The following is a 43,863-nucleotide window of genomic DNA, read 5'->3' as shown; positions in this document are numbered from 1 at the left end:
GCGCCACTTCGACGCCGCCTCCGGTGCCATCCGCTGGGAGGCGCCGACCCCGCCGGGTACCCGCCAACTGCTGGTCCACGGACCGACCGCCTACACCGGTAGCGGCACCGGCGACATCCAGGCTGTCGACACCGCCACCGGCAAGGCACGCTGGAGCTGGGTCGGCCCGGCACCGTTCCCCAGCCTGGACCTGATGGTCGTGGCCGACCGCCTGGCCGTCGTCGCCGACGAGCGCGTCTACCCGCTGGACCTGCGCACCGGCGTCCAGACGGCGCCGGCGTGGAAGATTGACCGCGGCGCCGTCACCGACGGTTCCTGGATCTACGCCGCCACGGGAGGGTCGAGCGTCTGCGCCTACCCGTTGCCCTAGCGCCGTGGGTAGGCGCGGCCTCCCCACCGCCGCGCCGGACTCAGTAAGGCCTCGACCGAGCACCCATCGAGCGACTGTCCGCGTCCGTAGGGTCGGAGTCCGGGCCGCCATCATGCCCGGACCGTGGCGCGGATCCAGCGCCCCACCCGTGCGGCCGCCAGGGGCGGCGCACCAGCCAGACGCGCCGACCCACGCGGAGTACGGCGGCCCCGCCCGCCCGTACCCAACGGGTGAAACGCTGGACGTGGCCCGGCCTGCCGTGGCGGGCAGCGGCCACTGCCAGTTCGACCGCGGCGGAACGAGCGCGCCGGTCGCCAGCCACTGCCGGGCGAACCCCACCCGTCGGCGTATGCGCCGGCGGGGGCCGCCCTACGGCCCACTGTCCGAATAGGTCCCGCCACCGCGGGCCGCAGTCGCGGGCGACCTCCGGCCACCTGTCCGCGATGGCGTCGCCGCGCGTGCCCGCCAACGCCGCCCGCGCCGCGGCGAACCGCTCCGCGTCGAAGCCCGCCGGCCTGGCCCCGCGCCCGTCAGCGCGGCGACCAGGCGGCCTGCCGCGCCCCCAGGCCGTCGCTCACATGATCACCGGGTGGCCGCTGGCGGCGTCGATGGCATCCAGTTGCCGCGCAGTGCCGCCGCGGGCCGGTACCGCCCGTCGCGCCGCACCCAGCTTGGCGACCAGTCGATGCCGGTTCAACGCAGAAGGCGACATATCCTCGATGAGCAGCGCCGGGGACCGCTACGACTAGTGCATGGTCGAGTCGTCCTTCGGCACCATGCAGCCAACTATTCAACCGCCAGGCTTGGACCCTCGGGCAGTAGTTGGCAATGCAATCTCCGAGTGGATTAAGGCCTGGCGCAATACCCGCCGCCGGTGGCAACCTGCGCCCGATCGACTACGAACAACAGTTCCTCGCCCCGCGGCCGCGTGAAGACCCAACCCAACCCGAGTGGATCGAGGAACCGGGTCGAGCCCAGGCAGCTCCCTCAAGAGTGTCGGCCGCCTGGACCCTTGCCCATGCGTGGCTCTTCCGCTCGTGGTGCCGCCGAGTCAGCAGGGTACCGTGCGGGCACCTAGCCGGCTTTCGGTCCACCTCACGCCGCTGGGCTGGGTGGCGTCCTGAGTCTGGAAGACCATCTGCGAGGTGAGCTTCAGCGTGGCGCGGCCGCATGCCCCGGTCAGCGGCGCCGGGAACGACTGGGGCAGCACTACGTCGTCACTTACTGGCGTCGCAGCCGTCCTGACAGTCGTGTCGAACGGTGCTGTGCCGCCGCCGAACTCGACCGTCGCCGTGCTCCGCAACTCCGAGCGCGGCGAGATCTGCCGGGTTTGCGTGTGAGTGGCGTCGTCGAGGACGACTCGGCGCCCCGGGCCTGCGTCGAGCTGGATCGTGGCGGTGCAGGTGACATCGGCGCGCTTCCTCGGCGGGTCGAACATGGGCCCGAGTTCGGCGCGGAACCACTCGTGGTCGACGACCAGGCGGTCACCGACGATGAAGACCCGCAGGTCCGGGCCCGAGCACGACGGCCCGCGACCCGAGAATGGGCCAACCCGGATCGGATCGTCGACAACAGGCACGGCAACGGCAGGTACGCCGGCCAGAACCGCAGCAGCTGAGACGGCGAGGGCGGCGGATAACAGTCCGACATGGCGTATGGAACATCACCTTTCATGGGTGTGAACGGTGCGAGCTGGGCGTCAATCACAGGTGACCGGAGCCTAGGACGAGAGACACTCCGGTGACACCGAACTGTCGGATGCCAGACACCCGGCCAGCCCGTACAGCTCGGTCATCCGCCGACGGCTCCCTCACCATTACCGCCGGGCCGGCCACGAGTGCCGCGGGGCAACACCCCGATTCGGCTCGGGGGCAGACCATGGCCCACCGACGGCTGGCTCCATGGGATCGGCGAGCGGCAGCCTGACTGTGAGACTTCGAGATACCTCCGGGCGGCCTGACCCCTGCCTACGACTAACCCCGCGGTTGGGTGTCCTTGCTGTCGACCTGTCGTCTGCCTGGCTGGTGTACCACCGGTGGTGCGGCTGGTCCGGCAGTGACCTCATCAGAGCTTGATCGCAGCAGGTCCGTCACAGTCCCGTCCACCCGGCCGGCCAGCGTCACGAATCCCGTTCGCCCTGGTACATGCTGGAGTGGATCACAGTGTCAAGCATGAACCCCGACCCCAGCCGCGTCGAGTCGTCATCGGCGTTGACACCCACAAGCACGTCCACGTCGCTGTCACCCTGGACGACATCGGCGGTCGCCTCGACGTCGCTCGTTCCGGCCGCCCGAGGCGGCTACCAAAACTCCCGGACTGGGTTGCCGCCTTCGCCGCGAAAAATCTGATCTTCGCTGTCGAAGGCACCGGATCTTCTGGCGCCGGCCCCATATGCGCTGTCCGGCCTCGGCGTGATGGAAGGGTTGCGCGCCGACCGCCGCGACTGCAGACTGCCCGGCAAGAGCGACACCGGTGTGACGGCTGGGTCCCTGCCGGATCCACCCCGCCACACTCAGGTTCGCCGCCTAGTGCCCGCCCAGTTCCACCCCGACAGCGCCTCACCCGGACGCGCCGGACTGCCCGATCTTGTCGTTCATGCCTATTCCGCTCCGGCGAGGCTGTCCAGCCACCCTCATCCGGGGTGGCGGAGCACGAGGCGTGGCAACGCCCTGCGGTGCGATCGACCGGGACGACTCCACCGGATGGCCGATACGACGCGGCACTATGCACTGACAAAGTGGACCGTGGCGGGATCAACGGGGACGCTACAGATCCGGGTCGTGGACGCGTGTGTCTCCTTCCGGCCCATGGCCGTTCCTTCGATGCGGCCATGTCGACATAATTTCAAGGAGGCACCTATGAACTCGATCCGACTCACCGCGCTGGGCACCCTCGGCGCTGCCGCGGTCCTGACGCTCACGGGACAAGCGGTACCAGCCCAGGCCGCCACCGCAGGCAACCCGCCGGAAGTGAAGATCAGCGAGGTTGTCTCCACCGGAACAGGCTGTCAGAAGGGCAAGGAGCCGAGGGTGCAACTGGACAGCAACGGGCAGCGGCTCACCGTGGAATTCCCCGCTTTCGAAGCTGAGGCCGGGCAGGTCCCGAACGACGACGGATCTTTGGTTTGGGTCTCCAAGGCCAACAGAAGTTGTCAGACGAACATTCGGCTGACCTACTCCGAGGGCTGGAGCTTCGCGGTGACCGAGGCGGGAGGCAGCGGCTACGCCGACATCGCCCGAGACGCCAACGGCCGGCACATTGGCGCGTACCACTTCGCCGGCACCGCCGAGACCGGCGGGTTCTACAACGTGACAGGCGCAACGCGCCCAGGCACCTACAGCTACTTCGACAAGGTCGATACACCGAGCTGGTCCGAGTGCGGCAACACCCGGGCGCTGAACATCAACTCCAAACTTCAGGTCGACGCCAGCAAAGCCAACCGCGACTCCCTGAGCACAATGACCATCGGCTCGACGACCGCCAGCCTGGAATGGAAGCTCTGCTGAACCGCTCGGCCCGGCGTCCCCACGGGAACCGCCGGGCCGGTACTGGGTCATCGGTGTGGCGCCGTGATGTGGGCGGGTGCACCGCCTGAGGGCACCCGCTGAACACTCGGCGTCCGGCCCGATGTCACGGAGGCGCGAGGGACTCCTGAGCACGATCACGCGCGACCAGTCCGCGGGGATGAGGCGCCACACAATGTGGCCTGAAGCCGCCGCACAATGGCCGTACTACCGCCAACTCTAAATGGGGGACACCATGAAGCACGCCATCGTCGTCGCGGCGGCCACCGCCGCCGTCCTCGCCGGCACCGCCCTGCCGGCCACCGCCGTCCGCGTCACGCCGCGTGACCCTGATGTCAAGATCAGCAACGTTCGGCTCGACGGAACCGGCTGTTCCAAGAAGGAGACCAGCCTCATCCTGTCCAACGGCAACAAGGCCATGGACATCTTGTACGGGGGCTTCGTGGTCAAGTCCGGTGCCGTGCCAGCCGGTGACGGCACGACGACCTGGGTCCCGCAGGCGCGCAAGAGCTGCCACATCACCCTGACGATGAGCTACCGGTCCGGCTGGACCTTCGCACTCGAATCGGCCAACTCGCGGGGTCTCGCCACCCTCGCCGCCGGCACCACCGCGCGGCACACCAAGGTGCACACCGTCACCGGTGCCGCGGAACCGCTGGGGGGCACCCGCCATCTCGCCGGCCCGATGGACGGCATGTACGCGCACGAGCTGAAGGCCGACCCGCCGACCTTCGGTGAGTGCGGCAAGTCCCGGCGCTGGGACCTTGAGACCGTCATGTCGATCGACTCCGGCGACACTGTGCGACCTACCATGGACCAGATAGCGATGGCCTCCCCGCACGTCGACATCGGCGAGAAGTTCCACCTGACGTGGCGCGAGTGCTAACCGCCTGAGGCGTAGGGCACAACCGAACATCACGCAGGTAACACAGCGACACCTCACCAGCGTCGGCACGAGCCAGAAGCGCGACGTCACCGGTCGGGGCGGTGGAATCGTCAGCACATCTGGGATGGTCGCGGTCTACCACCGCGACCATCCCAGATTTGCCTTACTACAACTCGTCGGCGAAGTCGGCCATGACCATCACCCTCGCACCGAGGGCGAGCAGATCATCGCGGACCTCCCGGGCGGCGGTCACCATGTCGGCGTCGGGGACCTCGCCGGGCTCCCCCCGCCAGATCTCGACGCTGACCGGCCAGCCAAACCACTCACCATATTCGGCGAGCACGGCGGCCCGGTCGGGGCCGTCCGGCGTGCTCTTGTTCCGCCGGACGTCGACGAACGCCCCTCGGTGGACGAGCGACTGCCCGATAGCGGCGTACCGTCCAGTACGTACCAGTGCCTCCCGGACGTCCGAGATATCGCCGCACACGTCCACGAAGAGCCGACAGTCGTCGTACTCGTATCCCATGATCATCCTTAGACTGTGTGTCAGTTGGGTTTGGTGCTGCTCAACAGGTTCAGTTTGACCGCGCGGCGGTAGCAGATCACAGCACATGCCAGACGCAGGAATCCGAGGAAGTGGGAAGCCTTGCGTTCGTAGCGGCGGGCCAGGCGCCGGAACCGGCTGATCCATTCCAGGCTGCGCTCGATGACGTACCGGTGGCGACCGAGCCGGGTCGAGGATTCGATGCCCCGGCGGGCGATCCGGGCAGTGATGCCCCGCCGGGCCAGCAGTTGCCGGGCAGGACCGGTAGTCATAGGCCTTGTCAGCGTGCAGCTTGCCCGGCCGACGCCGCGGCCGCCCGACCGGTTGCCGCACCGGTGCCACCCCGTCGACCACGTCGGTGAGCAGCAGATGATCGTTAACATTGGCGGCGGACACCACCACGTGCAGCGGCAGGCCCTGCCGGTCACCCACCGCATGGATTTTGGAGCCGGGCTTGCCCCGGTCCACCGGGCTGGGCCCGATCAGGTCGCCCCTTTTACCGCCCGCACATGCATCGCATCCACCGACGCCCGCGTCCAGTCGATCGCGCCCGCGGCGCCGAGCACGTCCAGCACCGCCCGGTGCAACGCGGCCAGGACACCCTGCTGGCCCCACTCGGCGAACCGGCGATGCGCGGTACGCCAGTGCACCGGAAACGATCCCGGCAACTTACGCCACGCACACCCCGACTCCAACACGTACAAGATCGCCGCCAGCACCACCCGGTCGTCGGTACGGGCCCGCCCACCACACTGATGCCGTTTCGGATGCTCCGGCAACAACGGACCGGCCAACCGCCACAACGCATCCGGGCAGTACTTCTCCACGTCACTCACACCCACATCAACGAGCGACCAGACCAGCCAACACCCCCAAATGACACACGGTCTTAGTACCGATGTGTATCGATGATGCCGTTTAGCAGGGCGCGAGCTTGAGTCTAGCCTGGACGTTCGGCTGTCCGCCGCCATCGTTGGTGAAGTGGGTAGGCTTCTGTCCGGCTACGGTGACCAGGTACTGCGTATAGATGAGCAGCCGGAGGTCCTTGGTGGTATTGCAAGGCCGGGAGACCGCGCTTTGGTCACCGACCGGCTGGGTTACCCAGGGGCCTTCAGAGGGAGACGACTGATCGGTGAGGGAATAGGTGGCACGACTGCCGGGCTCGTACGGCCGCCAGTCCATTCCGTTGGAGGTGCTTTGCAGCATGCCGACGGTTGCCTGCACCTTAACCGATGCCTGTAGTCCCCCCTCAGACTTCTTCAGCGTGCCGCGAGCGACAGGTGCGTCGACCGCCCAGGTGTAGCCGGCGGGCGTGGTAACCGAGATCACCAGGAAGCAGCCGTGAATGTAGCGCGGGCCGTTGGCGTTGGGCACCTTCCAATCGGTCGGAGTCCAGTCCGCCGCCACCGTGCCATCAGACCGCAGGCTCACTTTACCGGGAGTCGTGTTGCACTCGGAGTCAAGTGTCTCGCCGCGCCAAAGAACCTCGCCGAAGGTCATTTCGCCTGCGCCCGGCCGAGCCGCTGCGGGTGCCGGTGCTACCGCCACCACTGCCGCAGCCACCGCCACGCCTCCGGCGACCGTCCGAAGTGCGCGGCGCAAACCGGTGATCTTGTGCGTTGTCGTGTCCATACCGGAACTTATACCGGCTCATCCAGGCGCATCCGCTGCATGTGTCGGCAATCCGACAAGTCCCTCGCGTGCCAGTTGACCACCTGCATCGTGCACACGGCGACCCTGGCGAAGGCGACGCCTGATCTGGACGGAGGACCTGGCATGACTGTGGGGGAGGCACCACAATGACGTCCACCGACCAGCAGATCGATCATCATCACGGTCTGTGAGATATCCGACACTGGTAGTGTCCGATGAAGACTCTGGCACACATCCGGTCCTCACGCAGCGTGGGGCTGCGTGAGGAGGATCCGCTGGCGGAGTAGTGCGAATCCGGTTCTGCCGTACATCTGCCGCTTCAGGAATTTGACCTTGGTGTTGGCGTCTTCGATCGGTCCGTTGCTGTAGGTCAGCATCAGGTCAGCCACGAGGGCGGGCAGGTCCCTTCGCGGGCCGTGGACGAATCTGTGCAGGGCTGGTAGGTCGTCGGCGTCGACGAGGCTTATCCAGGCGTCGAGGTCCTCGCCGCGTCGGCCGGTGAGTAGGTCGGCGAACTGCGTGACGCGCTCGGCGAGAACAGTCAGGTGCGCGCATGCTGTGAGGAGATCCTCCAGGTGCTCCCGGTGGCCGGCCGGCAGGTCAGCGGGGCTGGTCATTAGCCACGAGACCAGCCGGCGCGGCGAGGGTGGTTTGCGTGCCGTGTCCGCGCGCCCTGGTTGAGGTAGCGGACCAGTAGGTTAGCGCTGCTGGTATAGCCGAGTTCGCGGATCTCGGCCAGTAGTCGAGTGACCGCCACGGCGGGGTCTTCGGCGCGTCGGCGACGTAGGTGATCCCGGAACGGGTCGACCAGGGTGTGGCGGTAGCGCGGCGGGCGTTTCAGTTCCTCGGCCGATGCCGCGCGGGCGTAGCGCTTCACGGTGTTCAGGGCCCAGCCGAGGCGGCGGGCGCATTCCAGTAGGCCGTGGCCTTGACCGAGCAACGCGTGGACGGCCCGGTGACGGTCGCGGGTGTGGTCATCCAGTGGCTGGTCAGGTCGGATCAGGCCGTCGCGCCAGCAGCGGCTGTGGGCGATCAAGGTCTTCTCGACTGCTTGGCCAGGTGCGCCCACAGGTGCCAACGGTCGCTGACCTGGACTGCCCGGGGTGCTCCGGTGCGGATCGCCTCGGCGTACGCGGCGGATCCGTCCCGGCATACGACCTGCACTCCGGGATGCTCGCGCAGCCATGCGGCGAGGGTGTTCGCCTTGCGGTCGGGCAGCACCTCGACTCGGCGGTGGGTGACTGCGTCGATCAGCAACGTCGCATACCGGCGGCCACGACGCAGCGCGAAGTCATTAACGCTCAGCACCGCCGGGAACGGTTGTTCGGGCAGCGGCAGGCCCAGCAGCACGCGCAGCACAGTGCAGCGCGAAATTCGGACACCAAGACGTTGCAGCACCGCCGCACCAGCCCGACCTGCCATGATGACCGCAAGGTCACCGACCAGAGCGCTCAAGCCCCGGGTCCGTCGCGCCCACCGGCCCGCCAGCAGCGGCATCTGCTCCCGGAACGTTCGCCGCGGGCACTGCGTGGTCGAGCACTGCAGCCGCCGGACCTGCACGTCGACCACGACGCCGCGACCAGCTACCGGCAGGGCGGCGATCTGCCGACGGTGATAGGCGTGCACCCGCCTCGTTGGCTGGGCACACAGCGGGCACGCCACCGGCCGCACCTGCGTCCGCGCGAGCACCCTAACGACCCCGTCCTGGGCGATCACATCACGGATGACCAGCGACGACAGCTCCGGCAGCAGGGCGTTGATCAAGCCAAGATCGCACCGCCGTCAGCCTTCCGCATGACCCCCGCCACAAAGGACCAGGGTCACCACCGCGAGGCGTGCCGGGTTCACATGCGGTTCAGCTCACCGGTTGACGGTCTTGACGGACATCCGGATCTCGGCATGTTCGGACGTTCTACTGGCGCTCCGGCGGTCGTTGGTCGGCAGCGGTGCACCTGCTGCTGTGATCGACGTGTGATCGACGGTCCTGACACAGGGCGACACTGGATGGTAACCAAGGGCATGGTGGCGCTTAGTATTGCGATTTGAATGGCATCGGGCATCACTACGTGACATCAGCTAACGCCAATCTAGCATTCTCTTAATCCGCGGGTTCGGGGTTCGAGTCCCTGGCGGCGCACCAACGTAAACATGCCCTGAACTGGGAAAACTCTCGTGGTCAGGGCATGTTTTTTGTCGCATGTGGATCTTTGTGTGATCGACGTGTGATCGACGGTTCGGGACACCCCCTGGCAGGGGATCCGGGGCGCGGTTCGGGCCGGTTGTAGCGTTCGTTGCCCACCTACGACCCGTCGTGCGGTGGTGCTGGGTGCTGCCTACCCCTGTGAGGTGGGCGGGGTGTCAGCCGGCCGTGCGGTCCTCGGCCAGAGATGGGACTCGGCGGGGGATGATCGCGGCGGTTTTCTCTGCGGCGGCGGTGGCGATCTCAGGCAGGACGCTGGCGTAGGTGTCTGCGGTGACTTTGTAGGAGGAGTGAACCGTCCTGGATCGGCCGGGGGGTTGGTTTAGGCCGCGGCGGTGTGCTGGGTGGCCGGTTGGTGGGGATGGTGGTGGTGTTCGAACTCGATGGGTGGGGTGTAGCCGGTTGCTGAGTGCAGTCGGCTGGTGTTGTACCAGTGGACCCAGGCGGCGGTTTCGCGTTCGACTTCGGCCCGGCCGGTCCAGGTGCGGTGGTGGTTGTCGATCAGCTCGGTTTTGTACAGCCCGATCGTGGACTCCATCAGGGCGTTATCGAGGGCGTCGCCGACACTACCGATCGACCCGGCGATCCCCGCCTCGACCAGAGCTTCGGTGAAGGCCAACGAAACGTATTGGCTGCCTGCATCGGAGTGGTGGACCAGCCCCGTCGGGGTGAACTGCATGTTGTGGCGACGCCGGGTGAACACCGCTTGTTCCAGCACTGAGGTCACCAAGGGCGTGGCCTTCGACGTGGACACGCGCCAGCCGAGGATCCGGCGGGAGTACACGTCGGTGAGCAGGGCGACGTAGACGAACCCGGCCAGTGTCCACACGTAGGTGAAGTCGGCCACCCACAGCTGATCGGGTGCGCTGGGGCCGGCCCAGTTCCGGCCGACCAGGTCAGGATGCCGCGCCGCCGTGCGGTCGCTGTCGGTGGTGCGGATCCGGTGGCGTCCGCGGACCGCGCCGCGGATCCCGGCGATGCGCATCAACCTGGCGACCGCGTCACGGCCGATCTGGTGGCCGGCGCGGCGCATCGCATGCCACAACTTACGCACCCCATACACCCGCCGGTTGGCCACGAACAGGTCCACCAGCGTGTTCACCAGATACGCCTCGGCCAACACCGCCGGGCTCACCCGACACCCGCGGCGGGCGTAGTAGGTGGACGGCGCGATCGAGCAGCCATGCAAGGTGAGCACGGCGCAGATCGGCTCGACGCCGAACCGACGGCGGTACCGGTCGATGAACGACACGATCACTTGAGTCGGCGGTCGAGCTCCGCCTGGGCGAAAAACGCCGACGCCGTCTTCAAAATCTCGTTAGCCCGTTCCAACTCCACGACCCGCCGGCGTAGGGCCTTGACCTCGGCATCCACCTCGCTCGGGATCCCGGGTCGCATGCCGGTGTCTACCTCGTCACGCTCGATCCAGTTACGCAGCGTCGCCGGGTTGATTCCCAGCAGCGCGCCGACCTGACGGCGGGCCTCGACCTTCGAGTCCCCGTTCTCCCGAATCCGATCTTGATACAAGCGGACCGCACGAGCACGGGTCTCATCATCAAACTTCCGAGGGGCGGGCATGACAGCAGTCTCCTTGCTACATCACACCCTCCGAAAGACCCAGGGCGGTTCAATCGGGGCCGCGCTGCACCCCGCCGACGTGACCGACCACTTCCAACACCTGGGCCGACAGGCCGGCCTGCCGCCGATCGGGCTCCACGACCTGCGCCACGGCGCCGCGACGTTGGCGCTAGCCGCCGGGGTGGACATGAAGACCGTGCAAGAGATGCTGCGGCACTCCTCATACAAGGTCACCGCCGACACCTACGCCAGCGTCTTACCCGAAATCGCTACCGCCGCCGCGGAGAAGACCGCCGCGATCATCCCCCGCCGAGTCCTACCAGTGGCCGAGGGCCGCATAGCCGGCTGACGGGCACACACCCCCAACCCACAGCAGAACCCCAGGCCACGGCCCACAGGCCGCTGATGGGCAGATCACGCCGCCAGCCACCCGGCGACACCCCACATCCGGCCCGAACAGGGGTGTCCCCGACCGTCGATCACACGTCGATCACACAAAGATCCACATGCGACAAAAACAGGCCCTGACCACGGGAGTTTTCCCAGGTCAGGGCCTGTTTACGTCTGTGCGCCGCCAGGGACTCGAACCCCGAACCCGCGGATTAAGAGTCCGCTGCTCTGCCAGTTGAGCTAGCGGCGCTCGCTGACAACGGGGGAAACCCTAACATGCGCGCCGCGAGCCACCCCAGCCCGGCCCGCATCACTCTTGGGCATCTGCCGGGCGCGTCGCGCAGCCCGTAAAACCCCTCAAACCAGAAAATATGTTCGAATCAGGCGCTTCGGATCATTCAGGCCGAGCGAACCGTGGCGGCATCCCACCCGTGTGTAGTAGCGGAAGGGTTAAGACATGATCCACGTAAGCCGGAGCCACGCGGGTGTGGTCCTGCTGGCGGCCGTCGCGCCGCTGGCGCTGGCGGGCTGCGACAGCGTCGGCCGGTCCGCGGAGCTGGCCGCGTCGCCGAGCCCGTCGCTACCGCCGCTCACCGTCGCCGTCACCGCCCCGGTGGCGCGGGCCACCGGGGTTCCGGTCAGCGCGGAGATCGGCGCGAAGGTGGCCGGCGGTACCGTGCGCAGCGTCCGACTGGTGGACGACAAGGGCACGGTCGTTCCCGGGGCGCTGCGGCCCGAGGGGCCGACGTGGGTACCGGGCGCCCCGCTGGCCTACGGCCGGGAGTACACCGCCGTGGTCACCGCCGCTGCCGACGACGGGCGGACCGCCCAGGCCCGGACGACCTTCACCACAGCCGCACGCAGACCCGACGCGCCGGAGCAGGGCAGCGGCCTGTACCTGTTCAACGGCAACACCTACGGCGTGGCGATGCCCGTGGCGGTGGAGTTCATTCCCGGCGTGCCCCAGCGGGACCGGGCCGCCGTGCAGCGGCGGCTGTTCGTGACCAGCACGCCGGCGCAGCCCGGGGTCTGGCACTGGGTCGGCGACGGCTCCCAGGTCTTCTACCGGCCGCCGACCTACTGGCGGCCGGGTACGAAGCTCGCCGTCCGGCTGGGGCTGGCGGGTATGCGGCTGTCGAACGGGCGGTACGCGGCCGTGGACCGGCGGGCGACGGTCACGATCGGCCGGAAGCTGGAGATGGCGGTCGACAACCGGACCAAGCGGATGACCGTCCGCCGCGCCGGCAAGGTGGTGCGGACGATGCCGGTGAGCCTGGGCAAGAGCAGTACCCCGTCGTCGAGCGGGACGCTCGTGGTGATGGAGAAACTCGCGTCGACGATCTTCGACACGACCGACGAGCTGCCGCCGGGCGAGGCCTACCGGACGCGGATCGCCTTCGCCCAGCGCCTGACGTGGGGCGGGGAGTTCATCCACTCCGCGCCGTGGTCGGTGGGCGACCAGGGGTACCGCAACGTGTCACACGGATGCGTGAACGTCGGCCCCGACAACGCCTCCTGGCTGTTCGGGCAGACCCTCGTGGGCGATCCGGTCACCGTCCGGGGCACCGAGCGCCGCATCGGTCACGGCAACGGCTGGACCCCGTGGAACCTGACCTGGCGGGAGTACGTCAGAGCCAGCGCCCTCCCGGTGCCCGCGGCCCTGCGAAATGCTGACCGAAAGGTGGAGCCGCGGAACTCAGTTCACTCGGTTGACTCCCGAATGTGAGAGTGGAGCCCCGTCGGTTCGGCTGCACCTGGCGCCCTGTGGGCCGCCAGACCTGGCGGACGTGAGGCACCATTGTCGCCAGGGGTGCCCCCGCCCCAGGTAGGTCCCGCCCGTCACATGGGAACGGCCTGCCGCGGGTACGGGGACAGCCCACGCGGGAATCCGGCCGGGCAGCCCGGGTTGGTGCGACCGAGGGCAGGTGAGGAGCCGATGCGCAGCGACGAGATCAGCGTGCCGGGCGGACGAGGTCCGCAGCGGCCGGTCGTTCGCGGGATCGTCGCGGTGGCGCTCGCCGCCCTGCTGACCGCCCCCGCCGCCGGCTGCCGGGACGGCAAGAGCGGCGGTGCCGGGGCCGGCGCCCCCGCCGCCTCGCCCACCGGCCCCCACCTCGGTGCCGTCGTGACCGCGCCCGCCGCGGACGCCGTCAACGTGCCGCCGATGACGCCGGTCACCTTCACCACCGAACTGGCCGACAAGGCCGCCGTCACCGTGGCCGACGCCAAGGGCGCGGCGGTGGCCGGCAAGCTCTCGGGGGACGGCGGCCGCTGGGTGCCCGCGGGGCCGCTGCGCTGGGGCACGAAGTACACGGCCACCGTCACCGTGACCGGCGCGGACGGCCAGACCGCCACCGCCGGCTCGTCGTTCACTGTGATGAAGGAGCCCTCGACGCTGGTCAGCGCCACGAGCCACCTGGGCGACGGCGCCACGGTCGGCGTCGGGATGCCGCTGATGATCCGGTTCGGGCGGACGATCCCGCAGGAGAAGCGCGACGACGTACAGCGGCGGATGGCGGTGGCCTCGTCCCCGGTCCAGGCCGGCGCCTGGAGCTGGCAGGACGGCCAGACCGTGCACTACCGGCCCAAGGTCTTCTGGCAGGCCGGATCCAGGATCACGTACCGGGTGGCGCTGCGCGGCCTGCCGCTGGGCGGCGGCTGGTACGGGGCCAACGACCTCAAGGTGCACGTGAACATCGGCTCGGCCGTGGTCATGAACGTGGACAACAGGACGAAGACCATGACCGTGACCCAGGACGGGGCGGTGGTCCGCAAGATTCCGGTCAGCCTCGGCAAGCCCAAGAGCCCGTCGTCGTACGGCACGATGGTCGTGATGGAGAAGCTGGCGAAGACGGTCTTCGACACGTTCGAGGAGCTGGGCCCCAAGGAGGGGTATCGCACCAAGATCGATTATGCCCAGCGGCTGACCTGGGGCGGGGAGTTCATCCACTCGGCGCCGTGGTCGGTGAAGGACCAGGGCAAGCGCAACGTCTCGCACGGGTGCGTGAACATGTCCCCCGCCAACGCCAAGTGGCTGTTCGGTCTCACCAAGATCGGCGATCCGGTGACGGTCAAGGGCACCGAGGTGCCGCTGCGCTCCGGCAACGGGTGGACGCACTGGAACGTGAGCTGGTCGCAGTACGCCAACGGGAGCGCGCTGCCCGTCAAGGGCTGACCTGGCCGGCGCGGCCGCCCGCGGGCGCGCCGGTGGCCGTGGGCGACTTCGGAAGACGGCAGAACGGCCGACCCGCGGGGGTCGGCCGTTCTCGCATGGGGTGATCGACGGGACTTGAACCCGCGACCCCCGGGACCACAACCCGGTGCTCTACCAGCTGAGCTACGACCACCATGCGTCAGCGCCGGAGTGAACCTGCGACATGACCGCACGCCGCAGTACTACCGCCGCGGCGACGACCCATCATAACCGCCTCCGGGCACCGTCCGCGGCCGGGGACCCGGTCCGGGCAGGTCGACCGGCAGGGTCGGGCGGACCCGGGCTCGGGCGGGGCATGGACGGCGGCAGGTCCGCCCTTGAATCCGCACTGTCAGAGTTCGGCGGCGATCGCCTTGGCGGCGCTGACGTCCGGGCCCGGCAGCGGGACGAAGACCGTGCGCCGGTAGTACTCCAGCTCGCGGATGCTCTCCCGGATGTCGGCCAGCGCCCGGTGCGCCAGGCCCTTGGGCGGCTGCCCGAAGTAGACCCGCGGGTACCACCGCCGGCACAGCTCCTTGATCGACGAGACGTCGATCATGCGGTAGTGGAGGTGCGCGTCCAGGGTCGGCATGTCCCGGGCGATGAAGCCGCGGTCGGTGGCGATCGAGTTGCCGCACAGGGGGGCGGTCCGGGGGTCGGGGACGTGGGCGGTGATGTAGTCCAGCACCATCCGCTCGGCGTCGCGCAGGCTCACGGTGGACTCGCGGACCTCCTCGGTGAGCCCGGAGCGCGCGTGCATGTCCCGCACCACCTCGGGCATACCGGCGAGCTGCGCCTCGTCGGCGGAGATCACGACGTCGACGCCGTCGCCGAGGACGTTGAGGTCGGGGTCGGTCACCAGCGCCGCGACCTCGATGAGCGCGTCACCGCGCAGGTCGAGCCCGGTCATCTCACAGTCGATCCAGACAAGAAGATCAGCCACGGCGATCAGCCTACTCAGCCGACACCTCCCCCACGTACCGTTGCCGACCGTCCGCCGCCTTGGGATTCGCCGAGCAAACGCCCGCCGCCCACAGCGCACCCATCTCCGAACGTGGCCGCTATCACAGGTTGCCGAAAAATTACAGGACTGTTCGGCCGACACCTATTGGGCTATGGTTCCATCTAACCGGACTTTCCCGGACAGGTGCACCATCCGTAGCCCGACAGTCACCTGGCCGTACGTCCGTCGACAGCTTTCCGGCACACCGTTCCCCCGGTGAAGCGACCCCGCTACGGCAGACGCGTGGGTCGCACCGCCATCGGCCGCCACCCGGCACGCCGCGACGGCAGACGCGGCAGGGTGCTCCGGCCGAACGGCGCAGTGGCCCTCGCGATGGCAGACGCGGGGGCCACAGCCGTGTCCGGGGCACCGCAGCGCCGCCCGCCCGCCACTGCGGGCTACCCGCCCTCGCGCTACTGCCGTCCGCCCGTCGACATCGGCTCCGCCGCCCGTTGATTGCTGTTCTCCGCAGGGTGGACGCAGCAGAAGTCCACGGGCGACCGGAGTTCTGCCGCGTCCACCAGGCCGACGGATAGGCCGGAAGAGTTCATGGAGTGGTGTCGATGGCGGGTTGGGGGGACGCGCGCTTCCTGGGGGCACGCTTGGGTCGCGCGGTCGCCCGGCCCGGCCCCATCAGCTCGGCCACCGCCGCGAGCGCCGCGGCGGTGTCGGCCGGCATTCCGGGGACACGCCGCTTCGGGGCCGGTACGGCGGCGGGCGCCGGTGCGGGCGGCACGTCGTCGTGCTGCGGGGCCCGGGGCGCCGCGTCCTGCGAGGCGCGGGGCGCCGACGAGGGGGGCTCGGCGGTCACCAGCACCGCGCCGTCCGGCTCGGCCGGGCCCGGCCGGGGGCCGACGAGCCGCGGCGAAACCGCCGTCGGCGCGGCGGCCGTTGCCACCGCGGGGACGGCGCCGGGCAGCGCGGCGATGGCGGTCGACGGCGAAACCGTCGGGGCGGCGTCGCCCGCCGGATCGGTGGCCGGTGTCAGACGGAGCGGGTCGGTCGGGGAGTCCGGTTGGCCGCTGCCGGCCGGGGCGTCCTGGTCGGCGGCCGGCGGTACCGCACGGGCGGCGCGGGGCTGACGTGGAGCAGGGCGGGACACCTCGGCGGCGGGTTGAAGGGCGCCGACCTCGGACGGCGCCGGGTCGGCCGTGGCGGGGGACGACTCGGCCTTCACGACGGCCTCGCCGGCGCTGCCGGCGGCCACGGCATCTGCGGCCACGGGATCGACACAGGCAACCGCGGCGTCCGCAACCACGGGGTCCGCAACCACGGCGGCAACCACGGAATTCTCCGCGCCGGGTTCCTTCGCCTCGGCGGTCCCGGCGGTGTCGGGGTTCGCCGCACAGGCTGTCATCGCGTCAGGGGCCGCCTCCGTTATGGTGCCGGCGCGCGGGTGGCGGTGGGAGCCGATGGCGGTGAGGGCGGCCGTCGCCAGTGGCGGGTCATCCGAACCGGCCGCGACCGCGTACGCGCGCAGCGGGGCGGCCGGATCCAGGACGGCGGAGTCCGTCAGGAGGTCCACGGGATCGGCGAACTGCTCGGCGCCTGCGGCGGCGCCGTCCGCGGACGCGGTTGCGCGGGAGTACGGCGTGTCCTCGCTCTGGTCCGCGGACAGGTCGGCCGGGGTGGCCGACACCGCGGTTGCCGCTGAGGTACCGCCCGGGTCGGCGGCGACAGGTCCCTGATCGAGAACCGTTCCCGTCGGCGCGGCGCGGTCGTCCTCCAGGTCGGACAGTCCGGCGCAGCCCGCTCCGGAAAGGTGTGCGCCGGGCAGACCTGGAGCGGCGTCGACTGCCGGGGACAGGTGGGAAGGTCCCGCCGCCCCACCGACCGCCGCGTCGCAGCCCGGCTCGGCGCCGTCGGCGGCCGCCGTATCGCCGGAGGCGCCGACCGGCGTGACCAGGTCGACCGCGCGTGGCCCGGCGGCGGCGATCGCGCCCACAGCATCGGCCGTGCTCGCTTCAACGCACGCGGTCATTTCCTCATCGGCGGTTGTCTCGCCGCCCTCGGACGGACCGTTCACCGCGGTCGCGCCCGTCACCGCAGGGACGCGGTCCGCCGCGGCCGCGCCAGCGACACCGGTGACGCCGGCGTTGGTGATCGAGCTGTCGCCGGACACGTTGTCGGCGGCGTGAACAGCGGGAGGGGCGCTGCCGGGTGTCCTGCCGCCGGGTGCCGCAGCGTCGGCCGCGGCACCCGGGTCGACGGTGGCACCCGGGTCGGCCACCGTGAGGGATGCCATTGGGCGGTCCTCGCCGACGCCGCCGAAGTCACCCGGGGTTTGCGCACCGAGTGGCGCACCGAGCCCGTAGGCACCGTCGGGATCGCTCGGCCCGTCGACCTCGTCGACGAAGCCAAGGTCGCTCAGCGTTCCCAGATCGGTCAACGTGCCCCGACCGCTCAAGGCATCGAGATCACTCAACGTTCGGATGTCGCTCGACCTGCCAAGGTCGCTCGGCTTGCCAAGGTCGTCCGACATGTCAAGGTCGTCCGACATGTCAAGGTCGTTCGACATGTCAAGGTCGTTCGACATGTCGAGGTTGTTCGCCAAGCCGAGGCCGTTCGAGGCGTCGCGGTCGCCGGTGCGGTCGACCGATGCGCCGTCGGGCAGCTCCCCCTCGCGCGGTGCGGCGGATCCGGGTGCCACCACCGCCGCAGCGACGGCCGGCGACTCGTCGGCCGCCGGCTCCGCGGAACCGGCGGCGCGGAGGAGCCTCTCCGCGTCGGGCGGCGCGGTGGCCTCCTCTACGGGCGGCGCGAGCAGATCCGCGGTCGAGGCCGTCGGCGGCGTGATCGTCGCGGACGAGGGGACCCGCGGCGCGGCAGGCGCCACGCCGGAGAACGCCGGGCCGGAGAACGCCGAGCCACCGGAGCCGGTCGTGGCCTTAATCAACGGGGAGTAGGCGCCCGGCAAGATGGCGGGGACAGGTTGCGGAGGTACCGCCGCCACCCGCCCGCTCCCCGCGCCGCCGGTCGCCCCCGCCTCGGTGGACCCCGATCCCGAGGCCCCCGACCCCGAAACGCCCGACCCCGAAGCGCCCGCGTCCGCGCACAGCGCCGCGGACGACGCCTCCGCCGAGGACGCGCCCTCGGACGGTGCGGCGGTGACAGGCGCGACCGGCCCCGGCGCGGCCGGGTCCGGGACGGCCACCGCGTACCGGCCGGACAGCGACTCGGCCGGCGGCAGCGGAATGCCCAGGTGCGCCGCGACCTCCGCGACCTGCTGGGGGTCCACCACGTACACGACCTCGCGCGGCTTGGCCGGCCAGGCCAGCAGCAGGACGCCGAAGGCCAGCAGGGTCAGGCCGAGGACGGCCAGGCCCCACGCGGTGGAGTCGAGCCAGCCGGGCCGGAGTTCGGCGGTGAGCCAGATGTGGCGCGGGAGTCCGCCGTCGGGTGCCATCACCACCAGCGCCATCGCGGAACCGCGGTGCGCGGCGGGGGTGACGTCGATCGCGCCGGTGGCCGCGCGGGTCCAGAAGCCCTGCGCGCTGGGCGGCGCGACCGGGACCGCGGCGCCGCTGAGGTAGTTGACCCGGGTGGGCAGCTCGCCGCGGGTGAGCCGCACCTCGCTGAGCCGGGTGTGCCGGATCGGGCCGAGGTAGTCGGCGGCCTGGCGGTCGGTGGTGAGACCGACGAAGGCGGGACCGGCGGCGGTCCGCGCGACGATGCGCAGTCGGGTCTCGTCCACCCGGGCGAACGGCGCCTGCGCGCCGAGCAGGCCGTCCAGGTCGGGTACCAGCAGTGCGTACCCGGCCGTGTCGATCCGCTGGACCGGCGCGGTGAACGCACCCCCGGCCCCCCGGTGTCCGCCGATCATGACCAACGCGACGCCGCCCAGCACGATCGGCATCCCGACCACGAGCAGCAGTATTCCCGCGACCGTCCGCAGCACCCGCATAGTACTTCCCCCCTGTAGCAAGTACAGAGCGGAACATACAACCCACGAAAGTCCCAATCACCCCAAATAGCTCACAACCCTTCCCGCGTGCACGCGCGGACCCCGCCCCTCGACGGGTGCGGGGTCCGCGGCGGTCAGACGGTGGGCGTCAGGCGGCAGGCGTACTGCGCCGGGTGCGGGCCAGGGCGAGGCCGCCGAGCACCGCGCCGACGATGCCCAGGGCTAAGCCGGCGATCCCGAAGCCGAGCGCGGCGCCGCTGCCGGAGGACTTGTCGTGGTCGTCCTTCTTGGCGGCGCCGTCGCCGTGCTCGTCGCCCTCGGCGGCCGCGGCCAGCCGCAGCACCGGCGCCGGGTTCTCCGGCTCCTCCGCACCGGCCGCCGACTCCTGGATCCACCGGGCGACGGTGCCGTCGGAGTACGTCTGCACCGCCTTGAAGACGAGCTGGTCGGCGTGCGGCAGCGGCCCCATGGAGACCGGGAACTCCTGGAACTCGCCCGGCGCCACGCCGCCCGCCCCGACAGCCGTCCAGGTGATCTTGGTGACGACCTCCTTGATCTCGCGGCCGTGGGAGTTGACCGGCTTGGCCGGCGCACCCTTGACGGCCGCGGCGGTCCAGCCCGGCACCGGCTGGGTGGCGACCGAGGCGATCGGCTGGTCGGTCGGGAGCGTGACCTCCAGCTTGACCGTGCGGGCCGTGGCGCTCTCGTTCGGCACGCGGACGCCGACCCGGGCGAACCCGCCCTGGACGGGCTTGTCGGCGCTCACCGTCACGTGGGCGAGGGCCGGCCCGCCGGCGAGCAGCACGGCGCCGGCCGAGGCCGAGGCCGCGAGCAGCACCGCGGGGAGCGCGGAGCGGAGACGGAGCATGGACTTTCCCTTTCCTCGGTGTTACGAGACCTGTTACGAGACCGGCACCGTAACGGTCACGGTTGCCTCGTCGATGTCGGAGGTGCGCGCCGTGAACTTCATCCGCCACTGCCCGGCGGTCGGCGGCGAGAACTGCCCGCTCGCGTGGTTGTCGGTGAGCTTCACCATCGGGATCGCCACCTCCTCGACCCCCGCCGACGGGAGCGTGGCGGTCGCCTTCCACTCGATCACGTTCTTCGCCTGGCCGTCGGCGGTGTAGGCATAGAGATGCAGGTCGTTGGGGCCCGGGCGGGCGGGGCTCAACTCGACCTGGAGGGTGAACAGCGAGGTGACGGCCGTACCGCTGAACGGCAGGCCCGCGCCCAGCTCGCCCTCCGCGGTGGCGCTGCGGGCCGGGGCGGTCTGCACGAGCACGGAGCTGACCCCGAGCACCAGCACGGTGCCGACCACCTCGGCCAGGACGACCTGCCGCAGCCGGCGCGGCGCCGCCGCGGTCCCGGCCTCGTCGACCAGCCGCCGGGCGTAGGTGGCCGCGCCGACGACCAGCAGGAAGAGCACGATCTTGACGAGCAGGAGCTGGCCGTACGCCGTGCCGAACAGCCCGTCCAGGCTGCTGACCTCCAGCAGCCCCTGGACCGTCCCCGCCAGTACCACCGCGGCGACGGCGAGCATCGCCCAGCGCGACCAGATCGGCAGGATCGCGCCAAGCTCCACCTCGTTGGCCTGGCGCAGCAGGTACCCGAACAGCATCACCAGGCCGCCGATCCAGATGGCGGCGCCCGCGACGTGGAACGAGTCGGCGATCACCGAGACGTACGGCAGCACCGACGCGGCGGCGTGGCCCGAGATCGGCCAGGTGCCCATGCCGATGATCGCCAGGACGACGGCGGGGATCGCGTCGACCTTCGTCGCCCGGCCGCCCAGGATCGGCGGCAGCAGGAAGGCGACCGCGGCGATGACGCCGAGCCGGATCAGGTGCCCGGTGCCGAACTCGTTCGCCAGGACCTGTTGCAGGTCCGCCGCTGACACGCTGAACAGGCCCCGGCCGGACCGGTAGGGCGCCTGGACCACCAGCGCCAGCACGGTGGCGAAGGCGACCGTCCCGAGGCCCCACCAGGCGAGCCGGGTCGGACTCCGGCGGTCCAGGCGCTGCGGCCACAGCAGCCCCAGCACGAGGGTGGCGCCGACGACCAGGACCAGGCCGGCGTACCCGGCGAACTTGCTCAGCGACACCGCCCCGCGGACCCACGGGTCCACCTCGGCGGCGGCGTCCGTCAACTTCGGCGGGTTGGCCGAGGGGGCGCCGACGCTGTAGGTGAAGCCGCCCGGGACCGGGTGGCTGTCCGCCGAGATGATCCGGTACGAGACCAGGTAGGTGCCGTTGGGTGCGTCCGGGCGCATGGGGATGGTGACCCGGCTGCCCTCGGTCCGCGGGTCCTCGGCGTCGTGCCGCTTGCCGTCGGGGCCGATCACCCGGATCTTCTCCGACACCATGGAGACGGGCTCGCTGAACTCCACCGTCACCTGCGCCGGCGCCGTGGGGATCACCGAACCGGCCTTCGGGTTGGTCCCGACGACCGTCGCGTGGGCGCTGGCCGGCGTGGCGGGCAGCAGGGCGGCGACGGCGAGCGCCGCGGCCGCGCCGAGCAGGGCGAGGACGCGGCGGAGCCCGCGCCGCGGCCCGCGCGGCGCGGGACCGGGGCCGCGCGGGAGCGACCGGGTGGAATCTGTCATGCCGTCATGCTCTCTGATCGGGTGGCCGGCGCAAGTCGCGTCGGCTCAGACGGCCACCGGGCGCGTCGCGGCGGCGGGGGCGCGGTGACGCTCGGCGCGGCCCAGCGCCCACAGCAGGGCCGCCTGGACGACGGTCACCAGGTGGCCGACCTCCTGCCAGGGGGCCGCCTGGGCGCGGACCAGGTCGACCAGGCTCGTCCCGGCCAGCAGGGCGGCCAGCACCAGGGCCACGGGCAGGACCGCGCGGACCCGCTGCGGCCGCCACGCCGCCAGCGCGAACCCGACGGCGAGGGCCACGTCGAAGGACGCCATCTCCCGCCCGGTGTGCAGGTCGCCGGTCAGCCCGGCGCCGCCGAGCAGCAGCGCCGGCAGGGCGATCACAAGCTGGCCGAAGGCCGCGACGCCCACCGCCAGCCGCAGGATCTGCCGCCAGCCGGGCAGCGCCCCGGCCGGCCGGGGCGACCGGGCGTCGGCGGCGACCGCCGCGAGGACGGAGGCCGTGAGGTCGGGTACGGCGGCGGGTCGGATCCGCACCACGCGGGTCACCCGCTGGGCCCGCGTGAGCCAGGACGCGCAGGCCGGGCACCCGGCGAGGTGCGCGTCGACCACGCCGGCCGGGTACCCGTCGGACTCGCCGTCGAGGCGGGCCGACAGCCCTTCCCTGATCTGTGCACAGCTCATGGGTGGGTAGTCGCCGACCATCGTCGGAAAGTTCCCGGCGGTGTGGGTGGCGACGCCGCGGGGGCGGCCGCGTAGTCTCGACAGCCATGGTCGCCTGGCAGCTCCCCGCCGCGGACGTCCCCGCCCCGGGGCCGGCCGGCGTCCCCGCGCCGCCGCCCGGGCCGGCGGACCCGGCCACCGAGTGGGCGCTGGCCGCCCGCGACGGCGACCCGGTGGCGCAGGCCGCCTTCGTCCGGGCGACCCAGGCGGAGGTGTGGCGGTTCGTCGCCGCCCTGATCGACCCGGGCGCCGCCGACGACCTGACCCAGGAGACGTACCTGCGGGCGTTCCGGGCGCTACCGGACTTCGCGGGGCGTTCCACCGCGCGGACCTGGCTGCTGGGCATCGCGCGCCGGACCTGCGCCGACCACCTGCGCGCGCTGACCCGGCGCCGCCGGCTGTTCGACCGGCTGGTGGGCGCGGCCGCCACGAGCGCCCCGGCGCCCGACCCGGCGGGCGGGTACAGTTCGGCCGACCTGCTGCGCCGGCTGCCCGAGGACCGGCGCAGCGCGTTCACCCTCACCCAGGTGCTGGGGCTGTCGTACGCCGAGGCGGCCAGCGTGGAGGGTGTGCCGGTGGGTACGATCCGGTCTCGGGTGGCGCGGGCGCGCATCCACCTGGTGGCGGCGCACGCGGAGGCGATCGCCAGCTAACTCGACCTGGGGAACCGATGACCGACCACGAACGACCAACCAGTGTGACCGGTACCCCCGCCCCCGACCGCGCGTCCGCCGCCGGTCGCTGGAGGCTCGCGCAGCCCTGGCTCACCGTCCTCGTCCGGCTCGGGCTCACCGCGGTGTGGCTGGTGGCCGGCGGCGCGAAGGTCGGCGACCTGGACCACTCCGGGCGGGTGGTGCACGCCTACCAGCTCATGCCCTACGACGTCGCCATGGCCGTCGGGGCGGTCCTGCCGTTCGTGGAGCTGGGCGTCGGCCTGCTCCTGCTGGCCGGACTCGCCACGCGGCTGACGGCGGCGCTGTCCACCGCCATGCTGCTCGCGTTCGTCGGCGGCATCATCTGGGCCTGGAGCAAGGGCCTGACGATCGACTGCGGCTGCTTCGGCGGCGGCGGCGAGCTGGCGGCCGGCCAGTCCCCGTCCTACCTGGCGGACCTGCTGCGCGACGCCGGCTTCCTCGCCATGAGCGCCTTCCTCCTGCGCTGGCCGCGCGGGTGGCTGGCCGCGGACAACTGGCTGCGCGGCGACCCCCAGCTCCCGACCGGCGCCGCCGTGCCCCCGGCCGGGTGGGCGGACAGCGACGACGATCCACACCGCACATCCCGACAGGAGAACCGATGAGCAAGCGTTCCGCCGGCCAGGCCATGGCCGCCACCCTCGCCGCGGAGAAGCGCCGACAGCGCACGTTCTGGGCCTCACTCATCGCCGTCGCGGTGCTGCTGGTCGCCGGGATCGTCGGCTACGGCGTGTACGCCAGCAACAAGGTCGACGAGGTGAACGTGCCCAAGGGCACGGCGCAGGGCGACGACACCGGGATCCCGCGCGGCTCCGGCAAGGTGAAGGTGGACGTGTACGTCGACTTCATGTGCCCGGCGTGCAGGCAGTTCGAGGCCGAGGCCAAGGCGACCCTGAACAAGCTGGTCGACGAGAAGAAGATCACGCTCGTGACGCACCCCGTGGCGATCCTCGACCACGCCAGCAAGGGCACCGAGTACTCGACGCGCGCCTCGGCGGCCCTGGGCTGCGCGGCGGACGGCGGCAAGTTCGTCGAGTACACCGACGTCCTGTTCGCCCGGCAGCCGGAGGAGCTGACCCCGGGCCTGCCCAACGACACCCTCGCGGAGCTGGGCCGCGGCGTCGGCCTCGGCCCGGACTTCACCACCTGTATCGAGAGCAAGCGGTACCGCGGCTGGGCCCGGCACGTCACCGAGACCGCCTCCCGCCGCGGGTTGCAGAGCACCCCGCACGTGACCGTCAACGACAAGAAGGTGGAGTCGAACTCGGCGGCGATCACCGCCGCGGTGGCGGCCAGCCAGTGACCCCCCGGCCGCACGGCCGCACCCCGGGCCCGACCGGTGCCCGGCGCGGCCGTGCGGCCGACGCGTGCCGCCGCCTCGGCGCGGTGCTGGCCGCGGCCCTCGTCCTGGCCGGCGGCGCGGCCGGCCCGGCGGCGGCGCACTCGGACGAGGCGCCCGGCGGCTCCGACGTCCGCGTCGCCGTCCTCGCCGTCACCCCCGCGCTGCCGGGCGTCACCGTCACCGCGATCGAGGCCGGGGCGCGGCTGCAACTGACCAACCGCGGACCGGCCACGGTGGAGGTCCGCGGCGAGGCCGGCGAGCCGTACCTGCAGGTCCGGCCCGACGGCGCGTACGAGAACAGCCGCTCCCCCAGCACGTACCGGAACCGGACCCTCGCCGGGGCACCCGTGCCGGCCGAGGCCGACCCCGGCGCCGCGCCGCAGTGGCGGCGGGTCAGCCCGCGGCCGGTCGCCAGATGGCACGAACCCCGCGCCACCTGGCCCGCCGACCTCCCGCGCGCCGGGCCGGCGCGGGCCTGGTCGGTACCCGTCGCGGCCGTGGGCGGCACTGCCGCCGCGGGTACCGTCGCCAGCGTCACCGGCACCGTCACGCCGCAGGTGCCGCCGACCGCCCCGCTGTGGTGGCTGCTCACCCTCGTCGGGGTCGGCCTGGTGGCCCTGCTCGGACTGACCGGGGCGCCCGGCACGACCGGGGCGCGGCGCTGGTACGGACGGCTCGGCACCGTCACGCTGGCCGTCCTGTCGGCCGGCGCCGGGTGCGGCGCGCTGGCCTACGCCGTGGCCCGGGAGCGCGACGCCGGCGCCGCCACCGTGGGTGAGCTGGCCCTGGCCCTGGCGCAGGCGCAGGTGTGGCCGGTCCTGACCGCGCTCGGCGGGATCGCGGCGGGCGGGTACGCGCTGCTGCGGCGGCCCGCCGCCGACTTCGCGCTCGCGCTGGCCGGCGCCTGCGTCGGGCTGTTCCCCGGGATCGCCAACGCCGCCGTCTTCGCCCGCGCCGTGCCGCCGGCCACGTGGGGCGGGCCGGCCGCCCGCGTCGCCGTCGCCGCCGTCACCGCGGTCGGGCTGGGGCTCGCGCTGGCCGGCGCCCTGCGCCTGCGCACCGCCATCGCCGCGGCGCCGCCCCGCGCCGCTCAGAGCCGGAAGCCGTAGGGCAGCTCCAGCCGGTGGGCGGCCAGGCGGGCCGAATCGGCCAGCAGCGCGCCCGTCGGGGCGTCCGCGGCGATCCGCCCGCCGTCGAGGACGACGGCGCGGGGGCAGAGCTGGTGGGCGTACGGCAGGTCGTGGGTCACCAGCAGGATCGTCACCGGCAGGTCGGCGAGGATCGCGGCCAGTTCGCGGCGGGCCGCCGGGTCGAGGTTCGCCGACGGTTCGTCCAGGACCAGGACCTGCGGGCGCATCGCCAGGACGGTGGCCACCGCGACCCGGCGGCGCTCGCCGAGGGAGAGGTGGTGCGGCGGGCGGTCCCGGTGCCCGGACATGCCGACCGCGGCGAGCGCCTCGTCGACGCGCGCGTCGAGGTCCGCGCCGCTCAGGCCGAGGTTGGCCGGCCCGAAGCCCACGTCGTCGGCGACCGTCGGCATGAAGAGCTGGTCGTCGGGGTCCTGGAAGACGATCCCCACCCGGCGCCGGACCTCGCGCAGGACGGCCCGGTCGCCGCCGACCCGCAGGCCGCCGACGGCGACCTGCCCGGCGGAGGGGCGCAGGACGCCGTTGAGGTGCAGGACGAGGGTGGTCTTGCCGGCGCCGTTCGGGCCGAGCAGGGCGACCCGCTCCCCCGGCGCGACGGTGAGGTCGACGCCGCGCAGCACCTCCCGGCCGTCGGGGTAGGTGAAGGCGAGGTCGCGCACGGCCAGTGCCGGCGCGGCGTCGGCGGCCGGCGGGCCGGCAGGCCGCCCGCGTGCTGTCGCGCCGCCGGCCGGACGGCCCTCCGGCAGCGGCGCGTAGGCGCGCGACAGCATGGCGTGGTGCACCCGCTCCCCGCGGGCGTACGCGCGGACGAACAGCGCCCCCACGCCGACGGCGAAGCCGCGCGCCTGCCAGAGCAGCCGCGGGTCGTCGGCGCGGCTCAGCCGGGCCACCCGCATCCGGGCGGCCTCGCCGGCCAGTACCTCCAGGAAGCGCAGCATGGAGGCAGCGATCTGGGTGAGGACGGGCGGGCAGCGCAGCCGGCCGAGCCCGGCGACGAGGTCCCGGCCGGTGGTGGAGGCGGCCAGCAGCAGCGCGGCCCAGACGCCGAGCGTGCCCTTGGCGAGGATGCCCCACGCCGTGTAGAGACCGGCGACCGACAGCTCCAGCCCCGCCCAGGCCACCCGCGGCCCACCGCCGAGCCAGGGCAGCAGGACCGCGAACGCCACGAACGGCAGTTCGATCGCCGAGCGCCGCAGCAGCCACCCCACCGGCACGCGCGCGGCCGCGACGCCCGCGGCGACCGCGGCGGCGTAGAGGGGGTAGGGCCACAGCACCGTCCGGGGGGTCAGCACCACGAGCACCGTGAACGCGACGGCGGCGACGAGCTTGCGCTCCGGCGCGGCCCGGTGCAGGGGGCTGTCGCGGCGCAGGTACAGCGCCGCGCCGGTCATCCGGCCCGCCGCCGCCGGGCCAGCCGGAACAGGCCGGCGCCGCAGGCGAAGGTGAGCAGTACCCCGCCGACTCCCGCCAGCGCCGTCCCCCAGCCGGGGCCGAGCCCGGCGACGGCGTAGTCGGCGAACGGCCCGCCCCACTCGTGCGGGCGGGCCGCGGTCGCCGGGCAGGTGCCGGCGACGACCTCACCGGCGTCGTCGACGGTGCACCCGGCGCTCAGGGCCGCCTCCAGGCCGTCGGGCGCGCCGGAGGCCACGGCGCTGACCAGGCCGGCCAGCACCAGGGCGACCGCCAGCCCGCCCAGCAGCAGCCCCCGCCGCACCGGTCGGGGCGCGGGGTCGGCCGCGCCGGGCGCCGCGCCCCCGGGCCGGTCGGCGGCGCGGGCGGGTGCGGCGGGCCGGTCGGCCGCGCGGGCCGGTGCGGCGGGCCGGTCAGCGGCGCTCACGCGGGGCTCCCGACACTCGTGCGGACCGGCAGCGGCCGGCCGCGCAGCGCGTACACCAGGTCGGGGCGGCTGCGGGCCACGGCCGCGACCGTCACGGCCGTGATCAGGCCCTCGCCGACGCCGATGAGGGCGTGCAGGCCGCCCATGGTCGCCGCGAGCGCGCCGAGGCCGCCGCCGGGCAGCGGGGCGGCGCCGCCGAGCCAGTACTGGAGGACGAAGCCCTGCGAGGCCACCACCGTCGCCAGCCAGGCCGCGACGCCGGCCGCGGCGGCCACCGCGCCGGGGGTGCGGGGCAGCAGCCGGGCGGCCAGGACCAGGACGCCGTAGGCGACGGCGGTGTGCAGCAGCGCCATGTTGGTGACGTTGAGGCCGATGGCGGTCACCCCGCCGTCGGCGAAGACCAGCGCCTGCACGACGAGTACGACGCTCACGCACAGCGCGCCGATCCACGGCCCGACGAGGGCGGCGGCGAGCGCGCCGCCGAACAGGTGCCCGCTGACACCGGGCAGGACGGGGAAGTTGAGCATCTGCACGGCGAAGACGAACGCGGCGACGAGGCCGGCCAGCGGGACGAGGCGGTCGTCGAGGTCGCGCCGGGCGCGGTGGACGCACCAGGCCCCGGCGGCCAGCGCGAACAGCAGGAACGCCAGCGAGGTGGGGCCGTCCACGATGCCGTTGGAGATGTGCAGGGCCAGCGTCCGCATAAGCGCCTCCGGGTAGTCTGGGTCCTTACCGGTCACCCTAAGGGCGGGGCCCGTGCCCGCCAACCACCTCGCGGACCCTCCGTCGCCCCCATGGGGCCGGCCGGGCCGACGGGCGGCGGTAGGGTGCGGTCATGACCGACAACGTGCGCCTGCACCCCGGCGACCCCGCACCGGACTTCACGCTCACCACGGACACCGGGGACAAGCTGGCCCTGACCGACCTGCGCGGCCGCCGCGTCGTCCTGTACGCCTACCCGGCGGCGATGACCCCCGGCTGCACCACCCAGGCGTGCGACTTCCGCGACTCGCTGGCCTCGCTGAAGGCCGCCGGCTACGAGGTGGTCGGCATCTCCCCCGACGAGCCGGCCGCGCTGGCGAAGTTCCGCGACCGGGACGCGCTGACCTTCCCCCTGGTGTCGGACCCCGACCGCGCCGTGCTGACCGCCTACGGCGCGTACGGCGAGAAGAAGCTGTACGGCAAGACGGTCACGGGCGTGATCCGGTCGACGTTCGTCATCGACGCCGAGGGCCGGATCGTGCTGGCGCAGTACAACGTGAAGGCGACGGGCCACGTGGCCAAGCTGCGCCGCGACCTGGGCCTGGGCTGACGCCCCGTCGCCGTCGCCGGCTCCGCGCGGGTGCGGCGCCGGCCGCGCCGCCGGGGGACGTAGGGTGACCGGTGGCAGAGGGGCCGTAGCCCAACGGCAGAGGCACACGGTTTAGGTCCGTGCCAGTGCGGGTTCGACTCCCGCCGGCCCTACCACCGGCAGCACCGGCGCCGGCCGCGCTACCGCGGCCGGCGCTTTCGCTTTCCCGAACGCCGCCCGGAGCGGCGTGCGACCGAATTCGAAAACCATTTCCGACCCGCCGCCGAGTTGTTGATCTCCACGGCTTCGGGCACCCGCCCAATCGGCGACGATGTAGACACAGGTCAAATGCCATATAGCACCGATTGCGGGCGCCCAGCGAGCCGCGGCGCACCCTTTCGGGGGGGCAATCGTTACTGCGCGTCCGCATCGGGCGGCAATTCGGTGGACGCCGCGTAACGGCGGAGGCGACCCGCCGGTTACTACCGTGGGAGCGCGATCAGTATTCGTGCAGGTCAGACAATTTCTTTATTTAACGTGCAGTACACCAAACGGGTGAGATAGCCGCAGGTAGCTCAATAGGGCGTTGCGTCCCCAGAGCAGCCATCGTTTTCCTCCGCGAGCCCAGAACAATCCGGCCGAGTGGAGGAGGCGAGAGCGATATGGACGACCGGTACGAAGTGTTCTGCGTGGCGGACCGGCTGTTCTTCGACGCCCTCCAGGGCGGCGACACCAGCACCGGCGAGAACGCCGCCCGCGGCTTCGCCGCCGCCGACCGCCCCCTGCCCGAGGGCTGGCGCCGCGAGGTCAGGGCCGACTGGCTGGCGTTCGTCCCGCCGCGGCGGCGGGTGCCCGCGCAGGGCTGGAAGATCCACGCCTCCGCCACGCCGGACAACGCCGAGCGGGTCCTCGCCGCCGTCCTGGACCACTGCCTGCCCCGCGGCATCGAGTGCAAGGTGCTGCGCTCGCCGCGCGCCCACTTCCTGCGCAGCGCCAAGTACGCGCCCCGCGGCCACAGCGGCAAGCTCGTCACCGTCTACCCCGAGGACGAGGCGGAGTGCGCGGCGATCCTCGACGCGCTGGTGCCCGCCCTCGACGGCGAGCCGGGCCCGTACATCCTCAGCGACCTGCGCATCGGCGCCGGGCCGCTCTACGTGCGGTACGGCGGCTTCGCCGGGCGGTACTGCGTCACCGGCAACGGCGACGTCGTCGCGGCGATCGAGGACGACCGGGGCGTCCTAGTGCCGGACCCCCGCGACCCGGTCTTCCGGGTGCCGCCGTGGGTCGCCGTGCCCGACTTCCTCGCCCCGCACCTGGCCGCCCGCAACGCGGTGACCACGGCCGACACCCCGTACGCGATCGAGCAGGTGATCCACTTCTCGAACGGCGGGGGGCTGTACCGCGGCCGGGACACGCGCACCGGCGCCGCGGTCGTCCTGAAGGAGGGCCGCCCGTACGCCGGCCTGGACGCCGACGGCACCGACGCCGCGACCCGGGTGCGCATCGAGCACGCGTTCCTCACCCGGCTGGCCGGCGCGCCCGGCGTCCCCGAGGTGCGGGACCTGTTCACGATCGGCGAGCACCAGTTCCTGGCCATGGAGTTCCTCGACGGCGCGGCGCTCAACAAGGAGGTCGTCGCCCGGCACCCCATGGTGGCCGACGGCGGTCCCGCCGCCCGCGCCGCGTACACCCGCTGGGCGCTGTCGATCGTGGAGCAGGTCGACGCCGCGGTCGCCGCGATGCACGACCGGGGCGTGGTCCACGGGGACCTGCACCTGTTCAACATCTTCGTCCGGCCCGACGACAGCGTCCGGCTGCTCGACTTCGAGGTCGCCAGCCTCGCCGCCGACGACGCCCGGCCCGGCCTCGGCAACCAGGGGTTCGCCCCGCCGCCGGCCGTGCGCGGGCCCGACCTGGACCGGTACGCGCTGGCCTGCCTGCGGCTGGCGGTCTTCCTGCCGCTGACGCCGCTGCTGTGGCTGGCGCCGGGCAAGGCGGCGCACCTGGCCGAGATCGTCGCCGCGCAGTTCCCGGTACCGCCGGACTACCTCACCGACGCCCTGGCCACGATCGACCGGCTGGCCGGTCCGGCAGCGCCTCCGCAGACCCGCGCGGACGGGCCGACCCGCTGGCCCGCGGCCGGCGGGTGGGCGGCCACCGGCGGGGATCTGCGCCGGGCGATCACCGCCAGCGCCAGCCCGCGGCGCTCGGACCGGCTGTTCCCCGGTGACGTCCGGCAGTTCGAGGTGGGCGGGCTCGGCCTGGCCCACGGGGCGGCCGGGGTGCTGTACGCCCTCGACGTCACCGGCGGCGCGCGGTCCCCGGAGCACGAGCAGTGGCTGCTCACCGGCGCCCGGCAGGCGGGCAACGGCACCATGATCGGGATGTACGACGGCCTGCACGGGGTCGCGCACGTGCTCGACCACCTCGGGCACGAGCAGGCGGCGCGCGCGGTCCTCGACCGGTGCCTGGACGCCAACTGGCGCAGCCTGGGCAGCGACCTGTACGGCGGGCTGGCCGGCATCGGCCTCAACCTCGCCCACTTCGCCGACCGCACCGGCGACGCCGCCCTGCGCGCCGCCGCCCGCGACGCCGCCGACCTGGTCGCCGAACGGCTCGGGCCGGTCGAGGGGGTACCGCAGGTCAGCGGCGGCCGGCACCCGCACGCCGGGCTGCTGCGCGGCGGCGCCGGTGCGGCCCTGCTGCTGCTGCGCGCCTGCGACGACACCGGCGACCCGGCGTACCTCGACGCCGCCGCCACGGCGCTGCGCCAGGACCTGCGCCGCTGCCGGCGCGACGCGGGCGGCGACCTGGTGGTGGACGAGGGCTGGCGGACCATGCCGTACCTGGCCGCCGGCAGCGTCGGCATCGGCCTGGCGCTGGGCCGGTACCTCGACCGGCGCCCCGACGAGGAGTTCGCCGCGGCCGCCGCGCAGATCCACGGGGCGGCCCTGTCCCCCCTGTACGTCCAGTCCGGCCTGTTCGCCGGCCGCGCCGGCATCGTCTACTACCTGGCCGACCGCCGCCGCCAGCTCGACGGCGACGCCGCCCGGGAGGTCGACGACGCCGTGGCGGCGCAGTGCGCGGCGCTCGGCTGGCACGCGCTGCCCTACCGCGGCGGCACCGCCTTCCCCGGGGAGCAGCTCCTGCGGCTCTCCATGGACCTGGCCACCGGTACCGCCGGTGTCCTGCTCGCGATCGGCGCGGCGCAGCACGACCGCCCGGTCCACCTACCGCTGCTGGCGACCCCGGCGCGGTTCCTGAACGCCGTGCCATAAGGGCGCGGTCGGTACACCTTCGAAGGAGACGAAATGGCGCTTCTGGACCTCCAGGCGATGGACCTGTCGGGCTACGGCGACGGCGGGTACAACAGCCGGGCCAGCCTGCTGCTCTGCGGGGACAGCTCGCTCAGCCTGACCACCTGCAACTGACGTGGCGGGCGCGGTCCCGGTCGGCTTCCGCCGACCGGGACCGCGGTTCATCCACCCCCATGCCGCACCCCCGGCGTGCCCCCCGCGCCGCGCTGGCCTCCCTGGCCGGACTCACCGCGTGCGCCCTCGCGGAGGCCGCCGGCCGCCTCGCCCTGCCGACCGTCCTGGGCCGGACCGTCGACGCCGTCGTCGGCGGCGGTGACACCCGGCACTGGGTGCTCCTCACCGCCGCGCTCGTGGCCGGCCTCGTCGCCGTCGACGTCGTCGACACCCTGGTCGCCGGCCGGTACCTCGCCGGCCGCACCGCTGCCCTGCGCGGCCTGCTCGTCTCCCACCTGCTCGCCGTCGCGCCGCGCCGGGTCGCCGCGTTCGGCACCGGGGACCTCGTCAGCCGCGTCGCCGCCGGGGCCGCCGACGCCGCCCGCACCGGCCCCGCCGCCGTCGGGGTCCTCGTCGGCGTCCTGCCCCCGGTCGGCAGCCTCGTGCTGCTCGCGCTCGTCGACGGGTGGCTCGCGGTCTCCTTCGTCGGCGGGCTGGCGCTGGCGGCCGCCGTCCTCGTCGGGTTCACCCGGCGCAACGCCGAGATCCTCACCGACTACCAGCGGATCCAGGGCGGCCTCGCCGCCCGGCTCACCGAGGCGCTGGCCGGCGCCCGGACCATCGCCGCCGCCGGCACCGCCGCGCAGGAGCGGCGCCGGATCCTCGCGCTGCTCCCGCCGCTGCGCGGGCACGGGCGGATGACCTGGCGCGCGCTGGCCCGGGCCACCGGGCAGGCGGCCGTCGTCGGGCCGGTGATCGAGGTGAGCGTCCTGGCCACCGCCGGGTGGGCGCTGCTGGGCGGGCGGATCACGCCCGGCGAACTGTTCGCGGCGCAGCAGTACGCGGTCCTCGGGTCGGGGCTCGGCGGGATCACCGCCGCCCTCAACGGGCTGGCGCGGGCGCGCTCGGGCACCCGGCGCACGCGCGAGGTGCTGGCCGCGCCGGCGGTCCGCCACGGTACCGCCGGCCTGCCCCCGGCGCCGCGCCGGGAGGCGGCCGCGGGCGGGGTGCTGGAGTTCCGCGCGGCGGCGGTCGCCGAGGGCGGGCGGTACCTGCTGGAGCCGCTGGACCTGGTCCTGCCGGCGGGGTCCTGCCTCGCCGTAGTCGGCGCCTCCGGGGCCGGCAAGTCCCTGCTCGCGGCGCTCGCGGCGCGGCTGCGCGACCCCGACGAGGGGGCGGTCCTGCTCGACGGCGTACCGCTGGCCGCCCTGTCCGAGCGCGCGCTGCGCGACGCCGTCGCCGCCGGCTTCGCGCGCCCGGTCCTCGTCGGTCGGACCGTCGGCGAGGCCGTCGGGCTCGGCGCCGCGGCGGAGGCGGTGGCCGCCGCGGCGGCCCGCGCGCAGGTACACGACGTGGTCCTGCGCCTGCCGGCCGGCTACGCCACGCCGCTGGCGGACGCGCCGCTGTCCGGCGGCGAGGCGCAGCGGCTGGGCCTGGCCCGCACCCTGCTGGACGGCGGCCCCGGCCGGCGCCTGCTGGTCCTGGACGACGCCACGTCCAGCCTCGACCTGCTCACCGAGGCACGGGTCGCCGCGGCCGTGGCCGCCGCGGGCGGGACCCGCCTGCTGGTCACCCACCGCGCCGGCACCGCCGCGCGGGCCGACGCGGTCGCCTGGCTCGACGCGGGCCGGCTGCGCGCGCTCGCCCCGCACCGGACCCTGTGGCGGGACCCCGCCTACCGCGCGGTCTTCGCCGCCGACCCGCCGGACACCACCGACGGCGCCCACCCCCGCGACGGTGCGGGCGCTCGCGACGGTGCGGGCGCTCGCGGTCGTGCGGGCGCTCTCGGCGGGGTGGGTGGGCCGGCGTGAAGCGGGAGCTGCGGTTCGGTGTCGGCCGGCTCGACCGGCGGGCGCTGCGCGGCCTGGCCGGCTGGTCCCTGCCCGAGATGCTGCCCGCCGCCGTCTCCGGGGCGGCCGTGGCCCGGTCCCTGGACGACGGCTTCCTGCGCGGCCGGCCGCTGGTCGGGCTCACCTGGCTGGCCGTGCTGCTGCTGGCCGCGGCCGTCGGCGCCCGGGGCGCCCGCCAGGTGTACCACCGCCTCGGCGACCTCGTGGAGCCCTTCCGCGACGACCTGGTCGGCCGGGTCGTTGACGGCGCTCTGGCCCGCGCGGTGCGGGGCGACCGCGACGACGGCGCGGTCGCCCGCCTGACCCACCAGGTCGAGATCGCCCGCGACACCTACGGCGGACTGATCATGGTGGTCCGCGGGTTCGTCGTGAGCGTCGTCGGCGCGGCGGTCGGCCTGTTCGCCCTGTCCCCGGCCGCCGCGGCGCTGGTCCTGCCGCCGTTCCTGGTCGGACTCGCGCTGTTCGCCGGCACGCTGCCGATGGCCGCCGCGCGGCAGCGGGCGTACGTGGCGGCCGACGAGGCGCTCGCCGCCCGCGCGGGGGCGGTCCTGGACGGGGCGCGCGACGTCGCCGCGCACGGCGCCCGCCCGTTCGCCGCCGACCTGGTGGCCGAGCCGGCCGCGGCGCAGGCCGCCGCCGAGCGCGCCCTCGCCCGCGTCGCGGCGCTGCGGACCGGCTGCCAGGCCGTGGGCGGCTGGGGTCCGCTGGTGGCCCTGCTGGCCGCCAGCCCCCGCCTCGCCGCGGACGGGCTCAGCGCCGGAGCGCTGCTGGGCGGGCTCACCTACGTCGTCGCCGCACTGCAGCCGGCGCTGGCGCAGCTCGTCAGCGGCGTCGGCGGCGCCGGGCTGCGGTACGTCGTCACGGTCGGCCGGCTCCTCGACGCCGGTGCGCCCCCGCCCGGTGCGCCTCCGCCCGGTCCGCCCCGGCCCGGCTCGCCCCCGCCCGGTCTGCCCCCGCCCGGTGTGCCCAGCGTCCCGCGGCCGGCCGGCGGCGCCCGCGGGCGGGCCGCCGCCACGCGCGCGACCCGCCTGCCCCCGGCGGCCGACCCGAGCCACCTCACCGTGGACGGGCTCACCTTCGCCTACGGGCCGGGCGCGGCGCCGGTGCTGCGCGACCTGCACCTCACGGTCGCCCGGGGCGACCACCTCGTCGTCGTCGGCCCCAGCGGCATCGGCAAGTCCACCCTGGCCGGGCTCGTCTGCGGCCTGCTGCGCCCCGTCGTCGGCACCGTACGGCTGGGCGGCCTCCCGGTCGGCTCCCTGCACCCCGCCGACCTCGCCGCGCGGCGGGTGCTCATCCCGCAGGAGGCGTACGTCTTCGCCGGCTCGCTGGGCGCCAACCTCACCTACCTGCGCCCGGCCGCCACGGCGGACGAGGTGGCCGCGGCCGCGGCCGCTGTCGGCGCGCTGCCCCTGCTGGAGCGGCTCGGCGGACTGCGCGCCACCGTCACGCCGGCCGCGCTGTCCCTCGGCGAGCGGCAGCTCGTCGCGCTGACCCGGGCGTACCTGTCCCCCGCCGGCCTGGCCGTCCTCGACGAGGCGACCTCGCACCTGGACGCGGCGGCGGAGCGGCGGGCGGAGGAGGCGTTCGCGGCCCGGCCGGGCGCCGTGGTGGTCGTGGCGCACCGGGTCAGCTCGGCCCTGCGCGCCGGGCGGGTGCTGGTACTCGACGGCGTCACCGCGGTCGTCGGCACCCCCGCCGAGGTCGCCGCCCGCTCGCCGCTCTACCGCGACCTGCTGGGCCGGTGGCGGGAGGAGCCCGCGGTCAGCGCACCGTGACCCGGTCCCCGACGGCCACCCGGCCCGGCCCGTCGGGGATCAGGTGGACCGCGAACAGGATCTCCCGGTCCCTGGTCCGCCGGCCGGCGAGGGTCCTGAGGACACCGCCGCGCCGCACGCCCGTCTCCTGGTCGGTGTCGACGACCAGGCAGCGGCCGGCGGGCTTGACCGCCCGGAACACCGCCGACCCGACGGCGAGGCGGCGGCCGACCCACCCGTCCTCGGCCCAGGCGGGGGCGTCCGCCACGACCAGGTTGGGCCGGAACCGGGTCACCGGCACGGGGTCCTGGCCGGCACCGGTCAGCCAGGCGTTGAGCGCGTCGAGGGACGCGGCGTTGGCCACGGTCACCGGGCAACTGTCGGCGAAGCTGACGACGTCGCCGGGCCGGGAGTGGGCGGGCTTCACCGGGCGCCGGGTGGGGTCGTCGCCGTAGGCCAGCCGGACGGGCCGGCCGAGGACGCCGCCCAGCCAGGCGTCGGCGTCCGGGCCGGCCGGGGTGGCCGCGACGGTCGACTGCCAGACCGTGACCTGGCTGTCCGCGGCGCCGCGCGGTACGGGCACCCGCAGGTCGGGCTGGCCCGGCGCGCGCAGGAGCAGTCCCTCGGGGTCGGCCTCCGGGCGGACCAGCGCCATCGCCGGGTCCTGCCGCTGGCTGAGGAACCGCCCGCCGGGGTCGGTGACCAGCCAGCGGCGGTCGCCGGCCAGGCCCCACGGCTCGACGACCGCCTCGGCCTGGGCGCGCCGGTAGCCGCCCTTGATCGGGTACGTGTAAATCTCCGCCAGCCGCACGCCCCCGATCGTCGCACGGCCGTGCCGGGGGTCGGCCACCCTCCCGGCCGTGAATCTTTAACTGATCCTTGGACAGACCCGTTGACTAAGATGAGTTTTCGCGGGTCTAATAGTGCTTAAAGCAAGGTCTTTGAAGGAAGGTGATCCGGTGCGGATTGTGCTGGAAGACGTATCCGACGAACTCGGCCGGGAGCTGTTCCAGATGCTCGCCGACCGCGGGGTGACCGCAGCGCAGGTGACCCACGAGTGGACACCGGGGCGGGCGGTGTCCCTGCTGCGCGATTTGCCGTACCGGGCGCGGTTGATCCTGCGGGAGGTCGTCGACCGCGGCGGTTCGTGCTCGGCGGCGGTACTGCGGGGCGAGGACGGCGGGACGCTGCGCGGACAGACCGGATCGATCACGAAGGCGATCACCCGGGGCGTGCGTGCCGGATGGCTGCCCGAGGGGATGCCGGCACCGGTCGTCGCACAGTACGACTCCGCCGCGACCTCGTACCAACGCACGTCCGGCTTCGTGATGGACGAGAGGCACCTGGATGCCTTCCGATCCGCCTTCGCCACGCTGGACGCCGACCCGGAACAACTGCGTGCCGACGCGAAGCAGTTGTCCGCCGACCCGGTCGACCGGGCCGAGGTCGAGGCGGTACAGCACGACATGGAGTCGCTGCGTGCGTGGTGACGTCCACCAGGTCAGACGCCCCCGCGACGCGGTCGGCCGGGAGCAGCGGGGCGAACGGTACGCCATCGTGGTGCAGGCCACGGCTCTGTCGGGCCTGTCGACCTGCATCGTGTGCCCGACCTCGGCCAGCGCGGCGGCCTCGGCACACCGGCCCCTGATCGACTGGGGTGACGGCGACACCCGGGTGTTGGCGGAGCAGGCGATGGCGGTCGACCGGTCCCGGCTCGGCGAACAGGTCGGACACCTTCCAGCCCACGGCCCGGAGATGATCGCTATCGACCGGGCGTTGAAGCTGGTGCTCGGCTTGCCCTGAACCGTCGTCGTTGTGTTCTGAAAGTTTTCATGCATAGAGTACCGGCGTGAATGAGGACGAGATCAACGTGCTGTGGCGGGGCGTGCGGCTCACGCCGGCCCAGCGGCGGATCGCGCACGTCCTCGCCGCCCGCCCGGCGGGCTCGGCCTTCCTGTCGGCCGCCGAACTCGCCGAGGCCGCGGGCGTCAGCCAGCCCTCGGTCACCCGGTTCGCGGTCGCGCTCGGCCTCGACGGCTACCCGGCGCTGCGGCGCCGCCTGCGCGACCTCGCCGCCGCGCCGCCGGCCGCCGCGGGCGACGAGCACCCCTGGCAGGCGGCCGTGCGCGCCGAGCGGGCGAACCTGGACCGGCTCGCCGACGCGCTCGCCGACCCCGGCGCCGTCGCCGCCGCCGCCGCGCTGCTGGCCGGGTCGTCGCCGCTACTGGTCCTCGGGCTGCGCACCGCGGCGCCGCTGGCCGCGTACGTCGGGCACTTCGGGCGCAAGGTACACCCGGACGTCCGGGTACTCGACCACGGCGGCAGCCAGCTCGCCGACGCCCTGGAGCAGGGCCGGGCGGCCGGGGCCGCGGCACTGCTCGCGGTGGTGCTGCCGCGGTACCCGCGCGAGGCCGTGGACGCCCTGGCGGTCGCGCGGGCGGCCGGCCTGCGGGTCGTCCTGGTCACCGACTCGCCGGTGGCGCCGGCCGCCGCCCACGCCGACCTCACGCTGGTCGCGCCCGTGGGTACGGATCTGGTGTTCGACCTGCACGCCGCGCCGCTGGCGTTGACGATGGTGCTGCTACAGGCCGTCTGCGACGCGGGGGGCACCGGGGCGCAGCGGCGGCTGGAAGCGTTCGACGCGTCGGCGGACCGACGCGGCATCTTCGTCGACTGAGGAGTGAGCATGACCGTCCGCGCCGCCCGCGGCACCACGCTGACCGCCCGCGCCTGGCCCCAGGAGGCGGCCGTGCGGATGCTCATGAACAACCTGGACCCGGACGTCGCCGAGCGCCCCGACGACCTGGTCGTCTACGGCGGCACCGGCCGGGCCGCCCGCGACTGGCCCTCGTACCACGCGATCGTCCGCGAGCTGACCGACCTGCGCGACGACGAGACCCTGCTGGTGCAGTCGGGGCGGCCCGTCGGCGTGATGCGGACCCACGAGTGGGCGCCGCGGGTGTTGATCGCCAACAGCAACCTGGTCGGCGACTGGGCGACCTGGCCGGAGTTCCGCCGGCTGGAGGCGCAGGGGCTGACGATGTACGGGCAGATGACCGCCGGCTCGTGGATCTACATCGGTACCCAGGGCATCCTGCAGGGCACGTACGAGACGTTCGCCGCGGTCGCCGCGAAGCGCTTCGGCGGCACCCTGGCCGGCACGCTCACCCTGACCGCCGGCTGCGGCGGGATGGGCGGCGCGCAGCCGCTGGCGGTCACGATGAACGACGGCGTGTGCCTGATCGTGGACGTCGACCCGGCCCGGCTGCGCCGCCGCGTCGACACCCGGTACCTGGACGAGGTCGCCGACTCCCTCGACGACGCCGTCGCCCGGGTGCTCGCCGCCCGGCGCGAGCGCCGCCCGCTGTCGGTCGGCGTGGCCGGCAACGCCGCGGCCGTGTTTCCGGAGCTGCTGCGGCGCGGGGTGCCGGTCGACATCGTCACCGACCAGACCAGCGCCCACGACCCGCTGTCCTACGTACCCGAGGGCGTGGACCCGGGCGACGCGGGCGACTACGCCGCGGCCAAGCCGGAGGAGTTCACCGACCGGGCGCGGGCCTCGATGGCGGCGCACGTCGCGGCGATGGTCGGGTTCCTGGACGGCGGCGCCGAGGTCTTCGACTACGGCAACTCCATCCGCGACGAGGCGCGGCTCGGCGGCTTCGACCGGGCGTTCGCGTTCCCCGGCTTCGTGCCCGCGTACATCCGGCCGCTGTTCTGCGCGGGGCGCGGCCCGTTCCGCTGGGCGGCGCTGTCGGGCGACCCGAAGGACATCGCCGCCACCGACCGGGCGATCCTGGACCTGTTCCCCGACAACGAGCCGCTGGCCCGCTGGATGCGGATGGCCGGCGAGCGGGTGGCGTTCCAGGGGCTGCCGGCGCGGATCTGCTGGCTCGGGTACGGCGAGCGGGACGTCGCCGGTGCGCGGTTCAACGACATGGTCGCCCGCGGCGAGCTGTCCGCCCCCGTGGTGATCGGCCGGGACCACCTGGACTGCGGCAGCGTCGCCTCGCCGTACCGGGAGACCGAGTCCATGGCCGACGGCTCGGACGCCATCGCCGACTGGCCGCTGCTCAACGCCCTGGTCAACACCGCCAGTGGCGCCTCGTGGGTGTCGCTGCACCACGGCGGCGGGGTGGGCATCGGCCGCTCCCTGCACGCCGGGCAGGTCTGCGTCGCCGACGGCACGCCGCTGGCGGGCCAGAAAATCGAGCGGGTGCTGACCAACGACCCGGGCATGGGCGTGATCCGGCACGTGGACGCCGGGTACCCCGAGGCCGAGCGGGTCGCCGCCGACCGGGGCGTGCGCGTGCCGATGCGGGACCAGCGGTGACGGCGTTCCGCGCGCTCTGGGACGAGTTGGCGACGCTGGGCCGGGACCGGGGCACGGGCGGCTACCTGCGGTACGCGTACTCGCCGGCCGAGCGGGCGTGCCGGGACTGGTTCGCCGCCCAGGCCGCGGCGCGGGACCTGCCGGTGGAGGCCGACGGCAACGGCAACCTGTTCGCCTGGTGGGGCGACCCGGCCGCCGGGGACGCCGTCCTGACCGGCAGCCACTTCGACTCCGTACCCCACGGCGGCGCGTACGACGGGCCGCTGGGGATCGTCAGCGCCTTCCTCGCCGTGGACGCCCTGCGCGCGCGCGGGCACCGGCCCGCGCGGCCGGTCGCGGTCGCGGCGTTCGTGGAGGAGGAGGGGGCGCGGTTCGGGGTGCCCTGCCTGGGTTCGCGGCTGCTCACCGGCGCGGTCGACGCCGACGCGGCCGGCGCCCTGCGCGACGCCGACGGGGTGAGCTTCGCGCAGGCGCACGGCGGCGCGCCGGCGGGCGCGCGGCCCGACCTGCTGGCCCGCTTCGGCACGGCCGTCGAGCTGCACGTCGAGCAGGGCCGGGGCCTGGCCGAGGTGGGCGCCGCCGTGGGCGTGGGCACGGCGATCTGGCCGCACGGCCGGTGGCGGGTCACGCTGACCGGGGAGCCCAACCACGCCGGCACGACCGCGATGGCCGACCGGCGCGACCCGATGCTGACCGCCGCGTTCCTGGTGCTGGCCGCCAACAAGCAGGCCCGGCTGCGCGCGGCCCGCGCCACGGTCGGCCGGGTCCAGGTCCGCCCGAACGCCACCAACGCCATCCCCGAGCGGGTCACCGCCTGGCTGGACGCCCGCGCCGCCGACACCGCCACGCTGACCGCCCTGGTGGAGGGCCTGACGGCGCAGGTCGCCGAGCGGGCGGTCCGCGACGGTACCGAGGTCGGGTGGGCGGCCGAGTCGGTCACCGCCGAGGTCGGCTTCGACCCGGCGCTGGCCGCCCGGCTGGCCGCGCTGCTGGACGGGGCGCCGCTGCTGCCCACCGCCGCCGGCCACGACGCCGGGGTGCTGTCCGCGCACCTGCCGACCGCCATGCTGTTCGTCCGCAACCACACCGGGGTGTCGCACTCGCCGGCCGAGCACGCCGACGACGCCGACTGCGTCGCCGGCGTGGACGCGCTGGCCAGCGTCCTGGCGGGGCTGACGTGAGCGGCACTGACGCGAGCGGGGCTGACGGGGGCGGCGCCCGGTCGCGCGGTACCGAGATCGGGGCGACCGCGTACGTCGCGCCGTACGCGCACCTGCCGGGCGGGCTCGCCCGCGACGTGCTCGTCGAGGTGGCGGCGGGCCGGATCACCGCCGTCACCCCCGGCGCGACGCCGCCCCCGGGGGCCGTCCGGCTGGACGGGGTCGTCCTGCCCGGGCTGGCCAACGCGCACTCGCACGCCTTCCACCGGGCGCTGCGCGGCCGCACCGCCCACGTCGGCGGCGACTTCTGGTCCTGGCGCACCGCGATGTACGCCGTCGCCGCCGACCTGGACCCCGACCGCTACCTGCGGCTGGCCACCGCCGTCTACGCCGAGATGGCGCTGGCCGGCATCACCTGCGTCGGCGAGTTCCACTACCTGCACGACGACCCCGACGGCCGCCCGTACGGCGCGCCGGGCGCCATGGGCGACGCGCTGGTCGAGGCCGCCCGGCGGGTCGGCATCCGCATCACGCTGCTCGACACCCTCTACCTGACGGCCGGCGTGGACGGCGCCCCGCTGACCGGGGTCCAGCGCCGCTTCCGCGGCGGCGGGCTGGACGGGTGGCGGCAGCGGGCCGCCGCGCCGGCCCCCGCGCACGCGCGCCGGGCGGCGGCCGTGCACTCGGTGCGGGCGGTACCGGCGGCGCTGCTGCCCGAGGTCGCCGCCGCGGTACCGGGCGGCCCGCTGCACGTACACCTGTCCGAGCAGCCGGCCGAGAACGAGGCGTGCCTGGCCGCGCACGGCCGCACCCCCGCCGCGCTGCTGGACGCGCACGGGCTCCTCGGACCCGACACCACCGCCGTCCACGCCACGCACCTCACCCCGGCCGACGTCGCGCTGCTCGGCGCTAGCCGCACCGGCGTGTGCCTGTGCCCCACCACCGAGCGGGAACTCGCCGACGGCATCGGCCCCGGCCGGGCGCTCGCCGACGCCGGGGCGACCCTCAGCCTCGGCTCCGACTCGCACACGGTCCTCGACCTGTTCGCCGAGGCCCGCGGCGTCGAGGAGCACGAGCGGCTCGCCACCGGGCGGCGCGGCCACTTCGACCCGGCCGCGCTGCTCGCGGCCGCCACCGCGGGCCACGCCGCGTGCGGCTGGCCCGACGCGGGCGCGATCGCCGCCGGCCGGCGCGCCGACCTGGTGGCCGTCCGCCTCGACTCCCCCCGCACGGCCGGGGTCGACCCGGCCGCGATCCTGGCCGCGGCCACCGCCGCCGACGTCACCGCGACCGTCTGCGACGGCCGCCTGCTGGACCGGGCCGGCCTGTCCGCCGCCCTCGCCGCGCAGTGGACCGGGGGTACCGCGTGAGCCTGCTCATCGACAACTGCGGCGAACTGGTCACCTGCGACCCGCGGCGCGGCGACGGCCCGCTGGGCCTGCGGACCGACGCGGCGGTCGTCGTGGCGGACACCGAGATCGTCTGGGTCGGGCACAGCGGGGACGCCCCGGCCGCCGACCGGTACCTCGACGCGGGCGGCGGCGCCGTCCTGCCCGGGTTCGTCGACAGCCACGCGCACCTCGTGTTCGCCGGAGACCGGGCGGCCGAGTTCGCGGCGCGGATGGCCGGGCAGCGGTACACCGGCGGGGGCATCCGCACGACCGTCGAGGCGACCCGCGCCGCCGACGACGACGCCCTGCGCGCGCACACCGCCCGCCTGGTCGGCGAGGCGCTGCGCCAGGGCACGACGACCATTGAGATCAAGAGCGGGTACGGCCTGACCGTCGCCGACGAGCGCCGGTCCCTGCGCGTGGCGGCCGGCTTCACCGACGAGGTGACGTTCCTCGGCGCCCACGTGGTGCCGGCCGGCGCCGACGCCGACGCGTACACCGCGCTGGTCTGCGGCGAGATGATGGACGCCGCCCGCGCGTACGCCGCCTGGGTCGACGTGTTCTGCGACCGCGGCGCGTTCGACGCCGACCAGTCCCGCGCCGTACTCACCGCCGGCCGCGCCGCCGGGCTCGGGCTGCGGGTGCACGCCAACCAGCTCGGGCCGGGACCGGGCGTCCAGCTCGCCGTCGACCTCGGCGCCGCCAGCGCCGACCACTGCACGCACCTGTCCGACGCCGACGTGGACGCGCTGGCCGGCTCCGCCACGGTGGCCACGCTGCTGCCCGGGGCCGAGTTCTCCACCCGGTCGCCGTACCCCGACGGGCGCCGGCTGTGGGACGCGGGCGTCACCGTCGCGCTGGCCACCGACTGCAACCCCGGCTCGTCGTTCACCTCGTCCATGCCGTTCTGCGTGGCGCTCGCCGTCCGCGAGATGGGCCTGACCCCCGCGGAGGCGGTCTGGTCCGCCACGGCCGGCGGGGCGCGGGCGCTGCGCCGCGACGACGTCGGCGTGATCCGCCCCGGC

General features: G+C 73.9%; 34 protein-coding genes, 3 tRNA genes, 6 pseudogenes and 1 other annotated feature (1 of these 44 cut by a window edge). Of the genes and pseudogenes, 23 read left to right on the top strand and 20 right to left on the bottom strand.

Annotated elements, in window-relative coordinates; all coding sequences use genetic code 11:
- Positions 1 to 370: outer membrane protein assembly factor BamB family protein (locus tag IEY75_RS02950; protein WP_189112555.1), on the top strand; the 370-nt coding region annotated here is incomplete at its 5' end.
- A 40-nt stretch (positions 371 to 410) separates the two neighbouring features.
- Here IEY75_RS02950 and IEY75_RS21575 read toward each other — a convergent pair.
- The 3 genes and pseudogenes from IEY75_RS21575 to IEY75_RS02945 form a co-directional block, all read right to left on the bottom strand.
- Positions 411 to 881, bottom strand: a pseudogene (locus IEY75_RS21575) (SCO6045 C-terminal-like domain-containing protein); the annotation flags it as partial.
- A gap of 63 nt (positions 882 to 944) precedes the next feature.
- The gene (locus tag IEY75_RS21205) at positions 945 to 1,067 is read right to left on the bottom strand and encodes a hypothetical protein (RefSeq protein WP_268244320.1); all 123 of its coding nucleotides are present in this window, start codon (positions 1,065 to 1,067) and stop codon (positions 945 to 947) included.
- A 354-nt stretch (positions 1,068 to 1,421) separates the two neighbouring features.
- Positions 1,422 to 1,949 (bottom strand): hypothetical protein, encoded by a 528-nt coding sequence (locus tag IEY75_RS02945; protein ID WP_189112554.1) that lies wholly within the window; start codon positions 1,947 to 1,949, stop codon positions 1,422 to 1,424.
- A gap of 1,279 nt (positions 1,950 to 3,228) precedes the next feature.
- Here IEY75_RS02945 and IEY75_RS02940 point away from each other — a divergent pair.
- Positions 3,229 to 3,876: a DUF4360 domain-containing protein gene (locus IEY75_RS02940; protein WP_189112553.1), complete on the top strand. Its 648-nt coding sequence runs from the start codon at positions 3,229 to 3,231 to the stop codon at positions 3,874 to 3,876.
- Between the two features lie 241 nt (positions 3,877 to 4,117).
- Complete coding sequence (locus IEY75_RS02935) at positions 4,118 to 4,780, top strand: DUF4360 domain-containing protein (RefSeq protein ID WP_189112552.1); 663 nt, start codon at positions 4,118 to 4,120, stop codon at positions 4,778 to 4,780.
- Positions 4,781 to 4,946: 166 nt separating this feature from the next.
- Here the strand turns inward: IEY75_RS02935 and IEY75_RS02930 are convergent, their stop codons facing one another.
- From IEY75_RS02930 to IEY75_RS02910, 5 genes and pseudogenes are all read right to left on the bottom strand, one after another.
- The gene (locus tag IEY75_RS02930; protein ID WP_189112551.1) at positions 4,947 to 5,306 is read right to left on the bottom strand and encodes a hypothetical protein; all 360 of its coding nucleotides are present in this window, start codon (positions 5,304 to 5,306) and stop codon (positions 4,947 to 4,949) included.
- Between the two features lie 20 nt (positions 5,307 to 5,326).
- Positions 5,327 to 6,151 (bottom strand): annotated as a pseudogene (locus IEY75_RS02925) (IS5 family transposase).
- 91 nt (positions 6,152 to 6,242) lie between these two features.
- Complete coding sequence (locus IEY75_RS02920) at positions 6,243 to 6,956, bottom strand: hypothetical protein (protein WP_189112550.1); 714 nt, start codon at positions 6,954 to 6,956, stop codon at positions 6,243 to 6,245.
- A 263-nt stretch (positions 6,957 to 7,219) separates the two neighbouring features.
- A pseudogene (locus IEY75_RS02915) lies at positions 7,220 to 8,741 on the bottom strand (ISL3 family transposase).
- Positions 8,742 to 9,499: 758 nt separating this feature from the next.
- A protein-coding gene (locus IEY75_RS02910; RefSeq protein ID WP_373290188.1) for an IS3 family transposase occupies positions 9,500 to 10,755 on the bottom strand; the annotation gives its coding sequence in 2 pieces (ribosomal slippage) (positions 9,500 to 10,461 and positions 10,461 to 10,755; 1,257 coding nt in all).
- Positions 10,343 to 10,474: a sequence feature (AL1L pseudoknot), on the bottom strand. (Overlaps the previous gene by 132 nt.)
- A gap of 55 nt (positions 10,756 to 10,810) precedes the next feature.
- On the opposite strand from IEY75_RS02910, the pseudogene IEY75_RS02905 reads away from it, so the two are divergent.
- A pseudogene (locus tag IEY75_RS02905) lies at positions 10,811 to 11,104 on the top strand (tyrosine-type recombinase/integrase); the annotation flags it as partial.
- A 218-nt stretch (positions 11,105 to 11,322) separates the two neighbouring features.
- Here the strand turns inward: IEY75_RS02905 and IEY75_RS02900 are convergent.
- A tRNA-Lys gene (locus IEY75_RS02900) sits at positions 11,323 to 11,395 on the bottom strand.
- Between the two features lie 207 nt (positions 11,396 to 11,602).
- Between IEY75_RS02900 and IEY75_RS02895 the strand changes: the two genes are divergently transcribed.
- Together IEY75_RS02895 and IEY75_RS02890 are read left to right on the top strand one after the other, a co-directional pair.
- Positions 11,603 to 12,871: a L,D-transpeptidase gene (locus IEY75_RS02895; RefSeq protein WP_189112547.1), complete on the top strand. Its 1,269-nt coding sequence runs from the start codon at positions 11,603 to 11,605 to the stop codon at positions 12,869 to 12,871.
- Positions 12,872 to 13,081: 210 nt separating this feature from the next.
- A complete protein-coding gene (locus IEY75_RS02890; protein WP_189112546.1) occupies positions 13,082 to 14,320 on the top strand; it encodes a L,D-transpeptidase in 1,239 nt (412 codons plus the stop codon).
- Between the two features lie 96 nt (positions 14,321 to 14,416).
- On the opposite strand, the gene IEY75_RS02885 is transcribed toward IEY75_RS02890, so the two are convergent.
- The 6 genes from IEY75_RS02885 to IEY75_RS02860 form a co-directional block, all read right to left on the bottom strand.
- Positions 14,417 to 14,492 (bottom strand) — tRNA-His (locus IEY75_RS02885).
- 198 nt (positions 14,493 to 14,690) lie between these two features.
- Positions 14,691 to 15,287, bottom strand: a complete 597-nt coding sequence (gene orn / locus IEY75_RS02880; protein ID WP_189112626.1) for an oligoribonuclease — start codon at positions 15,285 to 15,287, stop codon at positions 14,691 to 14,693.
- A gap of 601 nt (positions 15,288 to 15,888) precedes the next feature.
- The gene (locus tag IEY75_RS02875; protein WP_189112545.1) at positions 15,889 to 19,245 is read right to left on the bottom strand and encodes a hypothetical protein; all 3,357 of its coding nucleotides are present in this window, start codon (positions 19,243 to 19,245) and stop codon (positions 15,889 to 15,891) included.
- A gap of 148 nt (positions 19,246 to 19,393) precedes the next feature.
- Positions 19,394 to 20,113: a DUF1775 domain-containing protein gene (locus IEY75_RS02870; RefSeq protein ID WP_189112544.1), complete on the bottom strand. Its 720-nt coding sequence runs from the start codon at positions 20,111 to 20,113 to the stop codon at positions 19,394 to 19,396.
- Between the two features lie 33 nt (positions 20,114 to 20,146).
- Positions 20,147 to 21,847, bottom strand: a complete 1,701-nt coding sequence (locus IEY75_RS02865) for a copper resistance CopC/CopD family protein (RefSeq protein ID WP_189112543.1) — start codon at positions 21,845 to 21,847, stop codon at positions 20,147 to 20,149.
- Between the two features lie 45 nt (positions 21,848 to 21,892).
- Positions 21,893 to 22,528: a zf-HC2 domain-containing protein gene (locus IEY75_RS02860; protein ID WP_189112542.1), complete on the bottom strand. Its 636-nt coding sequence runs from the start codon at positions 22,526 to 22,528 to the stop codon at positions 21,893 to 21,895.
- Positions 22,529 to 22,614: 86 nt separating this feature from the next.
- Here IEY75_RS02860 and IEY75_RS02855 point away from each other — a divergent pair, with 86 nt between their 5' ends.
- The 4 genes and pseudogenes from IEY75_RS02855 (at position 22,615) to IEY75_RS02840 (ending at position 25,710) form a co-directional block, all read left to right on the top strand.
- The gene (locus tag IEY75_RS02855) at positions 22,615 to 23,220 is read left to right on the top strand and encodes a sigma factor-like helix-turn-helix DNA-binding protein (RefSeq protein WP_189112541.1); all 606 of its coding nucleotides are present in this window, start codon (positions 22,615 to 22,617) and stop codon (positions 23,218 to 23,220) included.
- Between the two features lie 17 nt (positions 23,221 to 23,237).
- Positions 23,238 to 23,771: pseudogene (locus IEY75_RS02850) on the top strand (MauE/DoxX family redox-associated membrane protein); the annotation flags it as partial.
- 89 nt (positions 23,772 to 23,860) lie between these two features.
- Positions 23,861 to 24,562, top strand: a complete 702-nt coding sequence (locus IEY75_RS02845; protein ID WP_189112539.1) for a DsbA family protein — start codon at positions 23,861 to 23,863, stop codon at positions 24,560 to 24,562.
- Complete coding sequence (locus IEY75_RS02840; protein ID WP_189112538.1) at positions 24,559 to 25,710, top strand: hypothetical protein; 1,152 nt, start codon at positions 24,559 to 24,561, stop codon at positions 25,708 to 25,710. The genes IEY75_RS02845 and IEY75_RS02840 overlap by 4 nt, the downstream gene beginning before the upstream one ends.
- Here IEY75_RS02840 and IEY75_RS20705 read toward each other — a convergent pair.
- The 4 genes and pseudogenes from IEY75_RS20705 to IEY75_RS02825 all read right to left on the bottom strand — a co-directional run bounded on the left by IEY75_RS20705 (position 25,692) and on the right by IEY75_RS02825 (position 28,290).
- Positions 25,692 to 26,414 (bottom strand): energy-coupling factor ABC transporter ATP-binding protein, encoded by a 723-nt coding sequence (locus IEY75_RS20705; protein ID WP_373290195.1) that lies wholly within the window; start codon positions 26,412 to 26,414, stop codon positions 25,692 to 25,694. The two genes, IEY75_RS02840 and IEY75_RS20705, sit on opposite strands and share 19 nt — an antisense overlap.
- Positions 26,409 to 27,140: pseudogene (gene cbiQ / locus IEY75_RS20700) on the bottom strand (cobalt ECF transporter T component CbiQ); the annotation flags it as partial. The pseudogene cbiQ and the gene IEY75_RS20705, both read right to left, overlap by 6 nt.
- Entirely contained in the window at positions 27,137 to 27,586 is a 450-nt protein-coding gene (locus tag IEY75_RS02830; protein WP_229789282.1) for a PDGLE domain-containing protein, read from the bottom strand. The gene IEY75_RS02830 and the pseudogene cbiQ, both read right to left, overlap by 4 nt.
- The gene (locus IEY75_RS02825) at positions 27,583 to 28,290 is read right to left on the bottom strand and encodes an energy-coupling factor ABC transporter permease (RefSeq protein WP_189112536.1); all 708 of its coding nucleotides are present in this window, start codon (positions 28,288 to 28,290) and stop codon (positions 27,583 to 27,585) included. The genes IEY75_RS02830 and IEY75_RS02825 overlap by 4 nt, the downstream gene beginning before the upstream one ends.
- 131 nt (positions 28,291 to 28,421) lie before the next feature.
- Here IEY75_RS02825 and bcp point away from each other — a divergent pair, with 131 nt between their 5' ends.
- The 6 genes from bcp (at position 28,422) to IEY75_RS02795 (ending at position 35,975) form a co-directional block, all read left to right on the top strand.
- Positions 28,422 to 28,898: a thioredoxin-dependent thiol peroxidase gene (gene bcp, locus IEY75_RS02820; RefSeq protein ID WP_189112535.1), complete on the top strand. Its 477-nt coding sequence runs from the start codon at positions 28,422 to 28,424 to the stop codon at positions 28,896 to 28,898.
- Between the two features lie 79 nt (positions 28,899 to 28,977).
- Positions 28,978 to 29,053: transfer RNA gene (locus IEY75_RS02815), tRNA-Leu, on the top strand.
- A gap of 486 nt (positions 29,054 to 29,539) precedes the next feature.
- A complete protein-coding gene (gene lanKC / locus IEY75_RS02810; protein ID WP_189112534.1) occupies positions 29,540 to 32,155 on the top strand; it encodes a class III lanthionine synthetase LanKC in 2,616 nt (871 codons plus the stop codon).
- A 33-nt stretch (positions 32,156 to 32,188) separates the two neighbouring features.
- Positions 32,189 to 32,308 (top strand): SapB/AmfS family lanthipeptide, encoded by a 120-nt coding sequence (locus IEY75_RS02805; RefSeq protein WP_189112533.1) that lies wholly within the window; start codon positions 32,189 to 32,191, stop codon positions 32,306 to 32,308.
- Positions 32,309 to 32,367: 59 nt separating this feature from the next.
- Entirely contained in the window at positions 32,368 to 34,158 is a 1,791-nt protein-coding gene (locus tag IEY75_RS02800; RefSeq protein WP_189112532.1) for an ATP-binding cassette domain-containing protein, read from the top strand.
- The gene (locus tag IEY75_RS02795) at positions 34,155 to 35,975 is read left to right on the top strand and encodes an ABC transporter ATP-binding protein (protein ID WP_229789281.1); all 1,821 of its coding nucleotides are present in this window, start codon (positions 34,155 to 34,157) and stop codon (positions 35,973 to 35,975) included. The genes IEY75_RS02800 and IEY75_RS02795 overlap by 4 nt, the downstream gene beginning before the upstream one ends.
- Here the strand turns inward: IEY75_RS02795 and IEY75_RS02790 are convergent.
- The gene (locus IEY75_RS02790; protein ID WP_189112531.1) at positions 35,962 to 36,765 is read right to left on the bottom strand and encodes an MOSC domain-containing protein; all 804 of its coding nucleotides are present in this window, start codon (positions 36,763 to 36,765) and stop codon (positions 35,962 to 35,964) included. The two genes, IEY75_RS02795 and IEY75_RS02790, sit on opposite strands and share 14 nt — an antisense overlap.
- 148 nt (positions 36,766 to 36,913) lie before the next feature.
- Between IEY75_RS02790 and IEY75_RS02785 the strand changes: the two genes are divergently transcribed.
- The 7 genes in view from IEY75_RS02785 to hutI are tightly spaced (at most 56 nt apart) and all read left to right on the top strand, a layout consistent with a single transcriptional unit that may run on beyond the window.
- Positions 36,914 to 37,444 carry a hypothetical protein gene (locus tag IEY75_RS02785; protein WP_189112530.1) on the top strand — a complete coding sequence of 177 codons (531 nt, stop codon included), beginning with the start codon at positions 36,914 to 36,916 and terminating at the stop codon, positions 37,442 to 37,444.
- A complete protein-coding gene (locus IEY75_RS02780) occupies positions 37,434 to 37,757 on the top strand; it encodes a type II toxin-antitoxin system PemK/MazF family toxin (protein ID WP_189112529.1) in 324 nt (107 codons plus the stop codon). Before IEY75_RS02785 ends, IEY75_RS02780 begins: the two co-directional genes overlap by 11 nt.
- Before the next feature lie 46 nt (positions 37,758 to 37,803).
- Positions 37,804 to 38,631, top strand: coding sequence for a MurR/RpiR family transcriptional regulator (locus IEY75_RS02775; protein ID WP_189112528.1), 828 nt, complete (start codon positions 37,804 to 37,806; stop codon positions 38,629 to 38,631).
- Positions 38,632 to 38,640: 9 nt separating this feature from the next.
- Positions 38,641 to 40,287 carry a urocanate hydratase gene (gene hutU, locus IEY75_RS02770; protein ID WP_373290187.1) on the top strand — a complete coding sequence of 549 codons (1,647 nt, stop codon included), beginning with the start codon at positions 38,641 to 38,643 and terminating at the stop codon, positions 40,285 to 40,287.
- The gene (locus IEY75_RS02765) at positions 40,284 to 41,468 is read left to right on the top strand and encodes an allantoate amidohydrolase (RefSeq protein WP_189112526.1); all 1,185 of its coding nucleotides are present in this window, start codon (positions 40,284 to 40,286) and stop codon (positions 41,466 to 41,468) included. Before hutU ends, IEY75_RS02765 begins: the two co-directional genes overlap by 4 nt.
- 56 nt (positions 41,469 to 41,524) lie before the next feature.
- Positions 41,525 to 42,817: a formimidoylglutamate deiminase gene (locus IEY75_RS02760; protein WP_189112623.1), complete on the top strand. Its 1,293-nt coding sequence runs from the start codon at positions 41,525 to 41,527 to the stop codon at positions 42,815 to 42,817.
- A protein-coding gene (gene hutI, locus IEY75_RS02755; protein ID WP_189112525.1) for an imidazolonepropionase crosses the window boundary here: on the top strand, positions 42,814 to 43,863 show its 5' portion. Its footprint extends 108 nt past the window's final position; 1,050 of the gene's 1,158 nt are visible here — the first part of the coding sequence; the start codon lies at positions 42,814 to 42,816; its stop codon lies off the right edge, out of view. The genes IEY75_RS02760 and hutI overlap by 4 nt, the downstream gene beginning before the upstream one ends.

The sequence above is a fragment of the Pilimelia terevasa genome, assembly GCF_014647915.1.
Lineage (GTDB): Bacteria > Actinomycetota > Actinomycetes > Mycobacteriales > Micromonosporaceae > Pilimelia > Pilimelia terevasa.
This window is presented reverse-complemented; position numbering and strand designations above follow the sequence as displayed.

Bases quoted from the DNA above. Each gene is read 5' to 3' on its own strand.
- IEY75_RS02930 (WP_189112551.1), bottom strand. From the start codon at position 5,306: ATGGGATACGAGTACGACGACTGTCGGCTCTTCGTGGACGTGTGCGGC.
- IEY75_RS02855 (WP_189112541.1), top strand. From the start codon at position 22,615: ATGGTCGCCTGGCAGCTCCCCGCCGCGGACGTCCCCGCCCCGGGGCCG.
- IEY75_RS02870 (WP_189112544.1), bottom strand. From the start codon at position 20,113: ATGCTCCGTCTCCGCTCCGCGCTCCCCGCGGTGCTGCTCGCGGCCTCG.
- IEY75_RS02800 (WP_189112532.1), top strand. From the start codon at position 32,368: ATGCCGCACCCCCGGCGTGCCCCCCGCGCCGCGCTGGCCTCCCTGGCC.
- IEY75_RS02860 (WP_189112542.1), bottom strand. From the start codon at position 22,528: ATGAGCTGTGCACAGATCAGGGAAGGGCTGTCGGCCCGCCTCGACGGC.
- IEY75_RS02805 (WP_189112533.1), top strand. From the start codon at position 32,189: ATGGCGCTTCTGGACCTCCAGGCGATGGACCTGTCGGGCTACGGCGAC.
- IEY75_RS02920 (WP_189112550.1), bottom strand. From the start codon at position 6,956: ATGGACACGACAACGCACAAGATCACCGGTTTGCGCCGCGCACTTCGG.
- IEY75_RS02845 (WP_189112539.1), top strand. From the start codon at position 23,861: ATGAGCAAGCGTTCCGCCGGCCAGGCCATGGCCGCCACCCTCGCCGCG.
- IEY75_RS02825 (WP_189112536.1), bottom strand. From the start codon at position 28,290: ATGCGGACGCTGGCCCTGCACATCTCCAACGGCATCGTGGACGGCCCC.
- IEY75_RS02935 (WP_189112552.1), top strand. From the start codon at position 4,118: ATGGGGGACACCATGAAGCACGCCATCGTCGTCGCGGCGGCCACCGCC.
- IEY75_RS02890 (WP_189112546.1), top strand. From the start codon at position 13,082: ATGCGCAGCGACGAGATCAGCGTGCCGGGCGGACGAGGTCCGCAGCGG.
- hutU (WP_373290187.1), top strand. From the start codon at position 38,641: ATGACCGTCCGCGCCGCCCGCGGCACCACGCTGACCGCCCGCGCCTGG.
- IEY75_RS02895 (WP_189112547.1), top strand. From the start codon at position 11,603: ATGATCCACGTAAGCCGGAGCCACGCGGGTGTGGTCCTGCTGGCGGCC.
- IEY75_RS02940 (WP_189112553.1), top strand. From the start codon at position 3,229: ATGAACTCGATCCGACTCACCGCGCTGGGCACCCTCGGCGCTGCCGCG.
- IEY75_RS02875 (WP_189112545.1), bottom strand. From the start codon at position 19,245: ATGCGGGTGCTGCGGACGGTCGCGGGAATACTGCTGCTCGTGGTCGGG.
- lanKC (WP_189112534.1), top strand. From the start codon at position 29,540: ATGGACGACCGGTACGAAGTGTTCTGCGTGGCGGACCGGCTGTTCTTC.
- bcp (WP_189112535.1), top strand. From the start codon at position 28,422: ATGACCGACAACGTGCGCCTGCACCCCGGCGACCCCGCACCGGACTTC.
- IEY75_RS02865 (WP_189112543.1), bottom strand. From the start codon at position 21,847: ATGACAGATTCCACCCGGTCGCTCCCGCGCGGCCCCGGTCCCGCGCCG.